Genomic DNA, 57,310 nt, shown 5'->3' with positions numbered 1-57,310 from the left:
CGCCTTGGCGCGCAGGGCACTGGCCTGCATTTCCAGCTCGCTGGAAGACGACAGCACCTGCGATGCCGCGGCGCCCGTTGCCATCGTCCCTTCGCGCACCTGCACGATGTTGGACGAAACGTCGTCGGTGTTGCGGGCGGCAAGATCGATGCTGCGGGCAAGGTCCTGACCGGCAACGGACTGCTGGTCCACCGCCGCAGCAATCGAAATCGAGGTCGATTCCAGCTGGCCGACGTGCTCGCCGATGGTGCGCAGCGCGTCCACGCTGGCGGCGGTCGATTGCTGGATCGTGCGGATCTGCGCGGCGACATCGTCGGTCGCCTTGCCGGTCTGCGCTGCCAGATCCTTCACCTCGGCGGCCACCACGGCGAAGCCGCGTCCTGCCTCGCCGCCGCGCGCCGCCTCGATCGAGGCATTGAGCGCCAGCAGGTTGGTGCGCTTGGCGATGTTGGAGATCAGCTCCACGATCTGGCCGATCTGGCCGGCTGCCGCATTGAGCGCGGAGATCGTGTTGTTCGCTTCGGTGGCATTGGTTGCCGCCGTGCGGGCCAGGTCGGCCGAGGTCGAAGCCTGGCGGCTGATCTCGCCGATCGACATGGCGAACTCGTCACTGGCAGCCGCAGCGGCGGTCACGCCCGAGGACGCTTCGGTCAGGGCGGTGGAAACATCGCCCGCCTGCAGCGCCGACTGCTCGGCACTGGCGGCCATCGAGCTGGCGGTTGCCTGCAGCTCGCTGGAAGCAGCGGCAACGCCCTTCACCACGTCACCCACGGTACGTTCGAATTCGTCGACCATTTCGCGGATCAGCGCATCGCGCTGGCGCGCGGCTTCTTCGCGGGCGCTCTCGCGTTCTTCGGTCTGCAGCAGCTTGTCCTGCGCATCCTTCGCCGCTTCGGCCTGCAGCCGCTCCATCTCGACCATGTTTTCCTTGAACACCTTCAAGGCCCGGGCGAGTTCGCCGATCTCGTCGGTGTTGTTGGCGTGCGGGATGCGCGCCTCCTTGTCACCGGCGACCAGCTGGCGGGTAGCTTCGGTAATGCGGTCGATCGGACGGCCGATATCGGTGCGCACGACCTTCCACGCCATCAGCAGGTTGGCGACGGTCAGCAGGCCCAGCACGGCCACCAGCGTGATCAGGAAACTGGCGAAATCGCGGCCGGCTTGCTGCGTTTCGACGTTCAGCTCGTCCATCGCGGCAAGCAGCTCGCTGGCAGCGGTCGAGGCATTGCCTCCGGCCTCGAGCACGGCTGCGCGGGCGGCCTCGTCGCCACGGGCAGAGGTGCCCAGCGATTCGACCGACATCTGGTAGCGCGACAGCCCTTCGCCGAGTTGCGAAGCCAGCGCAGCGCCATCGGTATCCAGCGTGGAAACGCGCTCGACGGCGGCATCGACCGCGTCCTGCGCGACATAGAGGTCTTCGACGGCAGCCTGGCGAGCGGCATCGTCATTGAATTCCAGGTAGCGGTCGACGCTGTCCTGCGCGGAAAACAGGCGCGTGCTTGCCTGCGAGGCGTTGCTGGCCGCTTCGGCTGCCCGGATCTCGCTCTCGACATGGTCCTGGATGCGCGCGACGCCAAAGATGGCAGTGGTGACGATGGCCAGCGAAAGCCCGGCCACGAGGCCCAGGACGATGCGCAGCTTGCTACGGATCGTCTTGTTGGAGAACCAGGTGAAATTCATCGGTGTACTCGCCATGTCCTGTTCCAATCTCAAGTTCAGGCTATCTTCGTCTCGACGCTTTCGGCGTCGTTGGAATTGTTCAGCAGGGTTGCTTCAAGTTCGTCTGCGGGCATCGCCTTGTAGTAGAGCCAGCCCTGGATCTGGTCGCAGCCGGCCATGCGCACGAGCGCGGCCTGGCTTTCGGTTTCGACGCCTTCCGCGGTCACATCCATGTCCAGCGAACGCGCCACCGCGATGCTGGCCAGCATCATGGCGTGGATGCCATTGTCGCTGGCCGCCTCGACGATCAGCGACCGGTCGAGCTTGAGCTTCTCGAAGCGGAACTGCCGCAGGAAGCCGATGGACGCATAGCCGGTGCCGAAATCGTCGAGGACGATGCGCACGCCGAAGTCGCGGATGACATCCATCGAATTGCCGGCGATCACCGAATCCAGCACCAGATGCGTTTCGGTCACTTCAAGCTCCAGCCGCTCGGGCGGGAACCCGGTTTCTTCCAGCAGGTAGCCCAGTTCCACCGGGAATTCGGGGTTGCGCAGCTGGGCCGCCGATACGTTCACGGACAGCTTGATGTCGTCCCAGCCCAACGCATCGATGCAGCCCTGGCGCAGCACCCACATGCCGATCTGGTTGATCAGTCCGGATTCCTCGGCCACCGGGATGAAGATGTTCGGGCCGACATGCTTGCCGTCGGGCCGGGTCCAGCGGATCAGCGCCTCGACCGCGACCACGTCCTTGGTCGAGGCATCGACCAGCGGCTGGTAGTGCAGGTGGAATTGCCCTTCGCGAAGGGCAATGCGCAGATCGTGGTCCAGCGCGGCCAGCTCTTCCCGCAGCGTATCGAATTCCTCGCTGAACCAGGTGCAGCGCATCTTGCCGGCACGCTTGGACGCGTACATCGCCACATCGGTACGCCGCAGCATCTCGGAAGAGGTCAGGCCGTCGTTCGGATCGCTGCGGGCAAGGCCGATGCTGGCGCCGATCACGATCACCCGATCGTCGATGACGACAGGCTTGGTCAGCCGCACCAGCAAGCGCCGGCATATACCTTCGAGAATGTTGGAGGCGATGGGGCCGACGGTGAGCATGGCGAATTCGTCGCCGCCGAGACGATAGACCGTGGCCTCCTCCCCGCTGGCATCGCGGAAGATCTTGGCACATTCGTTGATCAGGCGATCACCGACGAAGTGGCCGTAGTTGTCATTGACCTGCTTGAACCCGTCGAGGTCGATCAGCGCCAGAGCAGCTTCCTGTTCGTCGCCGTGCAGCGCCTTGAAATCGTTATGCAGCGCGCGACGGTTGGGCAGGCCGGAGAGGCTGTCGGTCAGGCCGACCTTCTCCAGCGCCTTCATCTTGGCGAAACCGAACTTGGCCACCAGCGTAACCGACAGCACGTAGGCGCCCAGGCTGCCCAGCACGACACCGCGTGTCAGCTGGATCGGCGGCGACGAGAAATTGACCAGCGCATAGAGGATCCCGCCGAACACGATGCTCATCACAACCAGCGGAAAAAGCACCGAAAAACTCGGCGAAAAACGTTCGATCTGGTTAAGTGTGATCACCCCTGAAGCCCTGCCCATCCCATTCCAAGGCTGCACAGGTAAGGGAACATGCTTAAGATACTGTAAAGCTTGAACTAGTGAAATTTGGGCCCGCCTGAGGGGCCTAGGCTGCCACGCTGGTGCCCGCAGCCCGGCGTGCCGCTTCCGTCAGGCGGAACATCCCGGCCGGCTTTTGCGCCGGTTCGAAACAGGCCGTCTGGCCCACCGTGGTTTCGCCTGCGCCAAGCAGCAGCAAGCCATCGGGAGCCATGCCGGTGGCGATCTGCCCGAACGCCTTGCTGCGCGTTGCGGCATCGAAATACAGCAGTACGTTGCGACACAGCACCAGGTCGAATTCGCCAGTGCGCGGCGGTGTCGCCAGCACGTTGTGGTGCCGGTAGGTGATGTTCCGCAGCAGTTCCGGTGACACCTTCCAGCGCCCGTCGACCTCTTCGAACCAGCGGATCATGCGCTTCATGTCGAGCCCGCGCTGGGCCTCGAACGCCGTGTAGCTGCCGTTCCTGGCCACTTCGAGCGCACGGTGCGACACGTCGGTCGCGACGATCTCGATGCTCCAGTCCTCCAGCAGGGCCTTGCGCTCGGCCAGCAACATGGCGATCGACAGCGGCTCCTGCCCGGTCGAGCAGCCGACACACCAGACCTTCAGCCGGCGACTGGCGGTGCGGCGGGCAATCAGGTCCGGCAGCACGTCGGTCGCCAGCGCATCGAAGATCATCTGGTCGCGGAAGAAGTAGGTCTCGTTGTTAAGCAAGGCGTCCGCCACGCGCGACGACAGCGGGCATCCAAACGGCGAGGTCAGGTGCGCCACCAGCTCGTCGACGGATACTGCATCATGTTCGCGCAGCAGCGCCGAGAGAGCGGATTCGACCCGCCACTGGCGGCTTGGGGTAAGGTTCTGGCCGGTGCGCTCTTCGAGCAGGCGGGCCAGCACCTCATAGGTCATGTCCCGCTCGATCATGCGGCCATTCCCAGCAACTTGGCGACCTGCGGACCGATCTGCTGTGGCGGCAGCACGGCCGAAGCCAGCCCCGCTTCAGCCACGCCGCGCGGCATGCCCCAAACCGCCGAAGTGGCCTGGTCCTGCACGAAGATGCAGCCCCCGGCCTCGACCAGTTGGTGGGAGCCGCCGGTGCCGTCACGGCCCATGCCGGACAGCACCACGGCGACGACGCGGCCTTCGTATGCTTTCGCCAACGAGGCGAACATCGGATCCAGCGAGGGCATGCAGCCCGTCGCCGCTCGCTCGTGCGTCAGCTTGACGACAAGGTCCTTGCCTGCCGCCTTGACCTCCAGGTGCGCATCGCCCGGTGCCACCAGGATGCAGTCTGGCCGCAGTCGCATTCCCTCCACGGCCACCAGCGCCGGACGTCCGGACGCCTTGGCAACCTGCTTGGCGAACACGTCCATGAACGAGGCCGGCAGATGCTGGCTGATCATGATCGGGACGCCGATGCGCGGAGGCAGCGACTTGAGCAGGGCTTCGAGGGCGGTAATGCCCCCGGTCGAAGCGCCGATCGCCAGTACTTCGGGCGCACCGGCGACAGGGCGCTTGCGCTGGGCCAGTTCGACCTTGGGCGGGGCGACCTTGACCGTGCAGGTGCGGTCCTTGCCCAGCGCGGCCACGCGCAGCGCCAGCTCGCGCCGGTACTCGCGGTCGAAACTGCCGGACGTCGGCTTGGGGAAGGTGTCCGTAGCCCCCAGCGACAGGGCTTCCACCGCCAGTTCCGCGCCGTCAGGCGTATGGTGGGATACGACGATGATGCGCGCCCCGCGCGACTTCTTCACCAGCAGCGGGATGGCGGCGATCCCGCCCATGCCCGGCATTTCCAGATCCAGCAGGATCACATCGACGCGTGCGTTGTCGAGATAGTCGAGCGCCCGTTCGGCATTGCTAACGCTGGCGACGACTTCGATCTTCTCGATGGCATTGACCGTGCGGCCCAGCACCGTGCGGGCGGTGATCGAGTCGTCGACGATCATCACCTTCACGACTTCGCCGGCCGAGCGGCGCGAGGCCTCCGGCAGGACTGGACTGGCGCTCTGGCCCGTCATGCGGTTCTACCTCAGGCCATTCCCACGAGTTGCAGCTTGATGTGCAGCGTTTCGCGATCGAACGGCTTCATCACATATTCGTCGGCACCGGCATCGATCGCGGCACGGATGTGCTCGATGTCGTTCTCGGTGGTGCAGAACACCACGCGCGGGGCGTCGCCGCCCGGCAGCTTGCGCAGCGTCTCGATGAATTCCATGCCGTTCATGACCGGCATGTTCCAGTCGAGCAGCACCACGTCGGGCATCTGCTGTTCGCACTGTTCCAGCGCGATCTTGCCGTCCGCGGCTTCTTCCACCGCGAAGCCCATGCCTTCCAGCAAGTGCCGCGACACTTTCCGGATAACGCGAGAATCGTCCACAATCAGGCATGTCTTCACTTTATTGTCTCCCTGCATGACCCTTGCGACCCCAATAGCAACCATTGGGTAATGAGAGGTTTACGCCGCCTGTGCTGTTTCCGCGCCCGACACGAACCGTTCGGGGCTGATCACCAGCAAGGGGCCGATTTCCGTTTCCGCCATGCCCAGCGCATGCGCGGTCCATTCACCGCCGAGATCGGCTTTGACTTCTTCCAGTTCCCCGAAGAACTCGGTGACGTCTTCCACGTGGTCGACCATCAGCGCATAGCCATGGTCGTCCACGTCGATGACGATGCCGAGACCATTGCCTTCGATATATTCCGAAGGATGCCCGTCGACGATCTGGGCACAATCAATCACCGTCAGTACCCGGCTGCGCAGGGCGGTAAGCCCGGCGATGCGGGAGGGTGCGCGCGGCACGCGTTCCAGCTTGCCCAGTTCGATTACCGACAGGATGCCGGCGGTCGGCAAGGCCACGCGGCGTCCGGCGATGCTGGTTACGAGCAATTGCGACATCAGGCGGCCTTTCCCTTGCGCGCAGCGCCCAGCGCGGCCACCAGGCCGTCGCGGTCGTAGCGGTAAATGGTGTCTTCGCTGTCCTTGTCCGCTTCCTCGGCCGTGCGCAGCACGATGTGCTTGCCGGCGGGCAGGCTGGCGGTGTTCTCGCCGTCGAGGCAGATGGCAACGTCGGCTGCCGTGCCGTCGCTTTCATCGACCACGCGATAGCCCGCGGCCTCGATTACCGGCTTGAGGAAATTCTGCGCCCAGCGATCGTGCGCGGACAGGCGACAGACCGGCAGGTCGATCAGCTGCGGCGCCTCGCCGTAGGTTGCGAACAGGTAATGGCTGTCGAGTACCTCGACCGGCTTCTCGTCGATGAGCGCCACGGCTTCGACCTCGACATCCGCCTTGGCGGGTTTGAAGTCTTCCGGCAGGTCGGCGATGTCGGAATCGAGGCGGCAGGCATAGGCCAGCACGGCGTGGCCATCGTTCAGGCGCAGGATGCGAATCTTGCCCGATTGCTCCTCGCCTTCCGGGATACCAGCGACGGGCACGATGTTCTCGCCCAGCACCACGCGCCAGCTGCCACCGGTACGGGTGAGCTGGCCGGCATCGACCGTGTCGATCCGCTCCACCACCGCCATGCGCAGCGCACGGCGGCGCCCGTCGAGCGTGGTGAAGATGATGATCGGCTCCTTGGCTTCCTCGTGTTCCCACTGACGGCGCGCGTCCTCGCGCAGCTGGCCACGGCCATCGACACCGATCTCCAGGCCTGCCGCGCGGGCAATGCCGGTGACATCGAGCAGCAAGGTGGGCGTGCCTTCGTCGGAAAGCGTGGTGCCGGCGTAGAGGCCGGTGGTCATCAGCGCGGGCGCAACCGGCTTGATCACCAGCTCCTCGTGCGCGACCACGTCGTCCACGGCGAGCACGAACAGGTTGCCGCCGGCGAGCCGCAGCACCACCAGCGAACGGCGTTCTGCCTTGGAATCGTCCACGTCGAGCATGTCGGCCAGGCGCACGCAGGGCAGGCGCTGGCCGCGGATGCCGGCAAACCAACGGTCACCCATCTGGTCGAAGGCGATCTTGTTGCCGGTGGCATCGACGATTTCCTCGATGAAGGAATGCGGGATGCCCATGGTCTGACCGCCAACGGTGACGGTGACGGCCGGAGTGATCGACAGGGTCAGCGGCAGCTGTAGCAGCACGCGCAGGCCGGTGCCGACGATGGAATCAATCTCCAGCGTGCCACCGATATGCTCCACGTTGGCGCGCACCACGTCCATGCCCACGCCGCGGCCGGAAATCTCGGTCACGCGGTCGGCGGTGGACAGGCCGGCCTCGCACATCAGCATGTGCTTTTCCTCGCTGGTCATCTCGGCGGCCTCGGCCTCGGTGATGATTCCGGCGGAAATGGCCTTGGCCACCAGCTTGCTGGCATCCACGCCGCGGCCGTCGTCGTTGATCTCGACGATGATCTTGTTGCCCGACTGCCGGGCGGAAATCTTGATCAGGCCGATTTCGCGCTTGCCGGCGGCCTTGCGTTCGGCGGGCAGTTCGATGCCGTGGTCGATGCTGTTGCGGATCAGGTGGACGATGGGGTCGCGGATGACCTCGATCATCTCGCGGTCCAGCTCCACGTCGCCGCCATCGGTCTCGATCATCACCAGCTTGTCGAGCTGGCTGGACAGGTCGCGCACCATGCGCGGCAGCGAGGTGAACAGCGTCTCGATCGGCTGCATGCGCGTTCGCGTCATGGAATCGCGCACTTCGGTAATCAGGGCAGAGAGGCGATCGAACGGCGCGCGCAGCACGTGGTCGGCGCCCAGGTCGTTGAGTTGACGGGTCAGTTCGTTGCGGGCGAGCACGACGTCGGAAACGCCGCTCATCACGCGGTCGAGCAGGTCGACCGGCAAGCGTACCGAGCGTACGGCCACCGGCTTGGAAGTGATCTTCTCGACCGTGCCCTCACCCCCGTCGCCGGAGTCCAGATCCTCCATCTTTTCGCCGCGCAGGGCCGCGATGAGGCGGGAATCGTCACCCGGCGGGCAGCTTCCGCTGGCCGCAATGTCCTCGGTAATCTCGGAAATCCGGTCGATCACCGCCAGTACGGCGCTGACGACGGGACGATCCGCCTCGCGGCGTCCTTCGCGCAGGTCCGAAAGGACGTCTTCGGCGGCGTGGCTGAGCTGTTCGAGGCGGGCGAAATCGAAGAATCCGCAGTTGCCCTTCACCGTGTGGACGAAGCGGAAAATCGAATTCAGGCGCTCGCTATCGGTGGGATCTGCCTCCCACGCGACAATCTCGCTGCCCAGCGCCTCGACCATCTCCTGGGTCTCGGCGACGAATTCGGTAATCAGATCTTCCATATACGCGCCCCAAGCCTTCGGACTGTGGCTATGAACGGGAATGGTTAACAATCGCCTTAGGGATTGTGCTGCAAGGTCAGGCCCTTGGCAGATTGGCTCGCGCACGCCCTGTCCACACGGCCAGCATTGCCGAGGATCAGGAAGAACTGACGGGAATTAAGGGAGAAGATGGTGAGCCCTGCTGGGCTCGAACCAGCGACCTACTGATTAAAAGTCAGTTGCTCTACCGACTGAGCTAAGGGCCCCCAAGGGATTGGGAGTGGCAGCGCTGTGCTGCGGGCGCTCACCTAGGCACCGGGCGGCGGCGGGTCAAGCGTGCATGCAGGTGTTTCAGCGTGAGGCCGCTGACGGGGTCGCGCCAGCCGGGTGCCACCGCTGCAGCGGGTCCGAGCACGAAGTCGCGTTCGCGGAACAGCGGGTGCGGGATGAGCAGCTCCGGCGAAGCGAAGATGCCCCCGCTCCACAGCACGATATCGAGGTCTAGCGGGCGCGAGCGCCAGCGCTGTCCACGACGGACGCGGCCAAAGGCGGCCTCGGCTTCCTGCAGGCAGTGCAGCAGGCCCGTGGGCGCCAGCTTGCTCTCCAGCACCAGCGCGGCGTTGGCATAGCGCCGTTGCGACGGGCCGACCGGGGCGCTGTCGATGATGGGGGACCGGGCGCGGACCTTGCCCAGCGTCTCGTCGATGATTTCCATCGCCGCGGCCACCACGTCGCGCGGCGCGCCGAAGTGGGGATGTCGCTGGTTCGAACCCAGCGCGACGATGTAGCCGTGCTTGCTCAAATGTCCTCGGCAATCCGCCCGTAGAGCTGCGGGCGGCGATCGCGGAAGAAGCCCCAACTGGCGCGGTGCTGACGCGCGGCGTCGAGGTCCAGCTCGGCCACCAGCACGCCGGTTTCCTCGCGACCGTACTCGGCAACCATGTCGCCCCATTCGTCGCAGATGAAGCTGTGGCCGTAGAAGTTGTTGCCCGCTTCCTGCGAGCCCTCGTGGCCGATGCGGTTGGCAGCGACCACCGGCATGCAGTTGGACACCGCATGGCCAATCATCGCGCGGCGCCACATGCGGCTGGTATCCATGTCGGCATCCTTGGGTTCGGAGCCGATGGCGGTGGGGTAGAACAGCACCTGCGCGCCCTGCAGCGCCAGGCACCGCGCGGTCTCGGGATACCACTGGTCCCAGCAGATGCCGATGCCGATGCGGGCACCGAACACGTCCCACACCTTGAACCCGTCGTTGCCGGGGCGGAAGTAGAACTTCTCCTCGTAACCGGGGCCGTCGGGGATGTGGCTCTTGCGGTAAGTGCCCATGATCTCGCCCTCGGCATCGATCATGGCGAGCGTGTTGTAATAGTGGTGCCCGTCACGTTCGAAGAAGCTGGTGGGAATGGCCACGCCCAGCCGCTTCGCCAGCTTCTGCATCGCCACGACCGAGGGGTGCTCCGCCGTCGGGCGCGCGAGGGCGAAGAACTCGTCCTTCTCCTCGCGGCAGAAATAGGGGCCGGAAAACAGCTCCGGCGGCAGGATCACCTGCGCGCCCTTGCCCGCCGCTTCTTCCACTAAAGCGGAAACGGCAGCGATGTTCACGGCCTCGTCCTCATGTCCGAGGGCGAGTTGCAGGGCGGCGACGGAAAGCTTGGTCATGGGCAAATCAGCTCGAATGGTCGGCAATGATCCGCCAGCTACCGTCCTCCCGCGCAAACACAAGACTTGTCAGCCCGGTCGCCGGTTCGCGGGCATCGGGATAGGTCAGGATGTAGCGACCGATGTAGAGCGCATGGCCATCGCCCAGCGGCCGGAAATCGACCGTCTCGAAGGAGAGCATGCCGCGCTCTGCCGGATCCGGCTGCGACCAGTCGTAGGCGTCGCGATAGCGTTCCTCCATCGCCGCACGTCCGCGCACCAGACCGTCGGAGCCGACGAAGCTGGTTTCCGGTGCTTCCGAGTAGATGGCGAGGAAGCGATCCATGTCGCCCTCGTTCCACCCGACCGCGCTGTCCTGCATCACCGCCTCGATATCGGCGACCTGGGGCGCGGCAACGCTCTCCGGTTCCTGGGAGCCGACATCGGCATCGGGCGCGCAGGCCGCCAGCAGCAGCGCCAGGGCAGGCGCCACGAGGCGCATCAGCTGACCTTCCGGAACAGCAGCGTCATGCGGTCGCTCTCGCCGATCTCGGCGCGGCGGGTGCGTTCGCGGCTGCCCTCCGCAGCTCCGGCATAGCTGGGCGGCAGCGACCAGACGCCACGTTCCCAATCGGCGGGGTCGCGCGGGTTGGCGTTGATCTCGCTCGCCGCGACCAGTTCGAAACCATAGACCGCCATCAGCCTGATGACGTCTTCCTGCCGCTGGTAACCGTTGTCACCCAGGGTGTAGTCGACCGGCGCCGTGGCACGCGCCCGGTGCTGCACCACGCCCAGCAGGCCATCGTCCTTCAGCAGGGTGCGGATGGCGACCATCGAATCGTGGAACCAGCCGAACCGGCGCATATTGTGGATTTCGCGAAAGATCAGCACCCGGTCCGCCGTGCCGGCGAAGCTGGCCAGCTCGTCATCGGTGTTGAGGCCATAGACCCGCGCACCTTCCAGCCCGACCCAATCGCGCGCGTCCGACGGGATGCGCGAAGAGGCATTGCGATACATGTCCCAGTAGCCGGTCAGGTCCGGATGCAGTTCCGGGTTGAGGCCGATGTAATTGCCCTCCCGCCCGAGGTAGGGGATCAGCACGCGCGAGTACCAGCCGGTCGCCGGCATGTAGTCGACCACGGTCATGCCCGGCCGGACGTCGAAGAACTCCAGCGTTTCGGCAGGGTGGCGATAGGCATCGCGCGCCCGGTCCGCGTCACGTCGCGGATGCGCCAGCACGGCTTCGAGGCTGCCTTGAGGCACCGCGACCGGGTCTGCCTGCTGCGGCTGTTCCTGCTGCTGGTCACGCCCGGTCAGCACGTCGAGCACGCCGCGCAGGATCTGTTCCCCGCGCGAGGGTTCTTCCTGCTGTTGCTGGGCCAGTGCGGGGGTAGTGACGGCGAGTGCCGCGGCGGCGGCAATGATCGAGGTAATACGCATCAGTCAGCCTTCCTGAACAAGAGGGTCATCCGGTCGCTTTCGCCGATCGCCCGCAGGCGTTCGTCATCACCGCCTGCCAGCACGGGCGGCAGCGTCCAGACGCCACCTTCCCAATTCGCCGGATCGTCCGGATTGGCATTGATCTCGCTGGCGGCGACCAGCTCGAAACCGTTGATGGCGAACAGGCGGACGACATCCGCCTGCCGCAGGTAGCCGCGGCTGCCGTTGGCATAATCATAGCTCGCATCCTCGGGCGCGCGGTGCTGCACCACGCCGACCATGCCATCGTCCGCCAGCAGGCGGCGGATGGCGCGTAGCTCGGTATCGGCCGCCTCGGCATTGAGCATGCCGTGAATCGAGCGGAAGACCAGCACCCGGTCGACCGTGCCGGCCACGCTTTCAGGTATCTCGTCGCTTTCGAAGGCAATCACTTCGTCATCGGCAAAGCTGCCAAGTTGGCGCGCGGTGGCGGTGAAGCTTTCGGTCCAGCCCTTGCCGCGCGCTTCGGCGGCACGGTTGGGCCAGGCGATACCATCGGAATCGCGGTTCATCGCCATGTAGGTGCCCTGCGGGCTGATCCACGGCGCCAGCACGCGGGCGTACCAGCCGCCGCCGGGGCCATATTCCACCACGGTCATGTCCGGCTCCACCTCGAAGAAGGCGAGCGTCTCGGCCGGATGGCGATACTGGTCGCGCGCGCTGTCGGCAGCGCGGTGCTCGCTTGCCAGCACGGATTCGAGCGAGAGCGCCTCGGCGTGGTGGTCAGCCAGCGCAGGCGCGGAAACCGCCAGCGCAGCGGCAGCGAATAGGGGGGCAATACGCATCGAAAATCTCCCGGAATTTCGTTGCCGGACACCCTAGCCCCAAAGGCACGGATGACAAGCGGACCAAAGACCCCCATGTGGGGCCGCGAAGGAGATTCGATGTGAACGAACAGGCGATTGTCGCTGGCGGTTGCTTCTGGTGCACCGAGGCCGTGTTCAAGGACGTGATCGGCGTAGCCGACGTCGAGAGCGGATATATCGGCGGCACGGTCGAGAATCCGACCTACAAGCAGGTGTGCAATGGCGACACCGGCCATGCCGAGGCCGTGAAGATCACCTTCGACCCTGCCACGGTGAGCCTGCCCGAAATCTACGACATGTTCATGGGCACGCACGATCCGACCCAGCTCAACCGGCAGGGCAACGACGTGGGCACGCAGTATCGCAGCGCGATCTTCCCGCTCGACGATGCCCAGCGGGCCGAGGCCGAAGCTGCCATCGCCCGCTGGAATGACAGCCACGACCAGAGCGCCGTCACCACCATCGAGGGCCCGGCTACCTGGTATCCGGCGGAAGACTACCACCAGGAATACTGGGACGGCGAAGGCCAGCGAAACCCCTATTGCCTGGCGGTGATCCCGCCCAAGCTGATGAAGCTGCGCAAGAGCTTTGCCGACAAGGTAAAGGGTTAGCTCCGGCCACCCGCCCAAGGGTTTGTTAACGCTTGTGAAATTGCTGAGGCTAACTTGAGTTAACCGTCAGCGGCAGCGGAGTTGCGCCAGCGGGCGACGAAAAAGCCGTCCAAGCCGCCTGCTTCGTTAAGCATTCCGGGATCGGTGCGCAGCCAACCCTCGGCGGTCGGCTGCAAACCCTCAGGAAGCTCGTCCGCGTTGATCGGGTCCGGAGCAAGCCGGCAAGTGACGGCGATCTCTTCGCCCTCCTCGCGCTCCAGCGAGCAGGTGGCATAGACCAGCCTCCCGCCCGGGTTCAGCCAGCCGCTGGCTCGATCCAGCAGGGCGCGCTGGAGCTCGGCCATCTCGGCAATCTGGCGCGGGCCGATGCGGTGGATGACTTCGGGATGGCGGCGGCAGGTGCCAGTGGCGGTGCAAGGCGCGTCGAGCAGGATCGCGTCGAACTTTTCCTCCGGCTCCCACTCCAGTGCATCGGCAATGACGGTGTGCGCATCCAGCCCCACCCGGCCGAGATTTTCGCGGAGGCGCATCATGCGCTTGGCATGCACGTCGAGCGCGGTCACGTCCCAGCCGGCAGCGGCGAGCTGCATGGTCTTGCCACCGGGAGCTGCCGCAAGGTCGAGCACGCGGCGGCCCTCACCTTCGCCAAGCAGGCTGGCAGGGATGCTGGCGGCAAGGTCCTGCACCCACCAGCTGCCTTCGTCATAGCCGGGAAGGTCGCTGACATTCGCGCCGCGCGGCAAGCGCAGATGGCCGGGCGCAAGGCTGGTCGCGCCCATCATCTTCGCCATCTCCGCCGTGTTTTCGGGAGCCTTCAGGCGCAGGTCGAGCGGCGGTGGCGCGGCGATACCGGCGGCGATGGCAGGCACCCGTTCGCCCCAGCGCTCCGCCACTTGCGGCGGCAGGCTGGGCACCTCGGGCAGCGAAACTTCCTGACGCGTCAGCGTGGCGAAGACACCGTGCGCCAGCCGCTTTGGCCCGCCCACCAGCAGTGGCAGCGCGGTGGCCACCACGGCGTGCGGCGGCGTCTCCAGCCGCAGCCATTGCGCCAGCATCATGCGCAGCACCATGCGCGGCTTGGCGTCGTCGGGCAGCGGCTGCCTGGTGGCGCTGTCGATCAGCGCGTCGAGGTCGGTCAGCCAGCGCAGCACCTCGCCCGCGATGGCGCGGGCCAGCGCCCGGTCGGAGAAGACGGGAAGCGCGTTGGCCGCACCGCCTGCCTGCTCCAGCGTCTCGCCCCGGCGCAGCACCGCGTCGAGCATCTTGAGCGCCGCACGGCGCGGCGGGAGTCCGGGGGTCTTGGCCATGGGCTGGCCCTAGGGCCAGTTGCGCCGCAGCGCCAGAGCGCCCATGTTGCAGGCATCATGAAACGCGCCACCAAACGCCCTGCAGGCTTCACCAAGCCGGCCCACTGGACCAACGATCCGCCGCCCAAGCCGGAGCAGACGAAGGTGGACGAGGAGCTCAGCCCCACCCGCTATGGCGACTGGGTGCACAAGGGCATCGCTATCGACTTCTAGTCCTGCTCGCCTTCCGGGTCGGCATGTTCCGGCGCGGGGCCGAAAATGCGTTCCCAGTCGATCCGGGCAAAGGCGATCAGCGCCACCAGCAACAGGATCTGCAAGGCGATCCCGGCGGGGCTGGTCAGCGAGTCGCGAAAGGTGTCGCCTATCGTCGAATGTTCGATCAGCTGCGCCGAGCCGGCATAGAAGGAATAGGACACCAGCCTGCCGCCGAAGAAGGCGAGGGTGAAACCCAGCAGGGGCACACTGGCGAGGCCCGCCGCTGCGAACAATTGCGCCGACGGCAAGGGCGAGACGGCGAACAGGGCAAGGCCGGCGATGCCATGCCGCTTCTTGCGCAGGAAGGCTGCCCGCGCCGCGGCCAGGTTCCGTTTGGTCTTTTCCGAGACGTATCGCGCCAGGTGGCGGAAGCCATGGGCAAGGAGAAACCGACCGGAGGCTGCGGCAACGGCACCGGTGAGCACGATGGCCGGCACCGGCATGTCGGAATGGAAACCGTACAGCACGATAATGGACCACGTCGGCGGGCCGAAAGCAGGCAGCAGGTTGATGCCGAATACAACTGCAAAGAGGATGAGGTATTCGGTCATCACGGCATCACGCAGCGGCCGATGCCGCTAGATCCATCCTCCCAGTTCGCGGCGAATGATCGCCTCCAGCATGTCCATCCCCGGCTCCCCGGCGTTGAGGCAGGACAGCGCAGCAAATTCTTCTCCGCCTGCTTCGATGAACTGTTCCTTGCCCTGGATCGCCAGCTCTTCCAGCGTCTCCAGGCAGTCGGCTGAGAAACCCGGCGCGGCGATGGCGATGCGCTTGGTGCCCTTCTGTGCCTCTTCAGCCAGCGTAGCATCGGTGGCCGGCTCCAGCCACTTGGCCGGGCCGAAACGGCTCTGGAAGGTGGTGACCATGCGCACGTCAGGCCGCGCCAGCTTCTCTTCCAGCAGGCGCGCGGTCTTGCGGCAGTGGCAATGGTAGGGATCACCCAGCTCCAGCGTGCGCTGCGGCATGCCGTGAAAGCTCAGCAGCAGCACCTCTGGCTGGAAGGACAGCGCGTCGAGCTGGCTGCCGATGTCCCGGGCCAGTGCATCGATATAGGCCGGATCGTCATGGTAGGGCGGCAGGGTGCGCAGGCTCGCCTGCCAGCGCCGTTCGCGCAGCCAGTCCGCCGCCTTGTCGACCACGGTGGCCGTCGTCGCCGCCGAGTACTGCGGATAGAGCGGGGCAAGCAGGATGCGCTCGCAGCCGCTGTCCATCAGCGATTCCAGCGCCTCGGGAATTGACGGCTTGCCGTAGCGCATGGCCCAGTCGACCGTCACCGCATCGCCCAGCCGCTGCTGCAGCTTCTCAGCCTGTTCCGCGGTAATAGCCGCGAGCGGGGAGCCCTTGTCGGTCCACACTTCGCGATAGGCGGCGGCGCTCTTCTTCGGGCGCACGTTGAGGATGATGCCGCGCAGGATCGGCTGCCAGGCGATCGGCGGGATCTCGATCACGCGCCGGTCCGACAGGAATTCGGCCAGGTAGCGGCGCACCGGGCCGGTCTCCGGCGCCTCGGGCGTGCCGAGGTTGACGACGAGAACACCGACCTTGCCGCTCTTCACCGGCGGGTGGTCGTGGGGAAGCTGTTGTGGTTTCCAGGTCATGGTAGTGCCGATAGCAATGGCAGGCGGCGCAAGCGAAGGCCAGTTGCACTAAAGAAGGCATTGCCAACGGCGGGCGCGACAGGCGGCACGCCGATCTCGCCCGGATCGAACGGCGGCGCATCGCTCTCGATCAGCTCGATCTCGATTTCCGGGCAATCCGCCAGCACGGGTACTCCCAGCGCGGCAAGCCGCTGGTGGGTCGGCACGCCCTCGGCATATTCGGTGGCACAGCCCAGCGCCATGCCGAGGCCGAAGACAAGCCCGCCCTCGATCTGCTGCAGGGCCACGTCGCGATTAACCACGCGGCCGATATTCACCGCGGCATAAAGGCGGCGCACCCGTACTCCGCCTTCGCCCGCGCTGGCTTCGCCCACCAGGGCAATCCGGCCAGTTGCATCGCCCAGGTCCATGCGGTGGCAGGCAATGCCTTGCCCGCTGCCGGGGGTCCCGCCATCCCACGACGCCAGCCGCGCGGCACGCTGCAACACGTCGGCCAGCTCCGCGTCCTGCCCCAGCATGGCGATGCGATAGCTCATCGGCTCGCGCTCGTACCGCAGGGCCAGCTCGTCGATGAAGCTCTCGCGCATGAAGCAGGTGTAGCCGTCGGCCTGCCCGCGCATCGGCGCGGTGGGCAGCAGCAGCGTGGCGGGCGCGTGCTCCACCGAGACATCGACAATGCCATAAGGCGGCGCAAGGCCGGAGACGGCCATCGGGTCTGCGTCCCCTTCCAGGGCGTCGATCGCGGCCCAGCTCACTTCGTTCTCGAACAGGCGGCGACCGAATTCGCGCATGGTCGGCGGGCTGGCGAGGCGCGCGCGCAGACGGCGGATGTTCCCGCTGTCGTCGGTCTCGGCGGCCATCAGGCCGGCGGCAGGGGGGCGCGGATAGCTGGCAGCCATCTCCTCCCAGCGAGACCATGTCAGCTGCACCGGCCGGCCGGCCTCGCGCGCCAGTAAGGCGACTTCGATGGCGATCTGGTTGTCCAGCCGCCGGTCGAAGCTGCCCCCCGCCGCCACCGGGTAGAGCACGACATTGGCCGCGCTCATGTCCAATGCCTTGGCAGCTGCCTGCCTGGCCGCCTCGGGCGCCTGCGTCGGCAGCCACAGTTCCAGTGTGCCGTCCATCAGCCGGGCGGTGGCGCTGCTCGTCTCGATGGTGGCGTGGACCCCGGGAGCGACATCGTAGCGCAGGGCGAGGTCGGGCGTATAACCCTCCACGCCATTGCCGCGCTTTTCGATCACGCGCCCGCCGTCCTCGCGCAGCGCGCGGTCCAGCGTTTCCTCCATCTCCGCGCTGGAGACCGGACGATCCACGGCGAAGCGCGGGGCGATGCGCTGCAATGCCTGTTCGGCGGCCCACCAGTTCTCGGCAATGGCGGCGAGCCAGCGCTTGCCGCGCACCAGCTTGATCAGGCCGCGCTGCCCGCGCGCCAGCGCCTCGTCGAAATCGAGCAGTTCGCTCTTGTCGTGCGGGCCGTGGCGGATCGCGGCGTAGACCATGTTCGGCAGTCGCACGTCGCCCGCGAAGACCTGGCTGCCATCGACGCGCGAAGGCAGGCCGAGGCGCGGATAGAACAGCGGGATATCGCCTGCCTCGGTGCCCGGCAGGGGGGCTGCTTCGGACGGCGGATCGGGCCGCAAGGGCGGGGGATCGGGCGGAGTGAAACGGCCAGCCTCCAGCGCCAGTTCGGCGAAGCTGGCGGAGTGCTCGTCATGGTAGATGACGCCGTTCTCCGCCCGGCACTGTTCCCACGGCACGTCCCACCGTTCGGCCGCGGCCATGGCCAGCATGGCCCGCGCGCTGGCACCCGCTTCGCGGCAGGCCTGCTCGTAAGCGGCCAGCGAGGTGCCCCGCGCGGTGACGTTGAAGCGGTTGTCCTGCGCCCAGCTGCGCACCAGCCTGTCATTGTCGATCAGCGGTCGCCACAACGGCGCCCAATGCTCCGCCAGCGGCACATTGGCATAGGCCCCGCTCACCGGCGCGGGCTCGACCGCGACCTGCCGCCAGTCCGCCCCCATTTCCATGGCGACGACCTGTGGCAGCACGGTCATCACACCTTGCCCCATTTCCAACTGGGGCACGGCGACCGTCACCACACCATCGGCGGCGATCTTCAGCCAGGCATCGACGGCAATCTCTTCGGGACCGGGCGCAAGCGGATTGTCGAAGCTGCGCGGGATCAGGCTCCAGGCCACCAGCAGACCACCGCCTACCGCGGCCCCTGCCAGCACTCCGCGCCGCGAGACCTGCATCGTCCTAGCCCTGTCCCCCACCGAGGAACTGGCCCAGCTGTCCGGCGATGCCGGCGAAATGCGGACCGTGTTCGGTATCGTTGGCGGTGGGCGGCTGACCCGTATCGCTGGCTACCCGAATTTCCATCGCCAGCGGCACGCGGCCAAGGAAAGGTACGCCCAGCGCCTGCGCGGCGGCTTCGGTGCCGCCTTGCCCGAACGGATTGCTGACCGCGCCGCATTCGGGACACAGGTAACCCGCCATGTTCTCCACCAGCCCGACAATCGGGATCTCGGCCTGGCGGAACAGGTCGATGGCGCGCGTCGCGTCGATCAGGGCGAGGTCCTGCGGGGTGGAGACGACCACCGCGCCGGCCGGCTTGAACTTCTGCAGCATGGTCAGCTGCACGTCGCCCGTGCCCGGCGGCAGATCCACCAGCAGCACTTCGGCATCGCCCCAGTCGGCGTCCATCAGCTGGCCCAGCGCCTGGCCGACCATCGGCCCGCGCCAGGCGATCGCCCGGCCCGGCTCGACCAGCTGGCCCATGGACAGCACCTTCACACCGAATTCGCTCTGCGTCGGGATCAGCGTCTGCCCCTCGGCGCGAACCTTTTCGTTGGCCGTGCCCAGCAGCAGCGGCTGCGAAGGCCCGTAGATGTCGGCATCGACAACGCCCACCTTCAGGCCCTGGTTGGCCAGGGCAACGGCGAGGTTGGCGGTCAGGGTCGACTTGCCGACCCCGCCCTTGCCCGAACCGACGACGATGATCTTGCGCTGCACCTTGTCCGCCATCAGCGCGACGCGAACCTCGTTCACGCCCTCGACCGCGCCAACGGCCTCTTCCAGCTCGCGCTGCAATTGCGCCGCGGCGCTGCGGCCAAGGCCGCCGGCATCGGCGATGATGGTGGCAATTCCGTCCGCGAACTTCGTTGACCGGACCATGCCGGAAAGCTCTGCGGGAATGGCATTCTTGATGGCTGTATCGCTACTCATGGCAAGGGCAGTTAGCGCCTTGCGCGCCGCTGGTCAGCAATAATGCCCCTTAGACCCCCTGTTTTTTGCGCGAACGGCACCTATAGAAAGGGACATGAGAATTTTGGGCGGGTTTTTCGAAAGGTTTGGCCTCGCAATGGCTGGCAATCGCAATCCCTGGGGCAAGCCCCCGGGCGGAAGTGGTGGTGGAGACGACAGCGGCGGCGGCAGTGACGACGCGCCGGAAAGCGGCGGCGGGGGCGAATCTCCTCCTCCGCGCGGGCCGCGCAACCCCTGGCTGCCGGGTGGCGGCGGGGACGACCGTGGACGCCGTTCCGCAAATATCGAGGACATCTTCAAGAACCGCGGTCCTGAAGGCCCGCGTCGCGGACGCGGCGGTGGCGGCCCGAGCTTCCGCCTGCCCGAACGCCCTGGCGGCGGCAGCTGGTTCCCCATCGCCATGGCGGCCATCGTCGGCGTCTGGGTGCTGGCCACCTCTTTGCACTTCATCCAGCCACGCGAACAGGCCGTGGTGACCTGGCTGGGCGGCAAGTACTCGCGCACGCTCAATCCCGGCACCGAGTGGACCTTCCCCTGGCCGATCCAGACGGTGGACGTCGAAAACGTCTCGCAGATCCGGCGTGAGACCATCGGCGACGGTACGGAAAACCTGATCCTTACCGGCGACCAGTCGCTGGTCGACCTTTCCTACCTCGTGCGCTGGAACATCAACGACCTCGTCCAGTACAAGTTCGAGCTGGCCGAGCCGGAAGAGACGCTGCGCGAAGTGGCCGAGGCCGCAATGCGCGCCGCGGTTGCGGAAACCGATCTCGACACCGTGCTGTCGGGTGCCGGCCGTGAGCAGGTGCAGTCGCGCGTGCGCAGCCGGATGCAGGCCATCCTCGACGTCTATGACGCGGGCATCAACGTGCAGGGCGTGGAAATCGCCCGGACGGAAGCCCCGCAGCAGGTTATCGAGGCCTTCAACGACGTGCTCGCCGCCCGGCAGGACCGCGAGCGCAGCCTGAACGAAGCGCGCCGCTACGAGCAGCAGCTGCTTGCCCAGGCCCAGGGTAGCGCGGCCGAGTTCAACGAAATCTATGCGCAGTACCGGCTCGCTCCCGAAGTGACGCGGCGCCGCCTGTATTACGAGACCATGGAGCGCGTGTTGCGCGATACTGACAAGACCATCATCGAGGCAGACGGCGTGACGCCTTATCTGCCGCTTCCCGAAGTGCAGCGGCGCAGCCGCGCCAGCCAGCCGACCGTGACCATCACGCCCGGCCAGCAGGGAGGGCAGTAAGATGTGGCAGGATTTCAAGAAGCCGCTGATCGCCATTGCCGTGCTGGTGGTGCTGGCCATGAGCACGATTGTGATCGTGCCGGAAACCCACCAGGGCGTGGTGATCCGGACCGGTGAACCGCAGCGCGTGATCAACCAGTTCAATCCCGACGCCCCCTATGGCAGCACCGGGGCGGGCGTCAGCTGGCGCATCCCACTGCTGGAACGGGTGCAGATGGTCGACCGCCGCATCCTCGACCTCGACATGGAAGGCGAGACCGTGCTCTCGCGTGACCAGCAGCGCCTCGAAGTGAACGCCTATGCGCGGTATCGCATCTTCGACCCGGTGCTGTTCGTTGAACGCGCTGGCAGCGAGGACCAGCTGCAGAACCAGCTGGAGCCGATCCTGACCTCGGAACTGCGGCAGGAACTGGGTCGCCGTACTTTCGCCAGCCTGCTGACGCCGGAGCGCGGCAACGCCATGACCCGCATCCGCGAAACGCTGGACGAGGAAGCGCGGACCTATGGCGCGCAGGTGCTCGACGTGCGCATCAAGCGCGCCGACCTGCCGCAGGGCACGCCGCTGACCGCCGCGTTCAACCGCATGCGGTCGGACCGTCAGGAAGAGGCGGAGACGATCCGTGCAGGCGGTCGCCGCGACGCGCAGATCATCCGTGCAGAGGCCGAGGCCGAAGCCGCCCGCATCTACGCGGAAGCCTTCAACCAGGACCCGGACTTCTACGATTTCTACCGCGCCATGCAGTCGTACCAGACCACGTTCGAGACGGGCGAAGGCGAGAGCGCAATCATCCTGAGCCCGGACAACGAGTACCTGCGCCAGTTCCGCGGCGGTCGTTGATCGCCCGGAACGCACGACTACACTTGTCGTTAAAGGCGCGTTCAGCCGCTTTCGGCTGCAACACGCGCCTTGGGACGGAACCAGATCCGCCGTTCGTGCGAAAGCATGGGCAGAGCGGAAAAGTTAGAGGATAAAGAGGACGTGAAGCCAGTGCGCTATTCCTACGGTATTACATCGGCCCTGCTGGTAGGCGGGGCAGCCATCTCGCTGATGACCGGCTATCCCGCCGGTGCGCAAGTTGCGCAGAACGATCGCATCCAGATGCAGAACACCGTGCCGGTCGCCGGAGCTCCCGCCAGCTTTGCCGACCTGACCGAAGTCCTGCAGCCGGCGGTGGTGAACATCTCCACCCGGCAATCGATCACCATCCCCGCGCAGCAGAACCCGTTCGAAGGCACGCCCTTCGGCCAGTTCTTCAATCGTCGCGGCGGTAACAATGGCCCGACCACGCGCGAGGCGACCTCGCTGGGTTCGGGCTTCATCATCTCGGCCGACGGCTATGTCGTCACCAACAACCACGTCATCTCGCCCGACCAGCGGGCGCAGCTGGAAGAGGTGACCGTGACCCTGCCTGATGGACAGGAATACGAGGCAGAGGTGGTCGGCACCGACCCCTCTTCCGACCTTGCCGTGCTGAAGATCTCGCGCGCCGAGCCGTTCCCCTTCGTCAACTTCGGTGACAGTTCGGAAGCCCGCGTGGGCGACTGGGTTATTGCCATCGGCAACCCCTTCGGCCTGGGCGGCACCGTGACCAGCGGCATCGTCTCGGCGGTGCAGCGTTCCACCGGTCGTGGCGGCGCCTTCGACCGCTACATCCAGACCGACGCCAGCATCAACCGCGGCAACTCCGGCGGTCCGCTGTTCGACATGCAGGGCAACGTCATCGGCATCAACAACGCCATCTACTCGCCGTCGGGCGGCAGCGTGGGCGTGGGCTTTGCCATTCCGGCAGAGGACGCCGCACCGATCGTGCGCTCGCTGATCAGCGGCGAGGAAATCCTGCGCGGCTACATCGGCGTGCTGATACAGCCGGTGGATGACGATATCGCCGAAGCCCTGGGCATCGAGGAAGGTCGCGGCGAACTGATCCAGAGCGTCCAGCCAGGCGAACCGGCAGAGAACGCCGGCCTGCGGGCAGGCGACGTGGTGGTCTCGGTCAACAACCAGGATGTGACGCCCGACAACACGCTGTCGCGCATCGTCGCCAATATCGCCCCGGGCACCACTGTTCCGCTCGCCTACATTCGCGATGGCGAGCGTCGCCGCGTCAACCTGACCGTCGGTCGCCGCCCGAGTGACGAGGAACTGGCCCGCCAGCAGATGTTCCAGGGCGATGACGAAAGCGCGCCCGCACCGGAAACCAACGGCAAGGGCAGCGGCCTGATGGAAGAGCTGCTCGGCATCCAAGCGATCCCGATCACGCCCGACATCGCCCGCCAGCTGGGCGTGTCGGACGACACCAGCGGCCTTGCGATCACGGCGGTGGCCGGCAACTCCGATGCCGCCCGTCGCGGCCTTGCACGCGGAGTGATGATCCTGTCCGCCAACGGCCGCCCGATCGGCACCGTGGAAGAACTGGAGGCCATCCTCAGCGACGCGCGCGATGCCGGACGCGAAGCCGTGCTGCTGCGGGTCCGTGCTCGCGGCGGAGTGGCTCAGTCGGTACCGGTCCGCTTCATGGACAACTGATCCGGGCGACAACCCCGGACGCAGAAAGGGCCGCCCCGGATTGCCGTGGCGGCCCTTCTCTTTATCGGTCTGTCAGAACCGCTGTTCGTTGATGGCGTTGTTGCGCGGGGCCCGTGAGGGTGGCGGGTCTTCGGGGATCTCCCTCCCGGTCGCACGTTCCAGGAAATCGTCGCTGGCGGCGGCTGGAGCCTCCCTGCTGGATGACGGGGGCACCGAAGGCCGCTCGTCTCGGCGCGGGGTGATCGCTTCGCGCACCACGTTTTCGCCTTCACCCTCGACATCGAAATCCTGCATGCGCGGATCGCCACCGCTACCGCGCGGTTCGACCAGGTTACCCTGTTCGTCGATGTAGAAGTAATAGTCGTCGTCCTCGCCGAAATAGAACTCGTCATCGGGTTCGAGCTGCCATTCGGGCAGTTGCAGGTCGGTGTCGAATTCCTCCACCGGCCGGTCACGCACGGCGTAGCGCATGTAAGCGGCAAAGGCGCGCGCGGGCGCGGCGCCGCCTTGCAGGGCGGCAACCCGGCCATTGTCGTCCCGGCCCATCCATACGCCGGTGGTGATGCCGCTGGAGAAGCCGACGAAATAGCCGTCGCGGTTGGAATTGGTGGTGCCCGTCTTGCCCGCCACGGGACGGCCGATCTGTGCCGCGCGACCGGTGCCGGTGGCGACGGCGGTCTGCAGCAGGTCGGTAATGCCGGCGGAGACGTAGTCGGGAACCAGCGTGTAGGGCCGCGCATCGCGGTGGCTGTAGAGTTCCTCGCCATCGGCGGTGGTGACGCGCAGGATGCCGTAAGGCTCGACCGACTGGCCGCGCGCCGAAACCGCGGCAAAGGCGCGGGTCATGTCGATCAGGCGCACCTCGGACGTGCCCAGCACCATGGCCGGATAGGTGGAGATCGGCGTGGTGATGCCGAACCGGCGCGCCATGCTGGCGACGTTGGAGAAGCCGACCTCGTTGCCCAGCTGCGCCGCCACCGTATTTTTGGAATAGGCAAAGGCGCTGCGGACATCGATTTCGCCGGCATAGGAATCGCCCGAGTTGCGCGGGCTCCAGCCATCGATGGTGACAGGCACGTCCTGCACCCGGTCATCCGGCGTGTAGCCCGCTTCCAGCGCCGCCAGGTAGACGAACAGCTTCCACGAAGAACCGGGCTGGCGCATGGCATCGGTCGCGCGGTTGTAATTGGAGGTGACGTAGTCGGTGCCGCCGACCATGGCGAGGATCGCTCCGTCGCGATCGACGCTGACCATCGCTCCTTGCGCCCCGTCCGGCACGTTGGACTGGATCGCAGCGGTGGCCGCGCGCTGCATGCCCACGTCCAGCGTGGTCCACACCTCGATCGGCTCGAAGGTCTCGTTGGGCAGCAGCAGGTCGAGCTGCGGCAGCGCCCAGTCGGTGAAATAGCGCATCGAGTTCTGGCCCGCGTCCTCGCGCAGGTTGACCGAATCCACGTCGACCCGGCGTGCCACCGCGGGGTCGAGCCCGCCATAGGTCACCATCTGTCCGATCACGACATTCGCACGGCTGACCGCGGCGTCGATATCGGCGGTCGGCGAATAGCGGCTGGGGGCCTTGACCAGACCGGCGATGATCGCCGCCTCTTCCAGGGTCAGCTCGCGCGCGGAATGGCTGAAGAATTTCCGGCTGGCGGAATCGATGCCGTAGGCGCCGCCGCCGAAATAGACCTTGTTCAGGTACAGCTCGAGGATCTGTTCCTTGGAGAAGCGCCATTCCAGCGCCATCGCCAGCACCGCCTCGCGCAGCTTGCGATCCAGCGTGCGGTTGGAATTGAGGAAGATATTACGCGCCAGCTGCTGGGTGATGGTGGAGGTGCCGCCGATCCGGTCGTCACCGGTGAAGCCCTCGATGATCGCACCGGTCAGGCGCACCGGATCGATGCCGAAGTGCGAACGGAAGCGATGATCCTCAACCGAGATCATCGCCTGCTTCATCACGTCAGGAATCTCGTCCTCGGTCAGCCACTGGCCGTAGCTCGGGCCGAGTTCGACGATCTGCGACCCGTCGCGCGCGCGCACCAGGATGGTCTGGCCATGCTGGCTCTGCCGCAAGGCGGAATAGGAAGGGAGGCTGCGCGAGGCGAAATAGACCGCCGTCGCCAGCGCGATAGCGCCCAGCACCGCCGCGAAGGCCCCGCCGATGGCAAGGCGCTTCGTCCATTTCCAGAACACGGCCTTCCAGCCGCGCGCCGCCCGATCGCGGTCCCGCCTCTCGGACGCAGCCTTGCGCGACCGGTATCCTCGCTTGCTGGAGCCCGTGCTCCGCCGTCTGGCCATAAGCCGCTAAATTCCCAATGCGAGCGCGATGCGCGCCCTGTCATGTCCCCATTTACGCCCATGTTGCATAGGCGAAACGTAATCCAGCGTGAACGACAAGCGCGTTCAGTTGCCCGGGTTTTCCTCCGGTTCGAAATCCAGCGCCGCGGAATTGATGCAATAGCGCAGGCCATCGGGCCCCGGCCCGTCAGGGAAAACATGGCCCAGGTGTCCCTCGCAGCGGGAGCAGACGACCTCGGTGCGGACCATGCCGTGGGTCTGGTCCTGGTGCATCTCCACCGCATCGGCCGCGGCGGGAGAGGTGAAGCTCGGCCAGCCCGAACCGCTGTCGTACTTGGCATCGCTTTCGAACAGCGGCTGGCCGCAGCCGGCGCACTTGTATTCGCCGGCAGCCTTGTTCTTCTCGTACTTGCCGGTGAAGGCGCGTTCGGTGCCCGCCTGCCGCAGGATGGCATATTGTTCCGGCGTCAGCTTCTCGCGCCATTCTTCGTCGGTCAGGGTGATCTTGGATGGCATCGTTGCTCTCCTAGGCGTTTACATCCGCATAATGCCTCGGCGCCGGCAGCCCTTCCATCTTCTGGGTCAGCAGCGGAGCGAAGCTGGGGCGGCTCTTCATCACGCGGTACCAACCGCGCGCCTGTTCGTGGCCGGACCAATCCATGCAGTCGAGATAGTCGATCACCGAAAGCTGCGCGGCGGCGGCGAAATCGGCGAGGCTCAATTGCGCGCCGCCCAGCCAGCGGCGGTTGTCGATCAGCCAGTCGATGTAGTCGAGATGATCGTGCAGCAGCCGCGTCGCCTGCCGCAGCACGCGGCTGTCAGGCGACTGGCGCAGGATCAGGCGTTTCTTCATCTTCTCGTGCAGCAGCGGCCCGGTGACATCGCCGAACAGGGCATCGTCGAACATGGCCACCAGCCGACGGATTTCCGCACGCGCGGCGGCCGATCCGGGCAGCAGCGGGCTCTTGTCCTCGGTCTCCTCGAAATATTCGCAGATGACCTGGCTATCGACCAGCGTCAGGCGGCGTTCGGTATTGTCGAGCACGGGGGTGCGGCCCGTGGGCGCGCGCGAGTGGAATTCCTCGTCGTCATGCCACGGGTATGCCAGCTTCAGGGTGAAGGGCACCTTCTTCTCGCTCAGCGCAAGCTGCACCTTGCGACTGAACGGACAGAGCGGAAAGTAATAGAGCTGCCACATGGTTGCCATTCGCTAATGCAGCAACATGCACAAAGGGTCCAGCGGACGCAGCGCCGCAGGCAATTATTCCGGTGGAAGCATGGGCAGGCAGACCGGCATGACCTGGTCGATCGAGCCTTCGTCCCACAGCGCCTGCGCTTCGGCATTGAGCAGCGCCTCGATCTGCGTGCGGTCGAGCCCGGCCTCGTCCATCACCTGGGCCGAGGCGCGCACGAAGAACTCGCGCCCGCTTTCCGTCACGTCGGGATAGCGCGTGCCCGTCTCGTTGCCCGAGGCTTGCGCGAAGGCGACCAGCGCGAAGGCGGCGGAGCAACGCAGCAGCATGCGATGGTCCAGGCTCACCTGCGGCAGGTCTGCCTGCTGCGCCAGCACGGGGGGCGGCGCGCTGACGGCGGTAGCGGCAAGCGCGAGAGCAAGGACAATCCGGTTCATGCGGTCCTTCCTAGCGGGTCGAACCTTAACCTGCACCATCCGCCTTGCGATCCATCAGCGCGACGGGATTCTCGGCCGGGGACGCGCGGCCCGGCAGGAACTCGTTGCGGATGTTGCGATAGGAGAACTTCCACTCGCCATCGACCCGCACCAGCTCGTCTTCGTAGATGCCGAAGGTGCCCAGCGTGGGCGTGAGGCGGCTGCCGTCAGGCGTGCGCGGGCCGTCGTTCGCGGTTTCGAACCACATGCCGGTGTGCCAGGCCCTGTCGCCTTCCACCCGGATGGCCGAGTGGCAGAGGATGTGCCGCAACACCGCCGGGTTGCCATCGACATCGGTGTAGATGTCCGCCACCGCTTCCTTGAAGCCCTTGGCCGCCGCGCGGATGTTTTCCCGCCCGGTCACCGCGCCGCGCGCGAATTCCAGCGTGCCGTCCTCGGTGAAGGTGTCGGCGTAGGTATCGAAATCGTTCCAGTCCATGGCGAACAGGTAGCGCGCCATCAGGTCTTCGATCTCCGCGCGGTCCTGCGCGTAGCTGTCGGAATATCGTGTCATTGCATCCTCCCCCAGAGCAATCGACATTGACTCTATTCGCACCTCTCCGCAATTGTAAGTGGAACATACAAATTGGGAGAGAATCGGTATGTCGGACGATCGTATCGCCGCGCTCGAAGCGAAGCTGGCGGAGATGGACAAGCGCCTGACCCAGCGCGAGGACGAGCTGGACGTCAAGAAGCTGCAGTACCTCTACGGCTACCTCATCGACAAATGCATGTACGACCAGGTGGTGGACCTGTTCACCGACGATGGCGAAGTGCGCTTCTTCGGCGGGGTGTGGAAGGGCAAGGAAGGCGTCCGCCGCCTTTATGTCGACCGCTTCCGCAAGCGCTTCACCTACAACAACAACGGCCCGATCGACGGCTTCCTGCTGGATCACCCGCAGATCCAGACGATCATCGACATCGATCCCGACGGCAAGACCGCGCGCCTGCGCGGCCGTTCCACGATGCAGGCCGGTCGCCATGTCGATTACCAGGGTGACGCGCCGCACCTGAAGGTCCGCCAGTGGTGGGAAGGCGGCCTCTACGAGAACACCTACAAGAAGGGTGAAGACGGCAAGTGGCGCATCCACGTCCTGAACTACTTCCCGCACTGGCACGCCGACTTCGAAAAGGGCTGGGCCTATACCGAGGCCGAATACGTGCCCTTCCCCAAGGTGCTCTATCCCGAAGACCCGTCCGGTCCGGACGCGCTGATCGACGACCACTGGCTGTGGCCGACCCACAAGCTGCTACCCTTCCACATGAAGCACCCGATCACGGGTGAGGAAATGAAGGCGGATCGCTGGGAAGGCGATGTGGCGCGCGAGAAGGCGAAGGGCTAAGGCCCTTTCCAGCTGCCAACTGATCGTGCCCGCCACAAGCGCGGGCACGACTGCGCCAATGCCTCTCCGGCCAGCCGGGGACGAATGGAGATTTTGATGACCCAATATCCCAGCCTCCACATGATCATCGACGGCGAGAAGGTTTCGGGCGGCGGCCGCCGCACCTTCGATGTCGTCAATCCCGTCACCGGTGAAACGCTGGCCGAACTGCCGCTGGCAGACCCGGCGGACCTCGACCGGGCGCTGGAGGTGGCGCAGAAGGGTTACAAGATCTGGCGCTACACGCCCGCGGCGGAACGCGCCGCAGTGCTCCACAAGGCCGCCGCGCTGATCCGCGAACGCGCCGACGACCTCGCTCGAGTGGCCACCATGGAAGAAGGCAAGCCCTTCCCCGAAGCGAAGATGGAATGCATGGCCTCTGCCGGCTGGTTCGATTTCGCCGCGGGCGAGTGCCAGCGCATCTACGGCCGCGAACTGGTGCGCCCGGTGGGCCAGCGCAGCGTGGTGCGATGGGAGCCGGTCGGCCCCGTCGCCGCCTTCGCCCCGTGGAACTTCCCGCTTGGCAACCCCAGCCGCAAGCTGGGCGCGGCGGTAGCCGCGGGCTGCTCGATCATCCTCAAGTGTGCCGAGGAAACCCCGGCTTCGGCGCTCGGCATCCTGCAGACGCTGTACGATGCGGGCCTGCCCAAGGAAGTCGCGCAGGCCGTGTTCGGCGTGCCTGATGAAGTCAGCCGCCACCTGCTGTCCTCGCCGATCATCCGCAAGCTGTCGTTCACCGGCTCGACCGTGGTCGGCAAGCACCTTGCCAAGCTGGCGGCGGACAACATGATCCGCACCACCATGGAACTGGGCGGGCATGGCCCGGTGCTGGTGTTCGACGATGTCGATGTCGACCGCGTGCTGGAAACCGCTGCCGTCGGCAAGACGCGCAATGCCGGGCAGGTCTGCGTCAGCCCGACGCGCTTCATCGTGCAGGAAAACGTCTTCGAGAAGTTCCGCGACGGCATGGCCCAGCGGCTTGCCGCCACCAAGGTTGGCGACGGCCTCGAAGCAGGTACGCAGATGGGCCCCATGGCCAACCCGCGCCGCCCCGATGCGATGGAGAAATTCGTCGCCGACGCGAAGGCGAAGGGTGCCAGGGTCAACACCGGTGGTGAACGCATCGGCAACCAGGGCTATTTCTTCCAGCCGACCGTGCTCAGCGAAGTTCCGCTGGATGCCGAGGTGATGAACGAGGAGCCGTTCGGCCCGCTCGCCCTGATCAACCCGTTCCGCAGCGAGGACGACATGATCGCCGAGGCCAACCGCCTGCCCTATGGCCTGGCCGGTTTCGCCTGGACCAACGACGTGATGCGCCAGCGCCGCCTGGCGGACGAGATCGAGGTCGGCATGATGGGCCTCAACACCCACATGATCGCCGGCCCCGACGCCCCGTTCCAGGGCGTGCAATGGTCCGGCCACGGCAGCGAGGACGGCCCCGAAGGCGTGAAGGCCTGCATGGTCGTCAAGGCAGTCCACGAGGGCTGACCCCGAGAGAGCGAGGGCTGAAAGTCGGGGGAGAGGACGATGGCGAGCCAGTTGATCACCAGCGCAGCGCTTCAGGCGATGCAGGACGCACTCGGCAGCGAGCATGTCCTCACCACCGAAGAGCAGATGGCGGACCATGGCGATCCCATGGGCCCGCCGGGCGAATGGTATCGCCCCGGCGCGGTGCTGATGCCGGGCAGCGTGGAGGAAGTGCAGGCTGTCGTCCGCATCGCGAACGAGCACGGCACTCCGATCTGGACCAGCAGCCAGGGCCGCAACAAGGGCTATGGCGGCGGAGCGCCGCGCGTGTCGGAAAGCTTCACGGTCAGCTTGCGCCGGATGAACCGCGTGCTGGAGGTGGACGAGGAAAACTGCATGGCGCTGGTCGAACCCGGCGTGCGCTTCTTCGACCTCTACGATCACCTCAAGGCCACCGGCTCCAAGCTGTGGATGTCCTGCCCCGACCTTGGCGGCGGCTCCATCATCGGCAACGCGCTGGAGCATGGCGTGGGCTACACCCCGCTTGGCGACCACTGGGGCCAGCATTGCGGCCTCGAGGTCGTGCTGCCCGATGGCGACCTGCTGCGCACCGGCATGGGCGGGATGAGCAATCCGCACAACTGGCTGGTCTACCCGCATTCGGCGGGACCAAGCTGGGACGGCATCTTCACCCAGTCGAACTTCGGCATCGTCACCAAGATGGGCGTCGCGTTGATGCACGCGCCGGAGGTCTACTGCCCCGGCTGGTTCATGCTCGACAACGAGGAGAACTACGGCAAATTCCTCGAGGTGCTGCGCCCGCTGATGATCGACGGGACGATTTCCAACCAGCCGATGATCATCAACGCCGTCTGCGCCGCCAGCGCCTTTGGTGAACGCAAGGAATGGTACGAGGGCGAGGATTCGATCCCCGAGGAAGTGATCGACAGGATCGCCGCCACCCCCGGCTTCGGCCGTTGGGTGATGCGTTTTGCGGTGCAGGGCGATGCGCCGGTCGTCGCGCACAACCGCGCCAAGATCGAGGCGGCCTTCGCCACCATTCCCGGCGCCAGCGTGGTGTTCGAGGAATACGATGGCCACAACCTGCCCGAGATGACCAACCCGCACCACGTGGTGCAGGCGGGCATCCCCTCGATGGCGCTCGACCAGATGACGCGCTGGTACGGCGGCGAGGAAGGCGGACACATCGGCTTTTCCTGCGCCATGCCGATTGCCGGGAAGGACGGGATCGCCATCCGCGATCTCACCCGCAAGGTGTTGAACGAGCGCAACCTCGACTATTCCGCGGCGATCATCGTCGGCAAGCGGGCGATGATCCACGTCGCGCTGATCGTGTTCGACACCAAGAACGAGGCGCAGACGCGCGAGGCCTATGCCGCGACCAAGGCCATGCTCGAACCGGCCGCCAAGCTTGGCTACGGCGAGTATCGCAGCCACCTCGATTTCATGGACGAGGTCGCCGGTCTCTACGATTTCAACAACAACGCCCAGCGGCGCTTTGCCGAGAAGATCAAGGACTGCCTCGATCCCAACGGCATCCTGTCGCCGGGCAAGCAGGGCATCTGGCCCGCGAACATGAGGTGACACGTGACGACTGAACTGAAGACCGGCGGCCAGCACGGCTATCTGCGCATTGCCACCGAGGAAGCCTTCGGCACCGCCGAGCAGCTGGATGCAATCCTCCGGCTGGTGAAGGAAGGCCGTGCCGACAAGGGCACGGTTTCGCTGTGGGGCTTCTACGGCACCAGCCCGTCCGAGCGCACCACCTTCATCCGCGAACGCCTGCTTGACCTTGGCGAACTGCGCCTGGCGGCCATGGACGAAAGCGGCATCGACAAGGCGGTGCTGGCGATAACCAGTCCCGGCGTGCAGTCGCTGTTCGACCTCGACGAGGCGAAGGGCATCGTCACCCGCGGCAATGACCATCTCGCTACCGCCTGCGAACGTCATCCGGATCGCTTCATCGGCATGACCGCGATCTGCCCGCAGGACCCCGAATGGTCGGCGCAGGAACTGCGGCGCGGCAAGGAGGAACTCGGCTTCGTCGGCGTGCAGGTGAACTCGCACACCCACGGGCACTACCTCGACGAGGAACAGTTCGACCCGATCCTGCGCGCCTGTGCGGACATGGACATCCCGCTCTACATCCACCCGCAGGGCCCGCCCGACGACATGATCGGCGGCATGGTGGATGCCGGGCTCGAAGGCGCGATCTTCGGCTTCGCGATGGAGACGAGCTATCACGCGCTGCGCCTGCTGACGACGGGCGTGTTCGACCGCTATCCCTCGCTGCAGCTGGTGCTGGGCCACGGCTGCGAAGGGGTGCCGTTCTGGATCGACCGCTTCAACTACATGTTCAACGCCGGCGTGCGCTCCAACCGCTACCCGCGCCTGAAGCCGTTGCAGCACAGCCTGCACCATTATCTGCGCAACAACCTGTGGGGCACCAATTCCGGCTTGCCCTCGCCCGCCTCGATCAAGCTGATGATGGAAGTGATGGGCGAGGACCGCGTCTGCTACGCGATGGACTATCCCTACCAGTTCGTGCCCGATGAGGTCCGCCTGCTGGACGCGATGGACATCCCGCACGAACAGAAGGTCAAGTTCTTCCAGACCAACGCGGAAAAGCTGTTCGGCATATGAGCGCAGCGCAAGACGATCTGCGCAACCTGATCGCGGGCTACTGGAAACCGCACATGGCCATTGCCGCCGCGAGGTTGGGGGTAGCCGATGCGATGGACGACAGCGGCTGCCAGGCCGCCGGCCTTGCCGCCGCCATCGGTGCCGATGCGGAGGCGCTGGCCCGCTTCCTGCGCGCTCTCGCCTCGATCGGGCTGGTGCGCGACCTGGGCGACGATAGCTTCGCGCTGACGCCGATGGGAGAGCGCCTGCGGGCGGATCATCCGGAAAGCCTGAAGGGCATGGCACTGCATGTCGGCACCCAGCTTTCCCCGGCCTTTGCCGAACTGCACGAGTGCGTGACCAAGGGAAAGCCGCCCGCACATATCAAGTACGGGCCCGAAGGTTTCGCCGGACTGGACGAAGACGCTGAGGCTGCCGCCGTGTTCAACCAGGCCATGGTCGACAATTCGCGCCGGTTCGCGGCGCAGGCGGCCGAGCTTTACGACTTCGCCCGCTTCGCCAGCATCATGGACGTCGGCGGCGGCTACGGCGCCGTGCTGGCCACACTGTTGCAGGCGGCCCCGCAGGCGCGGGGCTGCGTGCTCGACATGGCCCATGCGCGCGACGGGGCGGAAGCCTATTTCGCCCGCGAAGGCGTGGCCGACCGCGCGCGCTTCGTCACCGCCAGCTTTTTCGAACCGCTGCCCGAAACGGCCGATTGCTACGTGCTCAAGTACATCCTTCACGACTGGGCAGAGGAACCTGCCCGGCAAATCGTGCAGCGCGTGGGCGAGGCCGCGCGCGCATCGGGCGGCACGGTGGTGGTGATCGAGAAGGTCATGCCGGAAAAGGTTGAGGCCGATCCCGGCCATGCCGTGGCGCTCTATGGCGACATGACGATGATGCTGTGGGACGGGCGCGAACGCACCCGCTCGCAATTTGCCGAGTTGCTGGCGCACGGCGGTTTGGCTTTGACACGCATGGTGGAGCTGTCCGACAACCACCACCTGCTCGAGGCCGTCCCGACATGACGACGCTCGGCACCAAGGGAGAGAATTGCACATGAGCACCGGCGACCAGGCGAGCGACAATCGCATCAGCCGCTATGGCTGGCATGCCATTATCCTGATGTCCTCGGCACAGATGATGAGCCTGCTCGACCGGCAGATCCTCTCCATCCTGGCCAACGATATCCGTAACGACCTGGGCATCGGCGATGCCGAGATGGGGCTGCTCTACGGTACCGTCTTCGCGCTGTTCTACGCGCTGTTCTCGTTGCCGCTGGGACGGCTGGTGGATGGCTGGGTGCGCACCAAGCTGCTCGCAATCTGCCTCGCCGGGTGGAGCTTCTTCGCCGGGCTTTCCGCTTTCGCGCAGGGCTTCACGCTGCTGGCGATTTCGCGCCTCGGCGTCGGTATCGGCGAGGGCGCGACCCAGCCGGCGGCCAATTCGATCCTGTTCGACAGCCTGCCCAAGGGCCGCCGTGGCATCGCCATGGGTGGCCTTGGCGTGGGCCTCGCGCTCGGACTCGGCCTGTCGATGGCGCTCGGCGGGATTGCCGCCGAATGGTGGGACAACCGCGTGGCGGCGGGCGGGGCCAGCTTCGGCTTTACCGGCTGGCAGTTCGCCTTCCTCGTCGCCGCCCTGCCCGGCTTCCCGCTGGCCTGGCTGATCTACAAGCTGCGCGAACCCGAACGCGGAGCGATGGACGGCATCAAGACCAAGCCCGATCCTGCCCCGTTCAAGGCCAGCGCCGGCGTGCTCGGCGCGGTGACGCCGGGCACCAACTGGATGAACCTGTGGCGCCACGATGCCGGGGCGCGGCAGTGGGCGATCAACTTCATCGGTCTCGCCGTGATCGTCGGCTTCTGCACGCTGATGGTGAAGGTCACGAGTGACTTCTCCCCCCGCCCGCCGCTCGACTTCGGCGGCTTCACGCTCGATCCGCACGTGCTGCAATGGAGCGTGTTCGGCTTCGGCGCCTTCGTGGTGCTCAACCTGTTCCAGAACTTCCGGCTGACCGACAAGCCCACCTTCAACGTCACCCTCAACCCCTCGCTGATCCTGCTGATGGTGATGGGCGGACTGCAGACCGCGATCAATTACGGCGTGATGTTCGCCAGCCCGCAGATCCTGATCCGCCAGTTCGGCCTGTCGATGGCGGACGTCGGGCTACAGTTCGGCCTGCTCTCGGCCCTGCTGGCGACGATCGGCGCGCTGGTGGCTGGCCCGCTGGCGGACTGGCTGGGCAACAAGATGGGGACGCGCGGCATGATCTATCTGGTGCTGCTGTCGCTGGGCATCTCGCCCTTCTTCGGCATCTGGACCTACAGCGCCGAGGTGCTGACCGACTTCTATATTCGCTACACGATATTCTCGCTGATCCTGACGCTGTGGCTGCCGCCGACCTATGCCCTACTGCTTGGCCTGGCCTTGCCGCGAATGCGCGGGATCGTCTTCTCCACCTACCTCGTCATCATGACCCTGCTCGGCCAGGGCCTTGGCCCCTACGTCGTCGGCATCATCTCCGACCAGAATGGCAACGACCTTGCCGCTGCCCTGATCTCGCTGATGTGGGTCTGTCCGGTGATCGTCGTGCTGCTGGTCGTGGTCCTGATGCGCTATGGCAAGGACGAGGGTTCCATGCTCGATCGCGCCCGTGCGGGCGGCGAGGAGGTCTGACCCATGCCCACCGTACGTGACGCGGCCTTCGCCGTCTTCGAACATTTCGGTGTCGATCGCCTGTTCGGCAATCCCGGCAGCACCGAGCTGCCCATGCTCAAGGGTATGCCCTTTCCCTATGTGATGGGACTGAACGAGGCGGTCGTCGTCGGCCTGGCCGACGGCTATGCCCGCGCCAGCCGCAAGCCCGCGCTGGTGAACCTGCACAGCGCGGCGGGCACCGGCCACTCGCTCGGCAACCTTTTCACCGCGTGGAAGAACAACGCGCCGGTGGTGGTGACTGCGGGCCAGCAGGCGCGCTCGATCCTGCCCTTCGACCCGTTCCTTTACGCCGAACGGCCGAGCGAATTCCCGCGACCCTACGTGAAGTACTCGGTGGAACCTGCGCGCGCGGAAGACGTGCCGCAGGCGCTGATCCGCGCTTTCGTCACCGCACTGACACCGCCGATGGGCCCGGTCTTCGTGTCCATCCCGGTCGACGACTGGGAACGCGAATGCGAGATGCCCGGCTTGCCCGATATTGACGCTCTCGCCGTGCCATCGGCCACCGGCATCGAGCGGCTTGCCGCCATGCTCGACCGGGCCGAACGGCCCGCGCTGGTACTGGGCACCGGGGTCGCCAATGCGGGGGGTTGGAACGCTGCCATCGCGCTGGCGGAGAAAGCCGGCTGCGCGGTTTTCGCCGCGCCCTATGCCGCGCGCGAGACCTTCCCGGAAAACCACCCGCACTTCGCCGGCTTCCTCAATGCCTGGCGCGACCAGATTCGCGACGCGCTCGATCCCTTCGATGCCATCCTCGTCGCCGGGGCGCCGGTGTTCACCTACCACGTCGAGGGCGAAGGCCCGCACTGGCCGGAACACGCCAAGCTGATGGCGCTGTCGGACGATCCGCAGCACCTGGCCGCCCTGCCCGGCGGTGGCGGCGTGCTGGGCGATGTGAACGAAGGCCTGACGCAGTTGTGCGAGCGTACCAACGCGCGCGACTACACCGGCCCGACGCACCGGTTCATCAAGCCGGAGGCGGAGATGACCGCCGCCTACGTCCTCAGCCGCGTTGCCGAACTGCGCCCGGACGGTGCGATCGTGGTCGAGGAAGCGCCGACCGCACGCGGGCCCGAGCACCAGACGCTGCCGATCGTTCGCGAAGGCGGCTTCTATTCCTGCGCCAGTGGCGGCCTCGGCTATTCGCTGCCGGGCGCGCTGGGCGTGTCCATGCACGAGAAGAACGGTGGCAAGGGAGACAAGGTCATCGCCATCCTCGGCGACGGGGCGGCGATGTACACGATCCAGGGGTTGTTTACGGCGATGCAGGAGGGCCTGCCTGTCAGCTTCCTGATCATGAACAACTCGGCCTATGCCGCGCTGATGGGCTTCTCCGGCGAGTTCGGGATGAACAGCGTTCCGGGTTGCGACCTCACCGGCCTCGACTTCGTGAACATGGCGAATGGACAAGGAATTGCAGCCCGGCGGGTCGACGACGTCGGCCAACTGGATGAGGCGCTGTGCTGGTCCTTCGAGTCGTCGGGGCCGACTCTGCTCGACCTACGCATCAAATAACTGCTTTAAAGTAAACTTAACTATCCTTCCCGCGCCATTAATCACGTAATTTACCTACGGATTCTGGCGTAACTCGGCACTTTTTCTCGAAATTTCGGATTCGAGGGGTGCAAATCGTAAAAAAATCCGTAGCGTGGTGATTGCCCAGAATCGGGCAATTGTTGCGATCGGGGGATCGCGGCGCACAGGGGAGGGGGCATATGGCTACCAGGGTTATTCCTTCCTTCGCGTCGTATCCGCCGGCCGCAGTCCGGTTCGGATAACAGGAGGAAAACTCACATGCCCAGTTCGAAAACCGCGCCGAAGTCCTTCGGCAAGATCAGCGCCCTGACGCTTTCCGCGTCGGGACTCGCAATCGCCACAGTCGCCATGGTCGGCGCCACGCCGAATCAGGCTTCGGCGGAAGAATGTCTCCTGGATAATGGGGCGGGCAACGTCGTTGCCGGCTTCGGCTCGGGCGCAACTTACCCCAATGAAGGCAACGTCGTCAGCGCGCTGGATGCGGACGAGAGCAATACCAACTTCGGAACGACGGCAACGCCGGACACGACCGGCGGCGCTTCCGGCAGCGGTACGGGCTCGCTGGCTTGTGGCGAGAACGCCACCGCATCGGGCGACGGCTCCATTGCGACAGGTTCCGACGCAGAGGCATCGGGCACCAATTCCACGGCCGTCGGTAACGACACCGAAGCACTTTCGGATGGCACCGTCGCCATCGGTAACCGCACCCGCGCAGTAGGCTCGCAGGCCGTTGCGGTTGGCTCGAACGCCAGCACCTCTGGCGCCAGCGCGGTGGCCGTTGGTGACCACGCCGACGCGCGCAACGCGGAATCGACCGCCGTAGGCGCCTATTCGGTCGCTACGGACAGTCGCTCGGTCGCGCTGGGCTTCGAAGCCTTTGCCGGCAATGACGGCACCACTGCCCTCGGCGGTGGCTCGATCGCTCGCCGCCCCAGTTCGACCGCTGTGGGCGCGAACTCGCTGGCCAATGGTGAGAACTCGACGGCTCTGGGTCACGAAGCTTCGGCCATCGGTGAGGGTTCAACCGCAATTGGTCAGAATGCCGACGCACGGACCGACTTCTCGATTGCCATCGGACAGGAAACGATCGCCGAGGGCGAATTCACAACGGTAGTTGGCAATAACTCCATTGCGCGTGATGCGAACTCCTCCGCGCTGGGTGCCAATGCGCTGGCGCAGCAGGAAAACTCCACTGCAGTCGGCGGTGGTTCGCAGGCACTGGAAGCAAACTCCACAGCCGTTGGCGTGTTTTCCTCCGCAACCGGCGTTAATTCAACGGCAACTGGTGTGTTCGCCAATGCCAGCGGAGAGACCAGTACCGCTTCGGGCTTCAACTCTTCGGCTAGCGGTCAGAATTCCAGTGCATCCGGCGCATTCTCTTCGGCCAGCGGCGTCGCCAGCACCGCCACCGGTTTCGGCGCAGCTGCTTCGGGAACCGATGGTACCGCGACGGGCACTTTCGCCCAGGCAAGTGCGACGGACGCCACGGCCTCCGGTGCTCGCGCCAATGCGAGTGGTGAAGACAGTACTGCCGTAGGTGCCGACTCGGCGGCTAGTGGTATTGGCTCATTTGCCGGTGGCGTGGGCGCTGCCGCGAGCGGTGAGAATACCGTCGCCATTGGCAGCAACTCGATCTCTAGTGGGGTCCAGTCAGTTGCCGTGGGTGATCAGGCCACTGCTACTTCCGGCGGCAATACTGCACTCGGCCCGCTCTCGCAGGCGACCGGCCCAGTGTCGACGGCGGTCGGTGGCGCCGCCACGGCCAGCGGCGCGGGCTCAACGGCGACCGGCGTATTTTCAACTGCTAGCGGAGACTTCTCGACGGCGACTGGTCTATCCTCCACCGCCAGTGGTGTAGGCTCAACAGCCAACGGTTCAGGCGCCTCGGCAACAGGGGACTTTAGCACCGCTGTGGGCGCAGCCTCCAGCGCCTCAGGCATAGCTTCAAGTGCCTTTGGCAATAGTGCCATAGCCTCCGGCAGCGCATCTACCGCGACCGGCAACAACGCTCAGGCGCTGGGCAACAACTCCACGGCCACTGGCCAAGGTTCGGTCGCCAGCGGCGAAGGTTCGACTGCTAACGGCTTTAGTGCTGACGCCACAGGCGATAATTCGGTGGCCGTTGGTATCAACGCACAGGCCACTGCCTCGGGCGCGGTTGCCATGGGTAACAATGCCCAGGCAACCAACACCCAGTCGGTTGCCATCGGTGAAAATGCCATCGCCAGCGGTTCCACCGCAGTGGGCGGCGGCGCAGCTGCCACGGGTGCCAACTCGGCAGCCTTCGGCATGAACGCCACGGCTTCGGGCGACGACAGCACCTCGCTGGGTGAAAACTCGGATGCCACGGGCGCCGATTCCACCGCAGTCGGCCAGAATGCCCAAGCAACGGGCGATGACTCCACGGCCTTGGGTGACGATGCTTCGGCAACGGGCTTTGGCGGCACGTCACTTGGTGCGTCCGCCGTTTCGACAGGTACCGGCACTGCCGTCGGCGCCTTGGCCACTTCGACCGGTGGCGCTTCGACAGCCGTCGGCTTCCTCTCGAACGCTACGGGTGTCTTCGGTACCGCAGTCGGTCAGACGTCCAATGCGGTCGGTGATTTCTCGACCGCTGTTGGTGTTAATTCCGTAGCGAGCGGCGAGAATTCGACGGCCGTCGGCGTCGGAGCCGGGGCCGTCACGGCTGACGCCTCGGCATTCGGCGTGAATTCTCTCGCAGGCGGCGCGGGAGCGACCGCCGTCGGTGTTAGCGCACAAGCGAATGCCGACGGCGCGACGTCTGTTGGCAACAATACCAGCGCTGCGTTCCAGAGCACCGCGGTGGGCCAGCTGGCTTCTGCGGGTGGCGAACAGTCGACTGCGGTCGGCATTCGGGCGGATTCGTCGGGTCTCGGCTCGGCAGCCTTCGGCGGCGACGCTGTTTCCAGCGGCTTTGTCGCGACGGCAGTTGGCCCGAACTCGGTAGCCAGCGGTGATCTCTCGTTCGCCGGCGGCTTCCTTGCGAATGCTTCTGGCGTCGAAGCCACCGCCGTCGGTAACGGTGCGGCTTCCTCGGGCTTCGCGGGAGCTGCGGTTGGTTCAGGTGCAACGGCTAGCGGCGATTCAGCGGCAGCCTTCGGTACCCTCGCTACAGCCTCGGGCGTCGGATCGACCTCTATCGGCCCGATTTCGCAGGCAACGGCCTTCGAATCGGTGGCCGTGGGTGGCACCTCGTCCTCGACCGCCGACGGTGCGGTTGCGGTGGGCGGCCAGTCGTCGGCTTCCGGAGTGCAGTCGATTGCGGTCGGCCAACTCGCCAGTGCCTCGGCTGACGGTGCCACGGCAACCGGCGGCAACTCGGTCGCTTCGGGTACTAACGCCACGGCAACCGGCTTCAACGCCCAGGCATCGGGTGAAAGCGCAACGTCCAACGGCACCGGGGCTAATGCTTCGGCTGACCGGGCAACCGCCATCGGCAGCAACACGTCGGCTTCCGGCGTAGCCAGCGCCGCCTTGGGTAACGAAGCCAACGCTTCGGGCACCGACAGTGTCGCCGTCGGCCAGCAGTCGGCAGCCAGCGCGACCGATGCCACGGCAACCGGCTCGCGGGCCAACGCTTCGGGTGAGGACAGCACCGCTCTCGGTACTGACTCGGCTGCCAGCGCGACCGACGCCACGGCAACCGGCTCGCGGGCCAGGGCCACCGGCGCGGACAGCACTGCTATCGGTACCGACACGAGCGCCAGCGGCATCAGTTCGTTCGCCGGCGGTGACTCCGCCACCGCCAGCGGCAATTTCTCGACCGCTCTTGGTAACGACACGACAGCATCTGGTGACCAGTCGACTGCCGTCGGCCTCGCCAGCACCGCAAGCGGCTTGCAATCTGCTTCGTTCGGTGTGGCCTCTAGCGCCAGCGACCTGAACAGCCTTGCCATCGGCACGCTGGCCAGTTCGACCGGCGTCCAGGCCAATGCGATCGGTACGGTTGCCTCGGCATCCGGAGCGAACAGCAATGCTATCGGCTCGTTCTCGAACGCTTCCGGTTCTAACGCCAGCGCAATCGGTACGGGCGCAGCTGCCAGTGGGGCTGACAGCATCGCTACGGGCACCGGCGCCATCGCCGCTGCTGTGGGCAGTGTGGCGGTGGGTACTGGTGCTACCGGTGCCGGTCTCGACTCCTTCGCAGGCGGCACCAACGCCAATGCGGCGGAAGAAGGCACGGTAGCTATCGGCCGCAACTCCAACGCGCTGTCGACCGGGGCAGTGGCCATCGGTGACGGTGCCACGGCTGACGGTTCGACAGCAGTCGGTGCGGGTTCGTCGGCCATCGGTGCCAACACCGCGGCCTTCGGTGCCAATGCCCAGGCAGTTGCTGCCGACGCCACGGCGCTGGGTGAGAACTCCACCGCGAGCGCAACGGACACCACGGCGGTCGGTGAATCGGCGCTGGCCAACTTCGGCGGCGCGACTGCCTTGGGTGCAGACTCGCAGGCTGTTGAAACCGACGCCACGGCGCTCGGCTTCTCGGCCCTCGCCTCGGAAGACGGTGCCACGGCGACGGGTTCCAACACTCTCGCCACCAACGTCGACTCCTCGGCCTTCGGTGCCGATGCTCGCGCCATTGGCGTCCAGTCCTCGGCCCTCGGTGCCGATGCGGACGCTCGTGCGGACTTCGCAACCGCGGTCGGTGGCTCGTCGGAGGCCCGCAGCGTCAACACGGTGGCAGTTGGTAACAACTCCATCGCCAACGGCGTCGGCACGACCACGATCGGCGCCGACTCGCTGGCCCTGCGTACCAATGACAGTGCCTTGGGTGTGAACGCGGCGGCCACCGGTGCGGACTCGACCTCGCTGGGTGCCAACTCCGCGGCATCGGGGCTCAACTCCACCGCCGTGGGTGAAAGCGCCTTGGCTTCGTTCGAAGCTTCGACCGCGCTGGGTGCCGACGCAGCAGCCACCGAAGCCAATGCCACGGCAGTCGGCTTCGGCGCAGCTGCTTCGGAAGACGGGGCAACCGCCACGGGTTCGAACTCGATCGCCACGGCGGTCGACTCCTCGGCCTTTGGCGCAGACGCCCGCGCTGTCGGGATCGAGGCCACGGCCATCGGTGCCGATGCCGAGGCACAGGCCGACTTCGCGACCGCAGTGGGTGCCTTCGCCGAAGCGCGTAGCACCAACTCGACCGCCATGGGTCACCTCGCCATCGCCAACAATGCCGGAACGACGGCGGTTGGCTCCGGCGCAGTGGCCGTACGCGACAATGCCAGCGCCTTTGGCACCGGGGCTTCGGCCGCAGGTGTCGAATCGACGGCACTGGGCAACAACACCTCGGCAGCAGGCGACCAGTCGCTGGCCGGTGGTGTCGGTGCCAGCGCTTCGGGCCTGACCTCGGTTGCGCTCGGTAACGCGGCAGTCGCCAGCGACGAAGACGCGGTCGCCCTGGGTGACCTCGCGGCGGCCACGGGCTTCCACTCGACTGCCCTGGGTGCCGAATCGGTCGCCTCGGGTGCCGGTGATACGGCGGTTGGCTGGCAGACCTCTGCCACCGGCGGCCAGTCGACGGCCACGGGTCGCCAGGCTTCGGCCAGCGGCTTCCAGTCGAGCGCTTACGGCCAGTCGGCCAGCGCATCGGGTGCCCAGTCGACGGCCAGCGGCTTTGCCGCCACGGCCAGCGGCGACAACAGCTCCGCCTTCGGTGAATCGAGCGTGGCTAGCGCGCTCGGGGCATCGACCTTCGGTGCGCAGTCGGTTGCTTCGGGGGTCGGCTCGTCGGCCATCGGTGCCCTGGCTGCTGCCAGCGGCGTCGACTCGACCGCAGTCGGTGTGAACACCGTGGCATCCGGCGATGCGTCGGCCGCCTTCGGTGACAGCGCCACGGCTTCGGGTGCTGCTTCGACGGCGCTCGGTACCGGCTCGACTGCTTCGGGTGACGGTGCTGTCGCGGTCGGCTTGGCCGCATCGGCGACGAACACCAACTCGTCGGCCTTGGGCGACAGTGCGGCTGCAACCGCGAACCGCGCCACTGCGCTCGGTGCCAACAGTGTCGCCAGCGATACCTTCGCGACGGCAATCGGTGCGTTTGCCACGGCTTCGGGCTTCAACTCGACCGCGATCGGTGACGCCGCCGAAGCAACCGGGGAGGATGCAACCGCCCTGGGTGCAGATGCCAACGCGACCGGCGACAACTCCACCGCGGTGGGCCAGTTCGCCAATGCGACCGGTGCCAACAGCTTCGCTGGCGGTACCGCCTCCAGCGCGGCCGGTGCCTTCTCCATCGCCCTGGGTGGTGATGTCGACGGCAACGGTACCGGTGCAACGGCATCCTCGATCGGCGCTGTGGCTATCGGTTGGGACGCTTCGGCGGCCGGCGCTTCGGCGGTGGCCCTGGGCGGCCAGGCCAGCGCAGCCTTCGACGGTTCGACCGCGATCGGCTTCGGTGCCACGGCATCGGCAGTCAACGAAGTGGCTCTGGGCGGCGCAGGCAGCTCGGTCCGCATCGGCGACATCGCTGCCAGCACTGCTGCGCAGATCGATGCCGGCGAGGTGATGACCATCGATGCCAATGGCACCATCGGGGTCGACCCGACCGTGCGCGCGGACATCGCGGCCAACACCGCAGCGATTGCCGTCAACTCGGGCCTGATCGCCACCAACACCGCCAATATCGCGGCCAACGCGGCAGCGATTGGCGTCCTGCAGGGCCAGACGGCCACCCTGTTCGACCTCACCGCCGAGAATGCTCGCGGCGTCCGTGAGGCGAACGAAGGTGTCGCAATGGCCCTGGCGATGGAATCGCCGGTCCTGATGCCGACCGACAGCTTCGGCATCGCCGGCGGCTTCGGCTACTACAACGACCGTGTCGCGGGTTCGGCGAGCTTCGCCGCCCGGATCAGCGACAACGCCCAATTCACCGGTGGCTTCGGCATCGGCTTCGAAGAAGGCGAAGTTGGCGCCCGCGCCGGCTTCCAGGTCACCTGGTAAGCCGTTACGGCTTAACGATCCTCCCTCGAACTGGGGAGCCTTGGGGGCGGCCGAGAGGCCGTCCCCATCCATTTCGGGCCTAGGAAAATGGACAAGGAAAAGGCGCGGCCGGAGCAATCCCGCCGCGCCTTTTCCTTGTCCGGCTGTCAGCCCCGGCAGGTTAGGTCACGCGCCAGACCCACAGCTTGATCGAGCTGGCAAAGCGTGCGCCCGAGCAGATGAAGATCGACCTGTTGAGCCAGTCGTACGGGCCGTCGGGCGCGATGAATTCGGGCACGGTGCGGAAATAGTACTCAGACGGATCGACATCCTCGCCGGCCACCAGCCGCCGCATCACCTCGACCGGACCGTGGCGCAGGCCCTTGTTGCGGATCTGGATCAGCGCACCGTCATCGGTCTCGATGGCATAGATGGCGTCGGCCACCGTCACCCCATCGTGCCGAGTCACCTGCCAGTCCGCCGAATTGCCCATCAGCTTGCCGCTGATCTTCGGTCCCTTCACGTAACCGCCGGCGATGATCGGGATGATCCGCCGCGTGCCATCATAGGTCTCGCCGATCTGGCGCGGCTCCTCGAGTTGGCCGCCTGCTTCGTAGACGAATTCGAGGCCGGGAGGTGCAGGAGGATCTATCATGGCGTTGTCTCCGTGGAAGTTCGGGCGATAGTCTCGAAATAATCGGCCACTTCGCCGTCGAGCTCCGCGCCCGGCGGATAGTAGCTGAGCTTCACCACCACGGTGCGGCTGGCGGGATGCACATAGATGTACTGGCCTGCCAGTCCGACAGCGGCGTAAGCGCCCTCCTCGTCGCCGAACTGCCAGGTCTGCAGGCCGTAGCCGGGCCTTGGGCTTTCGGGGTCGAGCGGACGCATGGTGGTCATTTGCGCTAGCCAGCCTTCCGGCAGCACCCGCGTTTCGCCGACCATGCCGTCGTCGAGCATGAGCTGGCCTAGCCGCGCGAAATCGCGCAGCGCGGCATTGAAGCCCATGCCGTTGAGCGCCCTGCCCGTGCCGACCGGTCCGTCCGCCAGCCAGTGCGCGTCGAACTCGGCGCCCATCGGCTGCCACAGGCGGGTCTCGGTCAGGTCCTCGATCCGCTCGCCGGTCGCCTCTTCCAGCACCCAGCCGAGCACCGCGGTGTCCAGCGTGGCGTAGTTGAACTCGCCCCCCGGTGCCTCGCGAGAGTCGATGCCCACGCCGAATTCGGCGAAACGGCGCACGTTCTCGACGATGGCCTGCTGATGGATCAGTCCCGCGAGGCTGGGGTTGTCGCCGAAGTCGTAACGCTCCTCGATCGCCGCGCCGGAGCGCATTTCGAGCAGGTTGTGGATCGTCGCCTCGCCATATCCGCCTTCGGCCAGGGCAGGCACATAGCTGCTGACCGGGTCATCCAGCGAAGCGATTTCGCCCCGCTCCAGCGCTTGCCCGATCAGCATGGCGGTAATCGTCTTCGACATGGAGAAGGCGATGTGCGGCGTGTCTGCCGTCATCCGGTTGCGATAGTCCTCGAACACGATCTCGCCGTCGCGCAGCACGATGAAGGCGTTGGTGAAGGTGCGCTCCGCCCATTCGTCGTAGGTCACATTCTCGCCGGCGAACGCGCCGGCGGGCATGGACAGGGCGGAGCGGCGCGCCAGTTCCCCGGTACTTTCCGGGGCATCCACCTCGCGAAAGGCGAACACCTCATGCGTGTTGCGGAAGGTGAAGGAATTGACCTCCGGGTTGAGCCATTGCCAGCGCATGGCGATTGTCGCAGCCGAAGGTGGCTCGCTTCCCGCGGTCTCTGCGAGGGAAAACGGATGCGGTTCCGTAACCGGAACGTCCGATGCGGCCTCACAGCCGACCAGGGCCAGCGTGGCAAGCGCGGCAGCAACACGGAATTTCATGATCGTCCCTCCCCTGGGCGACAGGTCTTGCCCAGCGGAGGGCTCAAATCAAGCCACTGTGGTCAGGCCGGTTCGGGCGCCTTCAGCCCGATGTCCTCGCTGCGGGCGAAGTTGCCGTGCAGGCCGAAGCGCAGACGGATCGGCACATGCACCGTCGCCACCGGGCCTTTCTCGATGTCGAGAGCATCGAAGATCAGAAGGTCGGTGTTCTTGTTCTCCAGCCGGTTGCACAGCATCACGATCCAGCCGTCGCCTTCGGACGCGTCCGGCGTGCGCGGGACGAAGCACGGCTCCTGCAGGCTCGAGACCGGGCCGCACCACCAGTGCTTTTCCTCGCCGGTTTCCAGGTCCTTCAGGAACAGGCAGTTCATCAGGAAGCCGCCGGCGCTGCCGCCCTTCAGCTCGCAGGGGCGGCGCATGTCCATCTCCAGCCCCCAGGTGTAGCGCGTCTTCACGCCGGTGAAGCGATCGTCGATGCGCGGGAATTCGCTGGCGGTCTCGGTCAGCGGGACGATCTCGTCGAACTCGTCGCCATTGCTGGCAAGGTCGACCGTCCAGCGGGTGAGCTTGCTCATCGCTTCGGCACCGTTGAACGGCGCGCCGTGGATGTCCGGGAAGAAGGGGAACATGTTGTTCTTCGCTTCGGGGATCACGAAGTGCACCTTGCTGCCATCCTGCCAGGCGTTGACGACGTGGCTGGCGAAGCAGTTGTCGCGCTTGAACCAGCGGATGTCCTCGTCGGTCAGGTCGTCGCGGCGCGGGATCACGCCGAGGTAGACCGGCAGCGTGGTGTCGAAGCCGAAGTGGATTTCACCCGCGTTGAGGCGGTCCCAGTTGCTGGTCGAGGGCACGATATGCAGCACGAGGTAATCCTCGGTGATCGCGAAGTCGTGCATCATGCAGTAGTACGGCACTTTGAACCACTTCTCGCGCACCAGCTTGCCGTCCTTGTCGACCTCCATGTAGGCGACATCGTCGGTGCACAGGCCGCTGGCGGCATAGCCGATGGCGACCATGTTGCCGGTGTGCGGGTCGATCTTCGGGTGCGCGGTGAAGGTCTCGCTCTTCATCGCGCCTTCCCAGGTTTCAAACCCGTCGGTTTCCATCGTCACCGGGTCCATGATCAGCGACGGGCTGTCCTCCTTCATCGCCCACAGCTTGCCGGCGTAGATCCAGGCATTGGTGTTGGCGGTGGAACGGATCATGCCCTTCACCGAGGGATCGTCAGTGGTCGGGTTGCGATACTTCCCGAACAGGCCGCGCCCGGCCTTGCGCTCGGCAAACCACTTGTCGGTCTTCGCCCAGCGCTGTTTGAAATCCACCTGGCCATCGTGGATGTGGAAGCGGGTGATCATGCCATCGCCGTTGAAGGCGATGTCATCGCCCAGCAGCGGCGGAAACTGCGGATCTGGCTGCACGCGGAAGAAGGCGCCGTCGATCTCCGTGGGGATTTCGCCTTCGTGCAGCAGGTCTTCGATATCCGCCTCGATCCGGCTGGGGGTGTTGAAGCCGGTGAAATTGGGCGTGTCCGGGAAATGGGCCATGGCAATGCTCTCCTTGCGGATATTTGTATGCTCTACTAACAATCTCGACAAGGCAGACGAAAGCAGGACATTGGCCGAAGCCGCATTGACCGAGGACAAAGCGCCCGAATACGGGGAACTGGACGAGATCGTCGGCTTCCATATCCGGCTGGCGCATGGTGCCGTCTATCGCCACTTCACCGATACATTCGTGGAACTGGGGCTGACGCAGAAGCAGGTCAGCGTGTTGTGGCTGGTGGGCGAGAACCCCGGCATCGCACAGATCGAAGTGGGCACCCGCCTGCGAATGGACCGGGCCACGACCATGACCATCGTCAACCGCCTGCAGTCGCGCGGCTACCTGCGGCGCGAGCGCTCCTCCAGCGACGGACGCAAGCAGGCATTGCACCTGACGGACGAAGGCAGCGCCGCGCTGGTACAGGCCAAAAGCTGCATTGCCGAACACGAAGCGTGGCTAAAAAGCCGGTTTACCGACGAAGAAGTCGAAAAACTGGTGGAAATGCTCGCGCGAATCCACGAATAAGGGCCCTTCCAGGGAGAGGACAAAGTCAAAATGGCCGGACCGAGCAGCGGGGGCGCGAACCCCATCAACGTGATCAACGATACGCCGATGGGCGCACGGCAGTTCATTGTCGTGATCCTCATGGTGCTTCTCAACGCGCTCGACGGGTTCGACGTGCTGTCCAGCGCCTTTGCCGCACCGGGCATCATGGAAGACTGGGGCATCACCCGCACCGAACTGGGCGTGGTCCTGTCCGCCGAACTGGTCGGCATGGGCTTCGGCTCGGTCATCCTCGGCGGTGCGGCCGACAAGTACGGCCGCAAGGCGACCATGCTGGCCTGTCTCGCGGTCATGGCGGTCGGCATGTACATGGCCAGCCAGGCCGACGGCGTGACCATCATGACGGTGTGGCGCTTCATCACCGGCCTCGGCATCGGCGGCATGCTTGCCTCCACCAACGCCGTGGTCGCGGAAACCACCAGCAAGAACGGCCGCAGCCTGTCGATGGCCTTCTACGTCATCGGCTATCCGGTGGGCGGCGTGATCGGCGGTTTCGCCGCGCAGGAATGGCTGCTGGTGCAGTATGACTGGCAGGCCGTCTTCATCTTCGGCGCCATCGTCACCGCGCTGATGATCCCGCTGGTGCTGCTGCTGGTTCCGGAAACGCCGGCCTACTACGCGGCGCGCCGCCCGGCCGACGCGGTGGCCAAGATCAACCGTTCGCTGGCCGCCTTCGGCAAGCCGCCGATCGAAGAGCTGCCCGCGCTCAAGGAAACCGGGCCCAAGCCCAAGGCGACCGACATCCTGGGCGATGCCAAGCTGCGGCCGATCACGCTGCTGCTGGCCTTCGGCTACATGGCCCACACCTTCACCTTCTACTACATCCTCAAGAACGCCCCGACGATCGTGGCGTTGGCCGGCTTCAGCCCGGCGGAGGGTGCCAGCAGCCTGACCTATGCCAATATCGGCGGAGCCATCGGTGGTGCGATCTTCGGCTTCTTCCTGAAGAAGTTCGGCCTCAAGGGCCCGACCATCGCCGCGCTGCTGCTGGGCGTTGGCGCGGTGCTGTATTTCGGCATCGGGCACGAGAGCCTGTGGGAGTGGCGTATTGCCGCGCTGCTGACCATGTTCTTCCTCAACGCCGCCATCGTCGGCTACTATGCCGCCTTCGCGCTCAGCTTCCCGGCCTATGCCCGCGCCAGCGGCACCGGCTTCGTGCTGGGCGTCGGGCGCTTCGGTGCGGCGGGCTCGCCCATCGTGGCAGGCGCGCTGTTCGACTACTTCGGCAACCAGGAAGTGTTCATCGTTTCCGCGATCATGAGCGCGGGTTCGGTGATCGCCATGTTCCTGCTGTGGATCATGCCGATCCGCGATGCCGACGAAGAAGCGCTGAAGGCAGAATTGGCCGAAAAGGCCGAAACCTGACCTGACACTACCATTCCTTCGGGAGACTGTTTGACATGAAGACCCGCGCCGCCGTTGCGTTCGAAGCCAAGAAACCACTCGAAATCGTCGAGCTCGACCTGGAAGGCCCGAAGGCGGGCGAAGTCCTGGTGGAGATCATGGCGACCGGCATCTGCCACACCGATGCCTACACGCTGGACGGCTTCGATTCCGAAGGCATCTTCCCGTCCATCCTGGGCCACGAAGGCGCAGGCGTGGTGCGCGAAGTGGGCGCGGGCGTGACCAGCGTGAAGCCGGGCGACCATGTCATCCCGCTCTACACGCCGGAATGCCGCCAGTGTAAGATGTGCCTCAGCGGCAAGACCAACCTGTGCTCCGCCATCCGCGAAACGCAGGGCAAGGGCCTGATGCCCGACGGCACCAGCCGCTTCAGCTACAAGGGCGAGACGATCTACCACTACATGGGCTGTTCGACCTTCTCGAACTTCACCGTGCTGCCGGAAATCGCCGTCGCCAAGATCCGTACCGACGCGCCGTTCGAAACCAGCTGCTACATCGGCTGCGGCGTGACCACCGGCGTCGGTGCCGTGGTCAACACCGCGCAGGTGAAGCCGGGCGACAATGTCGTGGTCTTCGGCCTCGGCGGCATCGGCCTGAACGTGATCCAGGGCGCGAAGATGGCGGGCGCGGACCGTATCGTCGGCGTCGACATCAACAATTCCAAGAAGGAATGGGGCGAGAAGTTCGGCATGACCGACTTCGTCAACCCGAAGGAAACCAAGGACGTCGTCGCACATCTGGTCGAAATGCTCGACGGCGGCGCGGACTATACCTTCGACTGCACCGGCAATACCGACGTGATGCGCCAGGCGCTGGAATGCTGCCACAAGGGCTGGGGCACCAGCATCATCATCGGCGTGGCCGAGGCGGGCAAGGAAATCGCCACCCGCCCGTTCCAGCTCGTCACCGGTCGCAACTGGCGCGGCACCGCATTCGGCGGGGCCAAGGGCCGTACCGACGTGCCCAAGATCGTCGACTGGTACATGAACGGCAAGATCGCCATCGATCCGATGATCACCCACACGCTGACGCTGGAAGAGATCAACAAGGGCTTCGACCTGATGCATGCGGGCGAAAGCATCCGCAGCGTGGTGATCTACTGACCCCGAACTGAAGCCTGCCTGGCGAAAAATCCGCCCGGCAGGTCATTCATTCTTTCACATTGCTGAAAATTTCAGCTATGTGATGAAACAAGAAAGAATCGCGTTCGGCGAGGTCAAGCCGTGCGCCCCCAAGAGAGGAAACCCAGCCATGCTCAATCACGTGTTTCTCGGCACCAACGACGTCGAAAAGTCGCGCCAGTTCTACAACGCCACCATGGGCGCCATCGGAGTGCAGGCTGTCGGCGAATATCCGCACCTGACGGTCTATGCGAACGAAGGCGGCGCGGTTGCCGTCGGCAAGCCCGCCAACGGTGAAGCCGCCACGGTTTCCAACGGCGCGACGCTGGGCCTCAAGGCCAAGAACTACGACGAAGTGAACGCCTGGCACGCTGCCGGTCTCGCCAATGGCGGCACCGACGAAGGTGCTCCCGGCGTGCGTCCGAACAGCCCCGGCCAGATGTACGGCGCCTATCTGCGCGATCCGGACGGCAACAAGATCTGCGCCTTCTGCCCCAACGCCGAAGGCTGAGGCATGAACCATCTCCTCACCCACGTAGTGGTCGGCACCAACGACCCAGAAAAGGCCGTAGTCTTCTATGACGCGACCTTTGGTGCGCTGGGTGTGGAGTGTAACCGCCACGAGCATGGCGGTTACTATGGCCAGCCGCCCAGCGGCATGTTCATGGTCGGCACGCCGCGCGATGGCGAGCCGGCCACACACGCCAATGGCGGCACCATCGGCTTGAACGCACCGGACCAGGCCGCAGTCGACGCCTGGCATGCGGCCGGTCTCGCCAATGGCGGCAGCTGCGAAGGCGAACCGGGCCGACGGGATTATGGCGAGCAAAAGATCTATGCCGCCTATTTGCGCGACCCGGACGGCAACAAGCTGGGCGCTTTCACCATCAACGTTGGGGAGTAGGTACACATGTTCAGCCACATGATGGTCGGCTCGAACGACCTGGAAAAGTCCAAGGCCTTCTATGACGCGCTGTTCGCAGCCGTCGGAGCCGAACCCGGCTTCATCGATCCCAAGGGCCGCGTGCGCTATGTGCACAAGGGCGCCACCTTCCTGGTGACCAAGCCGATCGACGGGGAGCCGGCCTGCGTGGCAAACGGTTCAACCATCGGTTTCGAGATGGACAGCCCGGAACAGGGCGAGGCCTGGCATGCTGCCGGTCTCGCTGCCGGCGGCACCGCCATCGAGGACCCGCCGGGCGTGCGCGACATGGGCGCGGTGAAGCTGTGGCTGGCCTACCTGCGCGATCCGGACGGGCACAAGCTGTGCGCCCTGCACCGGGTAGCGTGACGGGAGCGACTGAATGAGCATCGAAACGGTCAGCGAAACGAAGTGCTTCGGCGGCAAGCAGGGCGTGTACAAGCACGCCAGCGAAGCCACCGGCACGGACATGACCTTCGCGGTCTTCGTCCCCGAGCACACGCCGGGCGAGAAGCTGCCCGTGCTGTGGTGGCTGTCGGGCCTGACCTGCACGCATGAAAATGCGATGATCAAGTGCCACTACCACCAGGCCTGCGCCGAGCATGGCGTGATCTTCGTCGGCCCGGACACCAGCCCGCGCGGCGAGAGCGTGCCCGATGACGAGGCTTACGACTTCGGCCAGGGTGCCGGCTTCTACGTCAACGCGACACAAGACCCGTGGGCAAAGCACTTCCACATGCGCAGCTATGTCGAGGACGAACTGCCCGCGCTGGTGGCCAAGAACTTCCCCGTCGACATGGAACGGCAAGGCATTTCCGGCCACTCGATGGGCGGCCACGGCGCACTGACCGTATCGCTGCGCAATCCCGGACGCTTCCGCTCGACCAGCGCCTTTGCCCCCATCGTCAGCCCGCTGCACTGCCCTTGGGGCGAGAAGGCGCTGACCGGCTATATTGGCGATGACCGCCATGCCTGGCGCGAATACGATGCCTGCGCGCTGATTGCCGACGGCGCCCGCCTGCCCGACCTGCTGGTGGACCAGGGCCGCGCCGACGATTTCCTCGACGAACAGCTCAAGACGCACCTGCTGGAAGAAGCGGTGCGCGAGGCCGGGATGGATGCCACCATCCGCCTGCAGGAGGGTTACGACCACTCCTATTTCTTCGTTTCCACCTTCATTGCCGAGCATGTCGCCTGGCACGCAAAGAGGCTCAAAGCATGAGCGACAAATCCGACATCCTGGGCGACATCATCGCCCGCCACCACGAGAAGGAAGGCCCCTTGCTGCCGATCCTCAACGACGTACAGGCCGAATTCGGCTGCGTCGATGCGGAGAGCGAGGCGATGATCGCCAAGGGCCTGAACCTCAGCCGCGCCGACGTGCATGGCGTGGTCAGCTTCTATCACGACTACAAGAGCAAGGCCGACCCGCGCCCCGTCGTGCAGGTGTGCCGCGCAGAGGCCTGCAAGGCTCGCGGCGTCGAGAAGATAATCGACCACGCGAACAAGGCCGCCGGCGAACGGGTGAAGATCGAGACGGTTTACTGCCTCGGCCTCTGCAGTGCCGGTCCGGCCGCCCGCACGGGCGACGACCTGCACGTCCGCCTCGATGAAACCTCCATCGCCAAGCTGGTGGAAAGCGCATGACCCTCGTAAAGATTTCCGATGATGCCCTCGCCCGCGCGGCAGGTGCCGACAAGCTGGCCGCCGCCTTCGAAAAGAAGGGCTGCGAAGTGCACCGTACCTCCAGTTGGGGCATGCACTGGCTGGAGCCGCTGGTAGAGATCGACGGCAAGGGCTTCGGCCCGGCCACGCTCGACGATGTCGATGCCATCCTCGATGGTTCTTCCGACAAGGGCATCGGCGCGATTGCCGAACATCCCTTCATCGCCAGCCAGGTCCGCTACACTTTCGCCCGCGCCGGCAAGACCCGTCCGCTGAGCCTGGAAGACTACGAAGCGACCGGCGGCTGGGCAGGCCTGAAGCGGGCGCGCCAGATCGGCAGCGAGCAGATCGTGGCCGAAGTCACCGAGAGCGGCCTGCGCGGCCGTGGCGGTGCGGGCTTCCCCACCGGCATCAAGTGGGAAACCGTGCGCAAGGCGGCAGGCCCCCAGAAGTACATCGTCTGCAATGCCGACGAAGGCGACAGCGGCACCTTTGCCGACCGTGCCGTGATGGAAGGCGATCCCTTCGCCCTGATCGAAGGCATGGCGATTGCCGGTGAGGCCGTCGGCGCCACGCAGGGCTATGTCTACCTGCGCAGCGAATATCCCGATGCGATCCGCAAGATGAACGCCGCGCTGGAACTTTGCGAAGAGATCATCGCCCCGTTCAAGTGCGAAGTGCGCGTGGGTGCGGGTGCCTATGTCTGCGGCGAGGAGACCTCGCTGCTCAACAGTCTCGAAGGCAAGCGCGGCGAAGTGCGCGCCAAGCCGCCGCTGCCCGCGCTGGAAGGCTTCCTTGGCCGCCCGACCGTGGTCAACAACGTGCTCAGCCTGGCCGCCGTGCCGCACATCCTCACCGAAGGCGGCGCCGCTGCCTACAAGGATGCAGGGTTCGGCCGTTCGCGCGGCACCATGCCGATCCAGCTGGCCGGCAACATCAAGCATGGCGGCCTCTACGAGATCGGCTTCGGCATCACGCTGGGCGAGCTGGTCAATGAGATCGGCGGCGGCACCGCTTCGGGCCGTCCGGTCAAGGCGGTGCAGGTGGGCGGCCCGCTGGGCGCCTATATCCACCCCGACCAGTTCGATATCGTCTTCGACTACGAGACTTTCACTGAGGCCGATGCCCTGATTGGCCATGCCGGCGTGACCGTGTTCGACGATACCGCCGACATGCTGGAAATGGCCCGCTTCGCCATGCATTTCTGTGCCGAGGAAAGCTGCGGCAAGTGCACGCCCTGCCGCATCGGTGCCGTGCGCGGTACCGAGCTGCTGGACCGCATCCGCGAAGGTGGCCGCAAGCGCGACCGGATCGAGCTGGCTCCGCAGATGCACAATGCGCCCAAGGACGCCGGACGCGACACGGGTGACGAGATCGGCCTGCTGACCGACCTGTGCGAAACGATGAAGTTCGGCTCGCTCTGCGCGCTGGGCGGCTTCACCCCCTACCCGGTGATGAGCGCGCTCAAGCACTGGCCCGAGGACTTCACCAAGGCATGATCCTCGGCGCGGTCCTGGCGGGCGGCAAGTCCTCACGTTTCGGCAGCGACAAGGCGCTGGCCGAGCTGGGAGGGCATACGCTCATCAGCCGCGCAGTGGATGCCTTGTCCGGCTTCTGCGATCATGTGGTGGTGGTGGGCCGCGAAACCGCGCCGGCCCCGACCCTGCCCGACTGGCCGCGAGCCGACATGGGGCCGCTGGGCGGGATTGCCGCCGCCCTGCGCCATGCCGAGGACGAGGATTTCGACAGCGTGCTGACTTGCGGGGTCGATTCTGTCGACCTGCCCGACAGCCTCTTGTCGGATCTTTCACCACCCTCCGCTTATCTTGAAACGCAGCCCGTAATCGGGCATTGGAAAAGCAGCGCCGCATCGACGGTTTCGGCCATCCTCCAGAGTGAAGGACGCCACTCGATGCTCGCTTTTGCAAAGGCCGCCAATGCGCGGCCGGTAAGAGCGTCTTACGCGCCTGCAAACATAAATACGCCCGCAGACCTGGCGGCGATGGAGCAGACCAATGGGATATGAAGCCCCCAAGGATTTCGGAACTCCGGCTGTGGAGTCGGAAGAGAAAGTCACGCTGACCATTGACGGTCGCGAAGTCACCGTGCCCGCCGGCACCAGCGTGATGCGCGCGGCCTCGGTTTCGGGCGGCAAGATCCCCAAGCTGTGCGCCACCGACAACGTGAAGAGCTTCGGCTCGTGCCGGCTGTGCCTGGTGGAAATCGAAGGCGCCCGCGGTACGCCCGCCAGCTGCACCACGCCGGTTGCCGAAGGCATGGTGGTCAAGACGCAGACCCCGCGCCTCGAAAAGCTGCGCAAGGGCGTGATGGAGCTGTACATCTCCGACCACCCGCTGGACTGCCTCACCTGCTCCGCCAACGGCGATTGCGAACTGCAGGAAGAAGCCGCCAACGTCGGCCTGCGCGACGTGCGCTACGGCTATGAAGGGGCAAACCACCTCGGTCTCGAGACCGACACCTCCAACCCCTATTTCTCCTTCGACCCGTCGAAGTGCATCGTCTGCTCGCGCTGCGTGCGTGCCTGCTCCGAAGTGCAGGGCACCTTCGCGCTCACCATCGACGGTCGCGGCTTCGCCAGCATGGTCTCGGCCGGGCAGGACGAGGACAACTTCCTCTCCAGCGAATGCGTCAGCTGCGGCGCCTGTGTGCAGGCCTGCCCCACCGCCACGCTGCAGGAAAAGAGCGTCAAGGAAATCGGCCTGCCCGAACGCAGCGTCGTCACCACCTGCGCCTATTGCGGCGTCGGCTGCACCTTCCGCGCCGAAATGCGCGGCGAACAGCTGGTGCGCATGGTCCCCTACAAGGACGGCAAGGCCAACCGCGGCCACTCCTGCGTGAAGGGCCGCTTCGCCTATGGCTATGCCAACCACCAGGATCGCATCACCAGCCCGATGGTGCGCGATTCCATCGACCAGCCCTGGCGCGAAGTAAGCTGGGAAGAAGCGCTCGAATTCACCAGCAACAAGATCAAGGCGATCAAGGCCGAACATGGCCCGATGGCGCTGGGCGGCATCACCTCCAGCCGCTGCACCAACGAGGAAACCTTCCTCGTGCAGAAGCTGATCCGTGCCGTGTTCGGCTCGAACAACACCGATACCTGCGCCCGCGTCTGCCACTCGCCGACCGGCTACGGCCTGAAGACGACCTTCGGCACCAGCGCCGGCACGCAGGATTTCGACAGCGTGCAGCACGTCGACGTCGCGCTGGTGATCGGCGCCAACCCGACCGATGGCCACCCGGTCTTCGCCAGCCGCCTGAAGAAGCGCCTGCGCGAAGGTGCCAAGCTGATCGTCATCGACCCGCGCCGGATCGACCTGGTGCGCACCCCGCATGTCGAGGCCGCGCATCACCTGCCGCTGCAGCCGGGCACCAATGTCGCCGTGCTCACTGCCATGGCGCATGTCATCGTCACCGAAGGGCTGACCGACGACAAGTTCATCCAGGAGCGTTGCGAAGTCGACGCTTACGAGGAGTGGGCCCGCTTCGTTTCCGACGAGCGGCATTCGCCCGAAACGCTGGAGCCGGTCACCCGGGTTCCGGCCGAAGACCTGCGCGCCGCCGCTCGCCTCTACGCCACCGGTGGCAATGCGGCGATCTACTACGGCCTCGGCGTGACCGAGCACTCGCAGGGCTCGTCGACCGTGATGGCCATCGCCAACCTCGCCATGTGCACCGGCAACATCGGTCGCCCGGGCGTGGGCGTGAACCCGCTGCGCGGCCAGAACAACGTGCAGGGCGCCTGCGACATGGGTTCGTTCCCGCACGAACTGCCCGGCTATCGCCACCTGTCGGACGGTGCCACGCGCGAACTGTTCGAGAAGGACTGGGGCGTCTCGATCGACCCGAACCCGGGCCTGCGCATCAACAACATGCTCGATGCCGCCGTCGATGGCACCTTCAAGGCCATCTACATCCAGGGCGAGGACATCCTGCAGTCAGATCCGAACACCCAGCACGTGGCCGACGGCCTGTCCGCCATGGAATGCGTGATCGTGCACGACCTCTTCCTCAACGAGACGGCCAACTACGCGCACGTCTTCCTGCCGGGTTCCACCTTCCTCGAGAAGAACGGCACCTTCACCAATGCCGAGCGCCGCATCCAGCCGGTGCGCAAGGTGATGGAACCGGCCAACGGCTACGAGGACTGGGAAGTCACCCAGCTGCTCGCCAATGCGCTTGGCGCTGGCTGGAACTACAGCCACCCGAAGGAAATCCTGGCCGAAATCGCCCGCCTCACCGGCAGCTTCGCCGGCGTCAGCTGGGAGATGCTGCAGG

Annotated in this window: 49 protein-coding genes and 1 tRNA gene (2 of these 50 cut by a window edge); 24 read left to right on the top strand and 26 right to left on the bottom strand. The window is 65.8% G+C overall.

All coding sequences use genetic code 11. From position 1 onward, the window contains the following. The 13 genes from OZN62_RS11145 to OZN62_RS11085 all read right to left on the bottom strand — a co-directional run. Positions 1–1,695, bottom strand: partial view of a methyl-accepting chemotaxis protein gene (locus OZN62_RS11145; protein WP_269099802.1) — the 5' portion only. The gene continues 33 nt to the left of window position 1, outside the view; the window shows 1,695 of its 1,728 coding nt (coding positions 1–1,695); the start codon lies at positions 1,693–1,695; the stop codon falls past the left edge of the window. 20 nt (positions 1,696–1,715) lie between these two features. Next, complete coding sequence (locus tag OZN62_RS11140; protein ID WP_269099801.1) at positions 1,716–3,173, bottom strand: putative bifunctional diguanylate cyclase/phosphodiesterase; 1,458 nt, start codon at positions 3,171–3,173, stop codon at positions 1,716–1,718. Between the two features lie 169 nt (positions 3,174–3,342). Then, positions 3,343–4,197 carry a CheR family methyltransferase gene (locus tag OZN62_RS11135; protein WP_269099799.1) on the bottom strand — a complete coding sequence of 285 codons (855 nt, stop codon included), beginning with the start codon at positions 4,195–4,197 and terminating at the stop codon, positions 3,343–3,345. Next, a complete protein-coding gene (gene cheB / locus OZN62_RS11130) occupies positions 4,194–5,291 on the bottom strand; it encodes a chemotaxis-specific protein-glutamate methyltransferase CheB (protein ID WP_269099798.1) in 1,098 nt (365 codons plus the stop codon). Before cheB ends, OZN62_RS11135 begins: the two co-directional genes overlap by 4 nt. An 11-nt stretch (positions 5,292–5,302) precedes the next feature. Then, complete coding sequence (locus OZN62_RS11125) at positions 5,303–5,668, bottom strand: response regulator (protein WP_269099797.1); 366 nt, start codon at positions 5,666–5,668, stop codon at positions 5,303–5,305. Positions 5,669–5,728: 60 nt separating this feature from the next. Continuing rightward, a complete protein-coding gene (locus OZN62_RS11120) occupies positions 5,729–6,166 on the bottom strand; it encodes a chemotaxis protein CheW (protein ID WP_269099795.1) in 438 nt (145 codons plus the stop codon). Then, the gene (locus OZN62_RS11115) at positions 6,166–8,517 is read right to left on the bottom strand and encodes a chemotaxis protein CheA (RefSeq protein ID WP_269099794.1); all 2,352 of its coding nucleotides are present in this window, start codon (positions 8,515–8,517) and stop codon (positions 6,166–6,168) included. The genes OZN62_RS11120 and OZN62_RS11115 overlap by 1 nt, the downstream gene beginning before the upstream one ends. A gap of 169 nt (positions 8,518–8,686) precedes the next feature. Continuing rightward, positions 8,687–8,762 (bottom strand) — tRNA-Lys (locus OZN62_RS11110). 38 nt (positions 8,763–8,800) lie between these two features. Next, a complete protein-coding gene (gene folK / locus OZN62_RS11105) occupies positions 8,801–9,298 on the bottom strand; it encodes a 2-amino-4-hydroxy-6-hydroxymethyldihydropteridine diphosphokinase (RefSeq protein ID WP_269099792.1) in 498 nt (165 codons plus the stop codon). Further along, entirely contained in the window at positions 9,295–10,158 is an 864-nt protein-coding gene (gene aguB / locus OZN62_RS11100) for an N-carbamoylputrescine amidase (protein WP_269099791.1), read from the bottom strand. The genes folK and aguB overlap by 4 nt, the downstream gene beginning before the upstream one ends. Positions 10,159–10,165: 7 nt before the next feature. After that, the gene (locus tag OZN62_RS11095; RefSeq protein ID WP_269099789.1) at positions 10,166–10,639 is read right to left on the bottom strand and encodes a YybH family protein; all 474 of its coding nucleotides are present in this window, start codon (positions 10,637–10,639) and stop codon (positions 10,166–10,168) included. Continuing rightward, on the bottom strand, positions 10,639–11,577 hold the full coding sequence (locus OZN62_RS11090; protein ID WP_269099788.1) for a class I SAM-dependent methyltransferase: 939 nt from the start codon (positions 11,575–11,577) through the stop codon (positions 10,639–10,641). Before OZN62_RS11090 ends, OZN62_RS11095 begins: the two co-directional genes overlap by 1 nt. Further along, on the bottom strand, positions 11,577–12,401 hold the full coding sequence (locus OZN62_RS11085; protein WP_269099787.1) for a class I SAM-dependent methyltransferase: 825 nt from the start codon (positions 12,399–12,401) through the stop codon (positions 11,577–11,579). The genes OZN62_RS11090 and OZN62_RS11085 overlap by 1 nt, the downstream gene beginning before the upstream one ends. A gap of 101 nt (positions 12,402–12,502) precedes the next feature. Between OZN62_RS11085 and msrA the strand changes: the two genes are divergently transcribed. Then, complete coding sequence (gene msrA, locus OZN62_RS11080; RefSeq protein ID WP_269099785.1) at positions 12,503–13,033, top strand: peptide-methionine (S)-S-oxide reductase MsrA; 531 nt, start codon at positions 12,503–12,505, stop codon at positions 13,031–13,033. Positions 13,034–13,092: 59 nt separating this feature from the next. Here msrA and OZN62_RS11075 read toward each other — a convergent pair whose 3' ends face one another. After that, entirely contained in the window at positions 13,093–14,340 is a 1,248-nt protein-coding gene (locus OZN62_RS11075) for an RsmB/NOP family class I SAM-dependent RNA methyltransferase (protein ID WP_269099784.1), read from the bottom strand. 57 nt (positions 14,341–14,397) lie between these two features. On the opposite strand from OZN62_RS11075, the gene OZN62_RS11070 reads away from it, so the two are divergent. Beyond that, the gene (locus OZN62_RS11070; protein ID WP_269099783.1) at positions 14,398–14,553 is read left to right on the top strand and encodes a DUF1674 domain-containing protein; all 156 of its coding nucleotides are present in this window, start codon (positions 14,398–14,400) and stop codon (positions 14,551–14,553) included. Here the strand turns inward: OZN62_RS11070 and OZN62_RS11065 are convergent. From OZN62_RS11065 to OZN62_RS11050, 4 genes are read right to left on the bottom strand one after another with little or no spacing between them, the layout of a single operon-like run. After that, entirely contained in the window at positions 14,550–15,146 is a 597-nt protein-coding gene (locus OZN62_RS11065; RefSeq protein ID WP_269099782.1) for a hypothetical protein, read from the bottom strand. The genes OZN62_RS11070 and OZN62_RS11065 overlap by 4 nt on opposite strands. Before the next feature lie 27 nt (positions 15,147–15,173). After that, entirely contained in the window at positions 15,174–16,196 is a 1,023-nt protein-coding gene (gene hemH / locus OZN62_RS11060) for a ferrochelatase (RefSeq protein ID WP_269099781.1), read from the bottom strand. After that, positions 16,193–18,448 carry a molybdopterin cofactor-binding domain-containing protein gene (locus OZN62_RS11055; RefSeq protein WP_269099780.1) on the bottom strand — a complete coding sequence of 752 codons (2,256 nt, stop codon included), beginning with the start codon at positions 18,446–18,448 and terminating at the stop codon, positions 16,193–16,195. The genes hemH and OZN62_RS11055 overlap by 4 nt, the downstream gene beginning before the upstream one ends. 4 nt (positions 18,449–18,452) lie before the next feature. Then, entirely contained in the window at positions 18,453–19,421 is a 969-nt protein-coding gene (locus tag OZN62_RS11050; protein WP_330848745.1) for a P-loop NTPase, read from the bottom strand. A 136-nt stretch (positions 19,422–19,557) separates the two neighbouring features. Here OZN62_RS11050 and hflK point away from each other — a divergent pair, with 136 nt between their 5' ends. The 3 genes from hflK (at position 19,558) to OZN62_RS11035 (ending at position 23,230) form a co-directional block, all read left to right on the top strand. Further along, complete coding sequence (gene hflK / locus OZN62_RS11045) at positions 19,558–20,703, top strand: protease modulator HflK (RefSeq protein ID WP_269099779.1); 1,146 nt, start codon at positions 19,558–19,560, stop codon at positions 20,701–20,703. A gap of 1 nt (position 20,704) precedes the next feature. Continuing rightward, on the top strand, positions 20,705–21,541 hold the full coding sequence (hflC, locus tag OZN62_RS11040) for a protease modulator HflC (RefSeq protein ID WP_269099778.1): 837 nt from the start codon (positions 20,705–20,707) through the stop codon (positions 21,539–21,541). Positions 21,542–21,646: 105 nt separating this feature from the next. Further along, on the top strand, positions 21,647–23,230 hold the full coding sequence (locus OZN62_RS11035) for a Do family serine endopeptidase (RefSeq protein ID WP_269099777.1): 1,584 nt from the start codon (positions 21,647–21,649) through the stop codon (positions 23,228–23,230). Between the two features lie 72 nt (positions 23,231–23,302). Here the strand turns inward: OZN62_RS11035 and OZN62_RS11030 are convergent, their stop codons facing one another. From OZN62_RS11030 to OZN62_RS11010, 5 genes are all read right to left on the bottom strand, one after another. Continuing rightward, positions 23,303–25,528, bottom strand: a complete 2,226-nt coding sequence (locus OZN62_RS11030) for a transglycosylase domain-containing protein (RefSeq protein WP_269099776.1) — start codon at positions 25,526–25,528, stop codon at positions 23,303–23,305. Positions 25,529–25,633: 105 nt separating this feature from the next. After that, the gene (msrB, locus tag OZN62_RS11025) at positions 25,634–26,044 is read right to left on the bottom strand and encodes a peptide-methionine (R)-S-oxide reductase MsrB (RefSeq protein WP_269099775.1); all 411 of its coding nucleotides are present in this window, start codon (positions 26,042–26,044) and stop codon (positions 25,634–25,636) included. 10 nt (positions 26,045–26,054) lie between these two features. Beyond that, on the bottom strand, positions 26,055–26,726 hold the full coding sequence (locus OZN62_RS11020; RefSeq protein ID WP_269102166.1) for a glutathione S-transferase family protein: 672 nt from the start codon (positions 26,724–26,726) through the stop codon (positions 26,055–26,057). A gap of 63 nt (positions 26,727–26,789) precedes the next feature. Next, positions 26,790–27,158: a hypothetical protein gene (locus tag OZN62_RS11015; RefSeq protein WP_269099774.1), complete on the bottom strand. Its 369-nt coding sequence runs from the start codon at positions 27,156–27,158 to the stop codon at positions 26,790–26,792. Positions 27,159–27,183: 25 nt separating this feature from the next. Further along, positions 27,184–27,711 (bottom strand): nuclear transport factor 2 family protein, encoded by a 528-nt coding sequence (locus tag OZN62_RS11010; RefSeq protein WP_269099773.1) that lies wholly within the window; start codon positions 27,709–27,711, stop codon positions 27,184–27,186. Between the two features lie 88 nt (positions 27,712–27,799). Here OZN62_RS11010 and OZN62_RS11005 point away from each other — a divergent pair, with 88 nt between their 5' ends. From OZN62_RS11005 to OZN62_RS10970, 8 genes are all read left to right on the top strand, one after another. Continuing rightward, on the top strand, positions 27,800–28,540 hold the full coding sequence (locus OZN62_RS11005) for a nuclear transport factor 2 family protein (protein ID WP_269099772.1): 741 nt from the start codon (positions 27,800–27,802) through the stop codon (positions 28,538–28,540). A gap of 96 nt (positions 28,541–28,636) precedes the next feature. Further along, positions 28,637–30,067 carry an NAD-dependent succinate-semialdehyde dehydrogenase gene (locus tag OZN62_RS11000; RefSeq protein WP_269099771.1) on the top strand — a complete coding sequence of 477 codons (1,431 nt, stop codon included), beginning with the start codon at positions 28,637–28,639 and terminating at the stop codon, positions 30,065–30,067. Positions 30,068–30,106: 39 nt separating this feature from the next. Further along, a complete protein-coding gene (locus OZN62_RS10995; RefSeq protein ID WP_269099770.1) occupies positions 30,107–31,651 on the top strand; it encodes an FAD-binding oxidoreductase in 1,545 nt (514 codons plus the stop codon). Between the two features lie 3 nt (positions 31,652–31,654). Then, on the top strand, positions 31,655–32,710 hold the full coding sequence (locus OZN62_RS10990) for an amidohydrolase family protein (RefSeq protein WP_269099769.1): 1,056 nt from the start codon (positions 31,655–31,657) through the stop codon (positions 32,708–32,710). Beyond that, positions 32,707–33,720, top strand: coding sequence for a methyltransferase (locus tag OZN62_RS10985; RefSeq protein WP_269099768.1), 1,014 nt, complete (start codon positions 32,707–32,709; stop codon positions 33,718–33,720). The genes OZN62_RS10990 and OZN62_RS10985 overlap by 4 nt, the downstream gene beginning before the upstream one ends. A 31-nt stretch (positions 33,721–33,751) precedes the next feature. Next, positions 33,752–35,371 carry an MFS transporter gene (locus OZN62_RS10980; protein WP_269099767.1) on the top strand — a complete coding sequence of 540 codons (1,620 nt, stop codon included), beginning with the start codon at positions 33,752–33,754 and terminating at the stop codon, positions 35,369–35,371. A gap of 3 nt (positions 35,372–35,374) precedes the next feature. Continuing rightward, positions 35,375–36,928: a benzoylformate decarboxylase gene (gene mdlC, locus OZN62_RS10975; RefSeq protein WP_269099766.1), complete on the top strand. Its 1,554-nt coding sequence runs from the start codon at positions 35,375–35,377 to the stop codon at positions 36,926–36,928. Positions 36,929–37,207: 279 nt separating this feature from the next. Continuing rightward, a complete protein-coding gene (locus OZN62_RS10970) occupies positions 37,208–43,912 on the top strand; it encodes a hypothetical protein (RefSeq protein ID WP_269099765.1) in 6,705 nt (2,234 codons plus the stop codon). Positions 43,913–44,072: 160 nt separating this feature from the next. Here the strand turns inward: OZN62_RS10970 and OZN62_RS10965 are convergent, their stop codons facing one another. The 3 genes from OZN62_RS10965 to OZN62_RS10955 form a co-directional block, all read right to left on the bottom strand. Beyond that, the gene (locus OZN62_RS10965) at positions 44,073–44,546 is read right to left on the bottom strand and encodes a DUF3237 domain-containing protein (protein ID WP_269099764.1); all 474 of its coding nucleotides are present in this window, start codon (positions 44,544–44,546) and stop codon (positions 44,073–44,075) included. Further along, on the bottom strand, positions 44,543–45,796 hold the full coding sequence (locus OZN62_RS10960; RefSeq protein ID WP_269099763.1) for a serine hydrolase domain-containing protein: 1,254 nt from the start codon (positions 45,794–45,796) through the stop codon (positions 44,543–44,545). The genes OZN62_RS10965 and OZN62_RS10960 overlap by 4 nt, the downstream gene beginning before the upstream one ends. Positions 45,797–45,858: 62 nt before the next feature. Next, positions 45,859–47,340: a carotenoid oxygenase family protein gene (locus OZN62_RS10955; protein WP_269099762.1), complete on the bottom strand. Its 1,482-nt coding sequence runs from the start codon at positions 47,338–47,340 to the stop codon at positions 45,859–45,861. 85 nt (positions 47,341–47,425) lie between these two features. Between OZN62_RS10955 and OZN62_RS10950 the strand changes: the two genes are divergently transcribed. From OZN62_RS10950 to fdhF, 11 genes are all read left to right on the top strand, one after another. Next, entirely contained in the window at positions 47,426–47,863 is a 438-nt protein-coding gene (locus OZN62_RS10950) for a MarR family winged helix-turn-helix transcriptional regulator (RefSeq protein ID WP_269099761.1), read from the top strand. A 30-nt stretch (positions 47,864–47,893) separates the two neighbouring features. Further along, the gene (locus OZN62_RS10945; protein ID WP_269099760.1) at positions 47,894–49,267 is read left to right on the top strand and encodes an MFS transporter; all 1,374 of its coding nucleotides are present in this window, start codon (positions 47,894–47,896) and stop codon (positions 49,265–49,267) included. Between the two features lie 35 nt (positions 49,268–49,302). Continuing rightward, complete coding sequence (locus OZN62_RS10940; protein WP_269099759.1) at positions 49,303–50,409, top strand: S-(hydroxymethyl)glutathione dehydrogenase/class III alcohol dehydrogenase; 1,107 nt, start codon at positions 49,303–49,305, stop codon at positions 50,407–50,409. A 148-nt stretch (positions 50,410–50,557) separates the two neighbouring features. After that, a complete protein-coding gene (locus OZN62_RS10935; protein WP_269099758.1) occupies positions 50,558–50,938 on the top strand; it encodes a VOC family protein in 381 nt (126 codons plus the stop codon). A 3-nt stretch (positions 50,939–50,941) separates the two neighbouring features. After that, positions 50,942–51,331 (top strand): VOC family protein, encoded by a 390-nt coding sequence (locus tag OZN62_RS10930; RefSeq protein ID WP_269099757.1) that lies wholly within the window; start codon positions 50,942–50,944, stop codon positions 51,329–51,331. 6 nt (positions 51,332–51,337) lie between these two features. After that, positions 51,338–51,718 (top strand): VOC family protein, encoded by a 381-nt coding sequence (locus OZN62_RS10925; protein WP_269099756.1) that lies wholly within the window; start codon positions 51,338–51,340, stop codon positions 51,716–51,718. Positions 51,719–51,731: 13 nt separating this feature from the next. Next, on the top strand, positions 51,732–52,571 hold the full coding sequence (gene fghA, locus OZN62_RS10920) for an S-formylglutathione hydrolase (RefSeq protein WP_330848744.1): 840 nt from the start codon (positions 51,732–51,734) through the stop codon (positions 52,569–52,571). Continuing rightward, on the top strand, positions 52,568–52,996 hold the full coding sequence (locus OZN62_RS10915) for an NAD(P)H-dependent oxidoreductase subunit E (RefSeq protein WP_269099755.1): 429 nt from the start codon (positions 52,568–52,570) through the stop codon (positions 52,994–52,996). Before fghA ends, OZN62_RS10915 begins: the two co-directional genes overlap by 4 nt. Beyond that, positions 52,993–54,513 carry an NADH-ubiquinone oxidoreductase-F iron-sulfur binding region domain-containing protein gene (locus OZN62_RS10910; protein WP_269099754.1) on the top strand — a complete coding sequence of 507 codons (1,521 nt, stop codon included), beginning with the start codon at positions 52,993–52,995 and terminating at the stop codon, positions 54,511–54,513. The genes OZN62_RS10915 and OZN62_RS10910 overlap by 4 nt, the downstream gene beginning before the upstream one ends. After that, positions 54,510–55,040 carry a molybdenum cofactor guanylyltransferase gene (mobA, locus tag OZN62_RS10905; RefSeq protein WP_269099753.1) on the top strand — a complete coding sequence of 177 codons (531 nt, stop codon included), beginning with the start codon at positions 54,510–54,512 and terminating at the stop codon, positions 55,038–55,040. The genes OZN62_RS10910 and mobA overlap by 4 nt, the downstream gene beginning before the upstream one ends. Next, positions 55,030–57,310: the 5' portion of a formate dehydrogenase subunit alpha gene (gene fdhF / locus OZN62_RS10900; protein WP_269099752.1), read on the top strand. It continues 575 nt past the right edge of the window; 2,281 of the gene's 2,856 nt are visible here — the first part of the coding sequence; its start codon is at positions 55,030–55,032; its stop codon lies off the right edge, out of view. Before mobA ends, fdhF begins: the two co-directional genes overlap by 11 nt.

It is taken from the genome of Aurantiacibacter sp. MUD11 (assembly GCF_026967575.1).
GTDB lineage: Bacteria > Pseudomonadota > Alphaproteobacteria > Sphingomonadales > Sphingomonadaceae > Alteraurantiacibacter.
The sequence above is the reverse complement of the archived record's forward strand: the minus strand, read 5'-3'. Positions and strand labels throughout refer to the sequence as shown.

Excerpts from the sequence above, each read along its gene's own strand:
- OZN62_RS11140 (WP_269099801.1), bottom strand. The coding sequence starts at position 3,173 with ATGAGCATCGTGTTCGGCGGGATCCTCTATGCGCTGGTCAATTTCTCG.
- OZN62_RS11135 (WP_269099799.1), bottom strand. The coding sequence starts at position 4,197 with ATGATCGAGCGGGACATGACCTATGAGGTGCTGGCCCGCCTGCTCGAA.
- cheB (WP_269099798.1), bottom strand. The coding sequence starts at position 5,291 with ATGACGGGCCAGAGCGCCAGTCCAGTCCTGCCGGAGGCCTCGCGCCGC.
- OZN62_RS11120 (WP_269099795.1), bottom strand. The coding sequence starts at position 6,166 with ATGTCGCAATTGCTCGTAACCAGCATCGCCGGACGCCGCGTGGCCTTG.
- OZN62_RS11115 (WP_269099794.1), bottom strand. The coding sequence starts at position 8,517 with ATGGAAGATCTGATTACCGAATTCGTCGCCGAGACCCAGGAGATGGTC.
- aguB (WP_269099791.1), bottom strand. The coding sequence starts at position 10,158 with ATGACCAAGCTTTCCGTCGCCGCCCTGCAACTCGCCCTCGGACATGAG.
- OZN62_RS11095 (WP_269099789.1), bottom strand. The coding sequence starts at position 10,639 with ATGCGCCTCGTGGCGCCTGCCCTGGCGCTGCTGCTGGCGGCCTGCGCG.
- OZN62_RS11090 (WP_269099788.1), bottom strand. The coding sequence starts at position 11,577 with ATGCGTATTACCTCGATCATTGCCGCCGCCGCGGCACTCGCCGTCACT.
- OZN62_RS11085 (WP_269099787.1), bottom strand. The coding sequence starts at position 12,401 with ATGCGTATTGCCCCCCTATTCGCTGCCGCTGCGCTGGCGGTTTCCGCG.
- OZN62_RS11075 (WP_269099784.1), bottom strand. The coding sequence starts at position 14,340 with ATGGCCAAGACCCCCGGACTCCCGCCGCGCCGTGCGGCGCTCAAGATG.
- OZN62_RS11070 (WP_269099783.1), top strand. The coding sequence starts at position 14,398 with ATGAAACGCGCCACCAAACGCCCTGCAGGCTTCACCAAGCCGGCCCAC.
- OZN62_RS11065 (WP_269099782.1), bottom strand. The coding sequence starts at position 15,146 with ATGACCGAATACCTCATCCTCTTTGCAGTTGTATTCGGCATCAACCTG.
- hemH (WP_269099781.1), bottom strand. The coding sequence starts at position 16,196 with ATGACCTGGAAACCACAACAGCTTCCCCACGACCACCCGCCGGTGAAG.
- OZN62_RS11055 (WP_269099780.1), bottom strand. The coding sequence starts at position 18,448 with ATGCAGGTCTCGCGGCGCGGAGTGCTGGCAGGGGCCGCGGTAGGCGGT.
- OZN62_RS11050 (WP_330848745.1), bottom strand. The coding sequence starts at position 19,421 with ATGAGTAGCGATACAGCCATCAAGAATGCCATTCCCGCAGAGCTTTCC.
- hflK (WP_269099779.1), top strand. The coding sequence starts at position 19,558 with ATGGCTGGCAATCGCAATCCCTGGGGCAAGCCCCCGGGCGGAAGTGGT.
- hflC (WP_269099778.1), top strand. The coding sequence starts at position 20,705 with ATGTGGCAGGATTTCAAGAAGCCGCTGATCGCCATTGCCGTGCTGGTG.
- OZN62_RS11035 (WP_269099777.1), top strand. The coding sequence starts at position 21,647 with ATGGGCAGAGCGGAAAAGTTAGAGGATAAAGAGGACGTGAAGCCAGTG.
- OZN62_RS11030 (WP_269099776.1), bottom strand. The coding sequence starts at position 25,528 with ATGGCCAGACGGCGGAGCACGGGCTCCAGCAAGCGAGGATACCGGTCG.
- msrB (WP_269099775.1), bottom strand. The coding sequence starts at position 26,044 with ATGCCATCCAAGATCACCCTGACCGACGAAGAATGGCGCGAGAAGCTG.
- OZN62_RS11020 (WP_269102166.1), bottom strand. The coding sequence starts at position 26,726 with ATGTGGCAGCTCTATTACTTTCCGCTCTGTCCGTTCAGTCGCAAGGTG.
- OZN62_RS11015 (WP_269099774.1), bottom strand. The coding sequence starts at position 27,158 with ATGAACCGGATTGTCCTTGCTCTCGCGCTTGCCGCTACCGCCGTCAGC.
- OZN62_RS11010 (WP_269099773.1), bottom strand. The coding sequence starts at position 27,711 with ATGACACGATATTCCGACAGCTACGCGCAGGACCGCGCGGAGATCGAA.
- OZN62_RS11005 (WP_269099772.1), top strand. The coding sequence starts at position 27,800 with ATGTCGGACGATCGTATCGCCGCGCTCGAAGCGAAGCTGGCGGAGATG.
- OZN62_RS11000 (WP_269099771.1), top strand. The coding sequence starts at position 28,637 with ATGACCCAATATCCCAGCCTCCACATGATCATCGACGGCGAGAAGGTT.
- OZN62_RS10995 (WP_269099770.1), top strand. The coding sequence starts at position 30,107 with ATGGCGAGCCAGTTGATCACCAGCGCAGCGCTTCAGGCGATGCAGGAC.
- OZN62_RS10985 (WP_269099768.1), top strand. The coding sequence starts at position 32,707 with ATGAGCGCAGCGCAAGACGATCTGCGCAACCTGATCGCGGGCTACTGG.
- OZN62_RS10980 (WP_269099767.1), top strand. The coding sequence starts at position 33,752 with ATGAGCACCGGCGACCAGGCGAGCGACAATCGCATCAGCCGCTATGGC.
- mdlC (WP_269099766.1), top strand. The coding sequence starts at position 35,375 with ATGCCCACCGTACGTGACGCGGCCTTCGCCGTCTTCGAACATTTCGGT.
- OZN62_RS10970 (WP_269099765.1), top strand. The coding sequence starts at position 37,208 with ATGCCCAGTTCGAAAACCGCGCCGAAGTCCTTCGGCAAGATCAGCGCC.
- OZN62_RS10965 (WP_269099764.1), bottom strand. The coding sequence starts at position 44,546 with ATGATAGATCCTCCTGCACCTCCCGGCCTCGAATTCGTCTACGAAGCA.
- OZN62_RS10960 (WP_269099763.1), bottom strand. The coding sequence starts at position 45,796 with ATGAAATTCCGTGTTGCTGCCGCGCTTGCCACGCTGGCCCTGGTCGGC.
- OZN62_RS10955 (WP_269099762.1), bottom strand. The coding sequence starts at position 47,340 with ATGGCCCATTTCCCGGACACGCCCAATTTCACCGGCTTCAACACCCCC.
- OZN62_RS10945 (WP_269099760.1), top strand. The coding sequence starts at position 47,894 with ATGGCCGGACCGAGCAGCGGGGGCGCGAACCCCATCAACGTGATCAAC.
- OZN62_RS10940 (WP_269099759.1), top strand. The coding sequence starts at position 49,303 with ATGAAGACCCGCGCCGCCGTTGCGTTCGAAGCCAAGAAACCACTCGAA.
- OZN62_RS10935 (WP_269099758.1), top strand. The coding sequence starts at position 50,558 with ATGCTCAATCACGTGTTTCTCGGCACCAACGACGTCGAAAAGTCGCGC.
- OZN62_RS10930 (WP_269099757.1), top strand. The coding sequence starts at position 50,942 with ATGAACCATCTCCTCACCCACGTAGTGGTCGGCACCAACGACCCAGAA.
- OZN62_RS10925 (WP_269099756.1), top strand. The coding sequence starts at position 51,338 with ATGTTCAGCCACATGATGGTCGGCTCGAACGACCTGGAAAAGTCCAAG.
- fghA (WP_330848744.1), top strand. The coding sequence starts at position 51,732 with ATGAGCATCGAAACGGTCAGCGAAACGAAGTGCTTCGGCGGCAAGCAG.
- OZN62_RS10915 (WP_269099755.1), top strand. The coding sequence starts at position 52,568 with ATGAGCGACAAATCCGACATCCTGGGCGACATCATCGCCCGCCACCAC.
- OZN62_RS10910 (WP_269099754.1), top strand. The coding sequence starts at position 52,993 with ATGACCCTCGTAAAGATTTCCGATGATGCCCTCGCCCGCGCGGCAGGT.
- mobA (WP_269099753.1), top strand. The coding sequence starts at position 54,510 with ATGATCCTCGGCGCGGTCCTGGCGGGCGGCAAGTCCTCACGTTTCGGC.